This window comes from Xenorhabdus sp. TH1, assembly GCF_037260955.1.
In the GTDB taxonomy this organism is placed as follows: domain Bacteria; phylum Pseudomonadota; class Gammaproteobacteria; order Enterobacterales; family Enterobacteriaceae; genus Xenorhabdus; species Xenorhabdus griffiniae.
The window spans coordinates 3,304,385-3,362,055 of sequence record NZ_CP147734.1; the positions used below are offsets into that span (position 1 = coordinate 3,304,385).

General features: G+C 44.3%; 46 protein-coding genes, 1 pseudogene and 1 CRISPR repeat array (2 of these 48 running past the window's edge). Of the genes and pseudogenes, 14 read left to right on the plus strand and 33 right to left on the minus strand.

Annotated features, from left to right (window positions below; translation table 11 throughout):
* A protein-coding gene (locus WDV74_RS14375; RefSeq protein WP_338882223.1) for an IS982 family transposase crosses the window boundary here: on the plus strand, window positions 1-404 show its end. It extends 496 nt beyond the left edge of the window; 404 of the gene's 900 nt are visible here — the last part of the coding sequence; the start codon falls outside the window, past its left edge; the stop codon is at window positions 402-404.
* Window positions 405-758: 354 nt separating this feature from the next.
* Here the strand turns inward: WDV74_RS14375 and WDV74_RS14380 are convergent, their stop codons facing one another.
* From WDV74_RS14380 to WDV74_RS14410, 7 genes are all read right to left on the minus strand, one after another.
* Window positions 759-1,664: a transporter gene (locus WDV74_RS14380; protein WP_338883485.1), complete on the minus strand. Its 906-nt coding sequence runs from the start codon at window positions 1,662-1,664 to the stop codon at window positions 759-761.
* 60 nt (window positions 1,665-1,724) lie between these two features.
* On the minus strand, window positions 1,725-3,326 hold the full coding sequence (locus tag WDV74_RS14385) for an NAD(P)/FAD-dependent oxidoreductase (protein WP_338883486.1): 1,602 nt from the start codon (window positions 3,324-3,326) through the stop codon (window positions 1,725-1,727).
* Window positions 3,323-4,123, minus strand: a complete 801-nt coding sequence (locus WDV74_RS14390; protein ID WP_338883487.1) for a cyclase family protein — start codon at window positions 4,121-4,123, stop codon at window positions 3,323-3,325. The genes WDV74_RS14385 and WDV74_RS14390 overlap by 4 nt, the downstream gene beginning before the upstream one ends.
* A 40-nt stretch (window positions 4,124-4,163) precedes the next feature.
* Window positions 4,164-4,712, minus strand: a complete 549-nt coding sequence (locus WDV74_RS14395; RefSeq protein WP_338883489.1) for a flavin reductase family protein — start codon at window positions 4,710-4,712, stop codon at window positions 4,164-4,166.
* 15 nt (window positions 4,713-4,727) lie between these two features.
* Entirely contained in the window at window positions 4,728-5,972 is a 1,245-nt protein-coding gene (locus WDV74_RS14400) for a styrene monooxygenase/indole monooxygenase family protein (RefSeq protein ID WP_338883491.1), read from the minus strand.
* 38 nt (window positions 5,973-6,010) lie between these two features.
* On the minus strand, window positions 6,011-6,799 hold the full coding sequence (locus WDV74_RS14405; protein ID WP_338883493.1) for an SDR family oxidoreductase: 789 nt from the start codon (window positions 6,797-6,799) through the stop codon (window positions 6,011-6,013).
* 182 nt (window positions 6,800-6,981) lie between these two features.
* Window positions 6,982-8,022, minus strand: a complete 1,041-nt coding sequence (locus tag WDV74_RS14410; RefSeq protein ID WP_338883494.1) for an Rpn family recombination-promoting nuclease/putative transposase — start codon at window positions 8,020-8,022, stop codon at window positions 6,982-6,984.
* Between the two features lie 550 nt (window positions 8,023-8,572).
* Here WDV74_RS14410 and WDV74_RS14415 point away from each other — a divergent pair.
* Window positions 8,573-9,424, plus strand: a complete 852-nt coding sequence (locus tag WDV74_RS14415) for an MW1434 family type I TA system toxin (RefSeq protein WP_338883495.1) — start codon at window positions 8,573-8,575, stop codon at window positions 9,422-9,424.
* 465 nt (window positions 9,425-9,889) lie between these two features.
* Window positions 9,890-11,170 carry a bifunctional O-acetylhomoserine aminocarboxypropyltransferase/cysteine synthase gene (locus tag WDV74_RS14420; protein WP_338883496.1) on the plus strand — a complete coding sequence of 427 codons (1,281 nt, stop codon included), beginning with the start codon at window positions 9,890-9,892 and terminating at the stop codon, window positions 11,168-11,170.
* A gap of 80 nt (window positions 11,171-11,250) precedes the next feature.
* Here the strand turns inward: WDV74_RS14420 and WDV74_RS14425 are convergent.
* Window positions 11,251-11,400, minus strand: a pseudogene (locus WDV74_RS14425) (hypothetical protein); the annotation flags it as partial.
* Between the two features lie 168 nt (window positions 11,401-11,568).
* Between WDV74_RS14425 and WDV74_RS14430 the strand changes: the two are divergent.
* On the plus strand, window positions 11,569-11,841 hold the full coding sequence (locus tag WDV74_RS14430) for an AbrB/MazE/SpoVT family DNA-binding domain-containing protein (RefSeq protein WP_338883498.1): 273 nt from the start codon (window positions 11,569-11,571) through the stop codon (window positions 11,839-11,841).
* Window positions 11,841-12,215, plus strand: coding sequence for a type II toxin-antitoxin system PemK/MazF family toxin (locus WDV74_RS14435; RefSeq protein ID WP_338883500.1), 375 nt, complete (start codon window positions 11,841-11,843; stop codon window positions 12,213-12,215). Before WDV74_RS14430 ends, WDV74_RS14435 begins: the two co-directional genes overlap by 1 nt.
* Before the next feature lie 154 nt (window positions 12,216-12,369).
* Here WDV74_RS14435 and WDV74_RS14440 read toward each other — a convergent pair whose 3' ends face one another.
* The 7 genes from WDV74_RS14440 to WDV74_RS14470 all read right to left on the minus strand — a co-directional run bounded on the left by WDV74_RS14440 (window position 12,370) and on the right by WDV74_RS14470 (window position 20,792).
* The gene (locus WDV74_RS14440) at window positions 12,370-15,444 is read right to left on the minus strand and encodes an inverse autotransporter beta domain-containing protein (RefSeq protein ID WP_338883502.1); all 3,075 of its coding nucleotides are present in this window, start codon (window positions 15,442-15,444) and stop codon (window positions 12,370-12,372) included.
* Between the two features lie 429 nt (window positions 15,445-15,873).
* Complete coding sequence (gene vapC, locus WDV74_RS14445; protein ID WP_338885623.1) at window positions 15,874-16,287, minus strand: tRNA(fMet)-specific endonuclease VapC; 414 nt, start codon at window positions 16,285-16,287, stop codon at window positions 15,874-15,876.
* Window positions 16,287-16,517 (minus strand): type II toxin-antitoxin system VapB family antitoxin, encoded by a 231-nt coding sequence (gene vapB / locus WDV74_RS14450; RefSeq protein ID WP_193850094.1) that lies wholly within the window; start codon window positions 16,515-16,517, stop codon window positions 16,287-16,289. The genes vapC and vapB overlap by 1 nt, the downstream gene beginning before the upstream one ends.
* A gap of 148 nt (window positions 16,518-16,665) precedes the next feature.
* On the minus strand, window positions 16,666-17,982 hold the full coding sequence (locus tag WDV74_RS14455; RefSeq protein WP_338883505.1) for a F390 synthetase-related protein: 1,317 nt from the start codon (window positions 17,980-17,982) through the stop codon (window positions 16,666-16,668).
* The gene (locus tag WDV74_RS14460; RefSeq protein ID WP_338883506.1) at window positions 17,979-18,785 is read right to left on the minus strand and encodes an MBL fold metallo-hydrolase; all 807 of its coding nucleotides are present in this window, start codon (window positions 18,783-18,785) and stop codon (window positions 17,979-17,981) included. The genes WDV74_RS14455 and WDV74_RS14460 overlap by 4 nt, the downstream gene beginning before the upstream one ends.
* Window positions 18,778-19,797, minus strand: a complete 1,020-nt coding sequence (locus WDV74_RS14465) for an NAD-dependent epimerase/dehydratase family protein (RefSeq protein WP_338883507.1) — start codon at window positions 19,795-19,797, stop codon at window positions 18,778-18,780. The genes WDV74_RS14460 and WDV74_RS14465 overlap by 8 nt, the downstream gene beginning before the upstream one ends.
* The gene (locus WDV74_RS14470; RefSeq protein WP_338883508.1) at window positions 19,794-20,792 is read right to left on the minus strand and encodes a 3-oxoacyl-[acyl-carrier-protein] synthase III C-terminal domain-containing protein; all 999 of its coding nucleotides are present in this window, start codon (window positions 20,790-20,792) and stop codon (window positions 19,794-19,796) included. Before WDV74_RS14470 ends, WDV74_RS14465 begins: the two co-directional genes overlap by 4 nt.
* A gap of 704 nt (window positions 20,793-21,496) precedes the next feature.
* Between WDV74_RS14470 and WDV74_RS14475 the strand changes: the two genes are divergently transcribed.
* A complete protein-coding gene (locus WDV74_RS14475) occupies window positions 21,497-22,966 on the plus strand; it encodes a transposase (protein WP_338883509.1) in 1,470 nt (489 codons plus the stop codon).
* A 104-nt stretch (window positions 22,967-23,070) separates the two neighbouring features.
* Here the strand turns inward: WDV74_RS14475 and potD are convergent, their stop codons facing one another.
* The 18 genes from potD to WDV74_RS14565 all read right to left on the minus strand — a co-directional run bounded on the left by potD (window position 23,071) and on the right by WDV74_RS14565 (window position 45,489).
* Window positions 23,071-24,123: a spermidine/putrescine ABC transporter substrate-binding protein PotD gene (gene potD, locus WDV74_RS14480; protein ID WP_338885624.1), complete on the minus strand. Its 1,053-nt coding sequence runs from the start codon at window positions 24,121-24,123 to the stop codon at window positions 23,071-23,073.
* A gap of 175 nt (window positions 24,124-24,298) precedes the next feature.
* Window positions 24,299-25,078 (minus strand): spermidine/putrescine ABC transporter permease PotC, encoded by a 780-nt coding sequence (gene potC / locus WDV74_RS14485; protein ID WP_273570926.1) that lies wholly within the window; start codon window positions 25,076-25,078, stop codon window positions 24,299-24,301.
* Window positions 25,075-25,935, minus strand: a complete 861-nt coding sequence (potB, locus tag WDV74_RS14490) for a spermidine/putrescine ABC transporter permease PotB (protein ID WP_189760033.1) — start codon at window positions 25,933-25,935, stop codon at window positions 25,075-25,077. The genes potC and potB overlap by 4 nt, the downstream gene beginning before the upstream one ends.
* Window positions 25,919-27,034: a spermidine/putrescine ABC transporter ATP-binding protein PotA gene (gene potA, locus WDV74_RS14495; protein WP_338883511.1), complete on the minus strand. Its 1,116-nt coding sequence runs from the start codon at window positions 27,032-27,034 to the stop codon at window positions 25,919-25,921. The genes potB and potA overlap by 17 nt, the downstream gene beginning before the upstream one ends.
* A 667-nt stretch (window positions 27,035-27,701) precedes the next feature.
* A CRISPR array of direct repeats spans window positions 27,702-29,868; the repeat unit is 29 nt; unit sequence CGGTTTATCCCCATACACATGGGGAACAG.
* 248 nt (window positions 29,869-30,116) lie between these two features.
* Window positions 30,117-30,716 carry a type I-E CRISPR-associated protein Cas6/Cse3/CasE gene (gene cas6e / locus WDV74_RS14500; RefSeq protein WP_338883513.1) on the minus strand — a complete coding sequence of 200 codons (600 nt, stop codon included), beginning with the start codon at window positions 30,714-30,716 and terminating at the stop codon, window positions 30,117-30,119.
* Window positions 30,707-31,390: a type I-E CRISPR-associated protein Cas5/CasD gene (cas5e, locus tag WDV74_RS14505; RefSeq protein WP_338883514.1), complete on the minus strand. Its 684-nt coding sequence runs from the start codon at window positions 31,388-31,390 to the stop codon at window positions 30,707-30,709. Before cas5e ends, cas6e begins: the two co-directional genes overlap by 10 nt.
* Before the next feature lie 2 nt (window positions 31,391-31,392).
* Window positions 31,393-32,484, minus strand: a complete 1,092-nt coding sequence (cas7e, locus tag WDV74_RS14510; RefSeq protein ID WP_338883515.1) for a type I-E CRISPR-associated protein Cas7/Cse4/CasC — start codon at window positions 32,482-32,484, stop codon at window positions 31,393-31,395.
* A gap of 12 nt (window positions 32,485-32,496) precedes the next feature.
* Window positions 32,497-32,991 (minus strand): type I-E CRISPR-associated protein Cse2/CasB, encoded by a 495-nt coding sequence (gene casB / locus WDV74_RS14515; protein WP_338883516.1) that lies wholly within the window; start codon window positions 32,989-32,991, stop codon window positions 32,497-32,499.
* A 19-nt stretch (window positions 32,992-33,010) separates the two neighbouring features.
* Entirely contained in the window at window positions 33,011-34,537 is a 1,527-nt protein-coding gene (gene casA / locus WDV74_RS14520; protein WP_338883518.1) for a type I-E CRISPR-associated protein Cse1/CasA, read from the minus strand.
* A gap of 13 nt (window positions 34,538-34,550) precedes the next feature.
* Entirely contained in the window at window positions 34,551-34,685 is a 135-nt protein-coding gene (locus tag WDV74_RS14525) for a hypothetical protein (protein ID WP_273558495.1), read from the minus strand.
* A 267-nt stretch (window positions 34,686-34,952) separates the two neighbouring features.
* Window positions 34,953-37,643, minus strand: a complete 2,691-nt coding sequence (cas3, locus tag WDV74_RS14530; protein WP_338883519.1) for a CRISPR-associated helicase/endonuclease Cas3 — start codon at window positions 37,641-37,643, stop codon at window positions 34,953-34,955.
* Between the two features lie 224 nt (window positions 37,644-37,867).
* On the minus strand, window positions 37,868-38,500 hold the full coding sequence (locus tag WDV74_RS14535; RefSeq protein WP_338883520.1) for a bifunctional 4-hydroxy-2-oxoglutarate aldolase/2-dehydro-3-deoxy-phosphogluconate aldolase: 633 nt from the start codon (window positions 38,498-38,500) through the stop codon (window positions 37,868-37,870).
* Complete coding sequence (locus tag WDV74_RS14540) at window positions 38,466-39,476, minus strand: sugar kinase (protein ID WP_338883521.1); 1,011 nt, start codon at window positions 39,474-39,476, stop codon at window positions 38,466-38,468. The genes WDV74_RS14535 and WDV74_RS14540 overlap by 35 nt, the downstream gene beginning before the upstream one ends.
* Before the next feature lie 3 nt (window positions 39,477-39,479).
* Complete coding sequence (uxaC, locus tag WDV74_RS14545; RefSeq protein ID WP_338883522.1) at window positions 39,480-40,913, minus strand: glucuronate isomerase; 1,434 nt, start codon at window positions 40,911-40,913, stop codon at window positions 39,480-39,482.
* A 17-nt stretch (window positions 40,914-40,930) separates the two neighbouring features.
* A complete protein-coding gene (locus WDV74_RS14550; protein WP_338883523.1) occupies window positions 40,931-42,394 on the minus strand; it encodes a fructuronate reductase in 1,464 nt (487 codons plus the stop codon).
* Between the two features lie 66 nt (window positions 42,395-42,460).
* The gene (uxuA, locus tag WDV74_RS14555; RefSeq protein ID WP_338883524.1) at window positions 42,461-43,645 is read right to left on the minus strand and encodes a mannonate dehydratase; all 1,185 of its coding nucleotides are present in this window, start codon (window positions 43,643-43,645) and stop codon (window positions 42,461-42,463) included.
* Between the two features lie 8 nt (window positions 43,646-43,653).
* Complete coding sequence (locus tag WDV74_RS14560) at window positions 43,654-44,958, minus strand: TRAP transporter large permease (RefSeq protein ID WP_338883526.1); 1,305 nt, start codon at window positions 44,956-44,958, stop codon at window positions 43,654-43,656.
* Between the two features lie 24 nt (window positions 44,959-44,982).
* On the minus strand, window positions 44,983-45,489 hold the full coding sequence (locus WDV74_RS14565) for a TRAP transporter small permease (protein ID WP_338883527.1): 507 nt from the start codon (window positions 45,487-45,489) through the stop codon (window positions 44,983-44,985).
* 261 nt (window positions 45,490-45,750) lie between these two features.
* Between WDV74_RS14565 and WDV74_RS14570 the strand changes: the two genes are divergently transcribed.
* The 8 genes from WDV74_RS14570 to WDV74_RS14605 all read left to right on the plus strand — a co-directional run.
* Window positions 45,751-46,734, plus strand: a complete 984-nt coding sequence (locus WDV74_RS14570) for a TRAP transporter substrate-binding protein (protein WP_338883528.1) — start codon at window positions 45,751-45,753, stop codon at window positions 46,732-46,734.
* A gap of 120 nt (window positions 46,735-46,854) precedes the next feature.
* Entirely contained in the window at window positions 46,855-47,604 is a 750-nt protein-coding gene (locus WDV74_RS14575) for an FCD domain-containing protein (RefSeq protein WP_273558515.1), read from the plus strand.
* Window positions 47,605-48,354: 750 nt separating this feature from the next.
* Complete coding sequence (fruB, locus tag WDV74_RS14580) at window positions 48,355-49,500, plus strand: fused PTS fructose transporter subunit IIA/HPr protein (RefSeq protein WP_338883529.1); 1,146 nt, start codon at window positions 48,355-48,357, stop codon at window positions 49,498-49,500.
* Window positions 49,497-50,453: a 1-phosphofructokinase gene (gene fruK, locus WDV74_RS14585; RefSeq protein WP_338883530.1), complete on the plus strand. Its 957-nt coding sequence runs from the start codon at window positions 49,497-49,499 to the stop codon at window positions 50,451-50,453. The genes fruB and fruK overlap by 4 nt, the downstream gene beginning before the upstream one ends.
* Window positions 50,454-50,465: 12 nt before the next feature.
* The gene (gene fruA / locus WDV74_RS14590; RefSeq protein ID WP_338883531.1) at window positions 50,466-52,151 is read left to right on the plus strand and encodes a PTS fructose transporter subunit IIBC; all 1,686 of its coding nucleotides are present in this window, start codon (window positions 50,466-50,468) and stop codon (window positions 52,149-52,151) included.
* 226 nt (window positions 52,152-52,377) lie between these two features.
* Entirely contained in the window at window positions 52,378-53,997 is a 1,620-nt protein-coding gene (locus WDV74_RS14595) for a class I SAM-dependent DNA methyltransferase (protein WP_338883532.1), read from the plus strand.
* Window positions 53,987-55,300, plus strand: coding sequence for a restriction endonuclease subunit S (locus WDV74_RS14600; RefSeq protein ID WP_338883533.1), 1,314 nt, complete (start codon window positions 53,987-53,989; stop codon window positions 55,298-55,300). The genes WDV74_RS14595 and WDV74_RS14600 overlap by 11 nt, the downstream gene beginning before the upstream one ends.
* A 125-nt stretch (window positions 55,301-55,425) precedes the next feature.
* Window positions 55,426-57,671: the 5' portion of a type I restriction endonuclease subunit R gene (locus WDV74_RS14605; protein WP_338883534.1), read on the plus strand. It continues 1,024 nt past the right edge of the window; only the first 2,246 of its 3,270 coding nucleotides appear in the window; the start codon lies at window positions 55,426-55,428; its stop codon lies beyond the right edge, outside the window.

The following is a 57,671-nucleotide window of genomic DNA, read 5'->3' on the forward strand; positions in this document are numbered from 1 at the left end:
CATTGACGCCCGCCAATGTCAGTGAGCGTGAAGCGGTCTGGGACTTGACTAGCCCAATAAAAGGCTGTTTGCTCGGCGATAAAGGTTATTTAGGTTTTGAATTTCAAGAGGAAATGAAGCAGTCGGGTATTGAAATGATAGCCCCGGTGCGTGCCAATATGGATGACCCAGTCCCCAGAGAAACAAGAAAGCGCATTAATGCCAAACGGCGCTTAATTGAAACCGTCATTGGTCAACTCGCTGGGCAATTTGCTATCGAGAAGTGCTGGGCACGGGATTTGTGGCATTTGAGTAATCGAATAGCCAGAAAACTGCTTTCTCATACACTGGGTATTTTTGCCAATTTTAAACAAGGTAAAAGTCAACGCGACTGGCTTCAACAAGCCCATGTTATAGGGAGCTAAAGTTGAGCATCGCGTTAAAATTAACTTTATTACAATGAATCAGCGTTGACATCTTTATGTCCCCATCGTAAGACCTTTTATTAATTTTAAGATATTGATTATTTTCAGCCAAAACTTATATATTCAAAGAAAAATCAGGTCAAGTTTTTATCCTAATAAATGAAGGAATAACCACGAAATCTTGTGTAACTTACCGTGATTATTTAATTAACTTATAAAAATAAACGCCACTCATATTAATAAGCAGCGTTTATTTTTATAATGCAGCTGGCAAATCAATGTGATTGTTTATATCTCCTCACGTAGTGGAGAGAGACAAAACGCATCTTGAAAGACGATTGGTATATATCATCCTCAAAATGGAATAGCGGCTTTTAAGAAAATTTGGGAACCTGATGGGCGATTACTGACGACAAAATCTTTTTGCCACTTCAAAGTCAGCAGCCAGCCTTTATCATTGGCATAGCGAATGGACGGGCCGAAACCCACCGCCCTCGCTTTACCTTGTGCAGAGTTTGAGCCACTATCATTCGTGATCTGCTGAAAAACATAACCGCCAACGCCTGCGACCAGACCGTTGCCAAATCCCCAACCCAACGCATAATCTGCATGTAGTGCCTGGCCGGAAGTTGTTTTAGTGTCCTTGTTGCGGAAGTTGACATCATACATCACTTTTAAATCCGCATTGATACCGTCAACAGGGAAATAGCTGATCGCCCAAACGGGTTGCGCTGTCCAATAGTTTTTTCCCAGGCTGGAGAGATCGTTGCGATCATAGCGGCCGGTCGGTGCATTGACATTCAGGCCAATAACATAAGCCAAATCAGGCGCGGGATGGTAACCCAAGGCAGGACCAAAGGTGATATCCCCTATCCCTTTGCTGTTGTCATGTTTGCCAGCGGCGTCAGCGGTGACATCCAATAGTGGCACGATAGCATGATAAGCCAGCTGACCACCAAAAACTTGCTTCTCGGTCACCCAAACCAATCGCGGGGCAAGGACATTCACGTTGACTTTAAAACCAGGAACAGGGATCACATTGCCGTGATTGCCCTTAAGCTTGGTATAGTGAATATTGCCACCATAAAACAGGGCATGAAGACCCGCAGGCGGTAAAGTACCAGATAAGTAATTATCCAGGCCATCAGGATAGGCACCGACACCACCTTCTGTTGCCATCGCGGAATGACTTACTATAGCCAAGAAACCTGGCAGTGATAAAACCGCTGCATAAAAGAGCCGTCTGAATTTGGACGTCATATAACCCTCCTCTCTGTAAGAGATGAATTGATAAAAAATGAAAATGACTGGCTACTTTGATCAGCGTCGCGCAAGTCGGCGGGCGACAAGATAGCCGGAAGTCCCACTTAATCCGGGGCCTGGGTGGGTTGAAGCCCCAATGTGAAACACGTTACGGACTGGAGTTTGATGCACCTTGGCACCTTGAGCAGGGGCAAATGGACGTAACCAGAAAAATTGATCAGGTGAGCAAATGCCTGAATAGGGATCTCCCCCTGACAAGTTACAGTTCAATGCTTGTAAGTCTGCTGGAGAATAGGTTTTGCGGCCAACAATCGAAGATGAAAAACCCGGCATCACGGTTTCCAAACGAGCCTGCACCCGATCTGCAACCGCTTCGCGAATAGCCTCATTCCAGCTGCCATCGGCAGAAATGGGAATTTCTCCCAAAGCATCACCTTTTAGCTGCGTGGGCAATTCCTGCATTTGAATCCACAAAATCCAACCGCCTTTTGGCGCACGGGAAGGATCAAGGGCTGTTGGCTGACCTATCGCCAGTGTCGGATGGCTGGGCAGATAACCATTATTAGCCTGTGTCACGGATAAACAGACTTGTTCCATACTCTCCGTTAAATGAACCAGTGGCACATGGCACAATTCAGGCTCACACCACGGCGGTGGGGCGTTCAAGGCAAAATGAACCTGCATTCCCCCGCGTCCATAACGATAGTTGCGTGCTTGTTGCAAGAGAGTATCGGGAACCCTATCCAGCAAGTGACCATAAAGCTGTTGGGGGGTTACATTGCAGACTATCGCCTCGCTGGCGTGATAAACCTGCCCCGCAACCATCACACCAGAAGCACGACGCTTTTTGCCCTGCCCTTGGGTGATGATACGGTCAACTTGAGCATGGGTAATAAGCTGGCCGCCGTGTTGTTCAATGATCCCTGTTAACGCTTCTACTATGCGCATACTGCCACCTTTTACCACCGGCATCCCACCGGCAACTACAGCAGTAAAGGTGAGCTTACCGATCAGAGCGGAGCTGGCATCATCCGGCCCTAACCCCGTATGCAATACCCACGGCGCCAGCAAAGCACGGCTGAAATCAGACTGTAACTCACGTTCAGCCCAACGCCGGAAAGTTTCCAGCGAACTGCCGGCAAACCTAGCCAATCCATCCAGGCCGCGTTTGCGCCATTCAGAGAACAATAATTTGAGTATCCCGCAACCATAGGGATTTTGCCCTAATAAACCAAAGATCAGCGCCGCATCATCATGGAAGATTTGTTGTGCCATGCGACGCAATGTCTCTCCATCACCTGCCGCGATTTCATCAAGCCGCAAAGCTGAAGCCAGAATATCGTGCTTTAAGGCAATTCCCTTGCCATTAGGTTGTACCCACCCCGTTGAATAATCGCTTTGCAGAAATTCCAAACCTGCCTTCTCCAATTCAGGCTTGAGTTCCTGATAGGCTGGGCTACCTAAAAACAATGGATACCAGCAAGAGAGCACATCATGGGTATAACCGGAAAAAAGTTCTTCCGTGCGAATACAACCGCCAAGTACTGCGTTACGTTCCAGTACCAAGACTGATTTACCCCATTTTGCCAACAAAGCGGCACATACCAACGAGTTGATGCCACTGCCGACAACGATCACTTGTGGCCTGGAATCTGTCATGGTATCGCTCCAGAGAAAGATTCAACCAATGCCAGAACACGCAACGGGCTTCCCGAACCACCGCCAATTTTGAGGGGCGCAGCAATAATGACCGCCCCTGTGGGAGGCAACAAATCGAGGTTTTTCAGGCACTGCAAGCCATATTTATTCGCCCCGTGCATTAACGTGTGGCAGGGATATGCCACTGGCCAGGCATACGATTGCCCCGCATCCGTATTAATGGTTTCTACCCCGAACCCTCGAATATCCCGCTCGTGGATCAACCATTCCACCGCTTCCTGGCTGGGTCCTGGTGTGTGGGCACCATCATCATGCAGGTTGAGAAAACGTACCGGGTCGCCCGTCCATTTCGACCAATCGGTTCTGAACAGCAACCATGCTCCGGCGGGAATATGACCATGCTGCTCTTCCCAGGATTGTAAAAACGCAACCGTCAATATCCAATCTGGATCTTGTGCCACCTGCTGGCTGGCATCCACCACCACAGCAGGCGCAACAAAATTATGCAAGGGAATAGTATCAACACTGTTATCCGGCTGATCTTTACCGCTGATCCAATGTATTGGCGCATCAAAATGCGTGCCGGTATGCTCACCACAACTAAAATTGTTCCAGTACCAACCTGGGCCATTCTCGTCATAGTGAGAAATGCGTTCCACATTGAAGGCCCAAACTTGTCCAAATTGTTCAGGCAACTGCAAGGCCGGAAAATCCGGCGTCAATGTTTGTGTAAGATCGATGATTTTCACACTGCCTTGATTTAACGCCGTGACAAACGCATTTAACGGACTATTCATTAATCATGCTCTCCTGAATGTTTTCCAACAGAATCATTTTTTATATTCCGTGAATATCATGCAGACCGGTAAACATGCCGCCGTGAAAAACCAATGGCTTACCTTCGATACTGGCAATGCGTTTGACCTCACCGATGACCAGCAAATGATCACCAAGATGCGTTTGCTGGTGATTGGCACACACCAGTGTCACTATCGCTCCTCCAATCGAAGGGATACCTTCGGGTGTTTCCTGCACCGAAATCCCCTGAAATTTATTTTCTACCCGCGAACTGGCAAAACGCAGAGCCAATTCCTGATGATCACAACTCAGGATACTGATGGTGAAATATTCGCAATCACGGAACACGGACAGATTAGGTGAATGATTAACCAAACTCCAGAGCACCAAAGGCGGCTTCAGAGAAAGTGAAGCAAATGAATTGATGGTCAATCCCACATTACGTCCCTCAGCAGTGCGAGTCGCAACAATGGCAACCCCTGTCGGATACTTCCCAAAAAGCGTGCGCAAATCTTTCGTTTCAAATTCCGTTGCCCCCCATTCACTATCAAACAGCGGCATTTGGTTATTCAGGGTAGTTGTACTCATATTTATTTCCCCCGTTTATGCCCGAATTTCTTCAATCAGTTGTGAATGGATATATTCTTCACAAGCATTGGCATCTTCCCACCATGGGAACAGTACCGGAGGATGGTTGAACGCATTGGCAATTGTGCTGGCAAGTGCCGGTAAACGTTGGGCTGCCCCTAATAATTCCAGAACGTGTGGCTTTGGTGGGATAAGAAGGCTGTTTGTCCATTCCACAACGTAATGACCATATTGCCAGAATTGTTCAAACGTGTTGTTCATCCATTCAGCCGTAAAAGATTTGTCGCCATGGGCAAGAATGGCTTCGTAATAGACTTTGCAGGCTTTTGTTGCATTATTCGAACCCTGCCCAGTCAGCGGATCATTGGTAACCACGGCATCCCCCAGTCCAAAAACCTGACGACCAGAAGGCAAAGTCAGCACGGGCTTACGCACTACTGGCGCAAAGCGTCCCGCCAGAATGCCATTTTCATCGGTCAGCTCGATATGCTCACAACGTTCAGATTCCCACGGCAGGAAAGTTTTGAGGATCTGCTTGCTATAGGCCAGATGTTCTTGCGGTGTTCTTGCCTCTTGCCAGCCATCCATTGCGCCACCCGGAATACCCTCGAACACCATGATGTCGCAGGGACCACTGAGTGTCAGGGCAGGAAAAACGAAATATTCCCCTACACCCGGGATCAGGTTAAAAGAGACACGGGAATATTGAGGTGTTGGCAGCATACCCTTCACATAGGTCAATGCCAGTGCACGCCGCGGTGTATCATATGGTGAACGTGAAGCATCGCGTTCCAACAATTTTACAATCTCTCCTTTGCCTCCCGCCAAAATGACCAGTTCATGGCTGGCCGTCAGGCGTTCCAGTTCGGCAACACCCACATCGCGAATTTCCAGATTACCGCCACGAGAAGCAAATAGTTCCAGCCAAAATGGCATCTTGATGCGTTGATCGACAGCCTGCGCATATTTGTCGAGCCGTGCACTCCATTCAATGGCCTTGTCATGGGGAATTTCGGGATGTGGCACGGTGAAACCAATCCCTTCAACGGGCGGGCATTGCGTTTCCCACTGATTCAATCCCAAATCACGTTCAAACTGCAAAGAAGCATCAAACATGCACTGACTCGACAGAACCCGACCATGACGAACATCATCAGGCGTGCGGTTAGTGACGACAGTGACTTGATAGCCCTTGTCAAGCAGACCAAGGGCCAGAGGCAGCCCGGCCTGTCCACCTCCGACGATAGCGATACGACGCATAGTATTTTCCTCTTTTGTTTTGGATGCCGGAACTGAACCTATTCCGCCAACCGTGGAATAGCAGGTTTTGCCTGTTCTGGTCCCATTACTGAATAACCACCATCAACGGCATAATCCGCACCGGTTACAAAACTCGCTAAGTCTGATAGGAGAAATGCCACGACCTGCGCAATTTCTTCGGGATCGCCGACACGACCAAGCAGATGATAATCTGCGGCAACGTTATCGGCTTTCTGTCGCTTCCCCTGGGTTAACTCATCCATAACCCGTGACCAAGTCCACCCTGGTGAAACAGAATTAACGCGGATGTGGTCAGCGGCATAATCCATTGCCATGCTACGGGTGATTTGCAGTAACGCGGCTTTTGAAGCGGGGTATAACCAGCGGCCTGTCTGGGCAATTGAGGAAGAAATGCTGGTGAAGTTAACAATAGCGCCGCCTCCCGCCGCAGTGAGGTAAGGCCGGACAAATTGGGCTGTTCTGATGGCACTGATCACATTGATATTCAAGGCGGCCAACCATGTTTCACGGCTGGAAGCGGCTCCCTCATCCAGATAAGTCGCTGCAAGGTTGATGAGGTAGTCCAGACGGTGATAACAAGCAACAACCTCATGTATTCCCTGAGAAAGTTGATTGTCTTCAGTAATATCAACATGCCAGAAACGGATGGATTCCGGTTGTAGACTGGCCGCTTTCTCCCCGCCTGCCTGATCAATATCAAAAATTGCAACCTTCACCCCATATTCACTCAATACCCTGGCAACGGTTGCCCCAATTTTGGTAGCCCCACCAGTGACAATAGCGACTTTATTGTTTAAGCCCTGCATAAGGGTTCCCCTTTTGTCATATGCCCACCAGAGTGATTAATCATGAAGGGGTATCATTACGTGAAATAGGGAGATGCAAGTAGCCACTATATGCAGAAAAGATCCATTCAGTGCAGATTTGACATCTTACCTGCCCAAAAGCGCAGGCAAGAGATGCGAAAAGGGGAACAAAAATGAGGAGATTATTGCAAGGAAAGCAGTTCTTCACGGCTCAAACCGGAGCTTTCCATCACCAGTTCAATACTGACACCGTTTTTTAACAGGTTACGTGCCATTTCCAGTCGCGCCTTACGCTGACCCTTTTCTTCCCCTTGTTGTACGCCTTGTTGCATACCTTGTTGAAGGCCTTGTTGCATACCTTGTTGAAGACCTTGTTGCATACCTTGTTGCATACCTTGTTGAAGGCCTTGTTGCATACCTCGTTGAAGACCTTGTTGAAGGCCTTCTTTCCGGCCTTTTTCGTGTAATCGTTGAGCAATAGTCATAATCACCTCCTGACGACTATCTGTCTGTTCAATCAGCTGCTGGATAATCTGTTCAAAATGCGGTGAATCCATCGTGTTAAACAGGTAATGAAGAATAGTGACCACATCATTGTCACTATTATAATTGTGCTTAAGGGCCTGTGCCAATAACGCGGTCACGGCCTTAAACCCTTCTCGCAAATTTTTATGCTTCATCGCCAGTTCCATCACGGCGATTTTGCGATGATTCACCAGTTCATTATCATCAATCACAGTGACATCGACTAACGGAAATGGATTAAAGTATATCTCTTTCGCCAATTCGGGCAACGGAAAGCATTGCGTCCAGGTTTGCTGGAAAGGATAAGGGCTGCGCTCACCGTGGTAAAACAAGACGGGTACAACCAGCGGCAGTGTCTTGTTTCCCTGTTGCAGATGCTGATTCATCGCCATAAAAGAATAATGCATCATTCGCCATGCCATTATTTTATCTGGGGTAGACTGGTGTTCAACCAGGACATAGATATAACCCTCCCCCTGTTGCGTTTGCACCGAATAGAGGACATCCGACATTCTCGAACGTAACTGTTGATCGATGAATGACGAGTTGGTTAATGTTAATGTGCTAAGATCACATAGTTGCTTGATTTTTTCCGGTAGGTGGATGTCAAAAAAATCTTTAGCGTTTTCAATCTGAGTCATAAACCCTTTGAAAGCCGCATCATGGGGTGTAGGTGTAGTCTTATTATTTTTATTCATTATATCTACCGTCAATTAAAAAATTCCGTGAAAAATAATCAGTCTATTAATTAATGGTATTATTAAAAATAATCATTAAATGATAATTATTTTTATAAAATATACAATCAGTATCATAATAATATTACGTATTCAATCCGTTGATGACTTACTTTTCCATCGCATAAAAAAACCAATAAAGAAAACTTTAATAAACACTCTTTATTACAGTAATAATATTTATATCCATCCAACTTCAAGATACGTGTGATTTCATTTAGTGTTATAAATTGCAACTTTTCGTCATTATTTCGCGAGTACATTTTATAAAGAAACATCCTCCAAGACTTTAAATTAATTTTCAGTAGTAAAATTTGAATTCACAACCTAACTAATCGCCATAACAGCAAATAAATATATTTTAAAACCTAAAACCCGATTTTACTCCGTATTTATTGTTTTCATATTTCATATTGTTGAAATAAAAATCCGACTTAAGTAAGATGAACTGGCGGTTTAGCAGTAGGATGAAATTACCTTGAACTTTAACGAGCAAATAAGTGAGGAATTTATGTCTGAAATCAATAAACCAGAAAATCTGAATGCCAACCTCAAATGTTCATTTAATCCTGACTCGTATGTTTTTCACGGTTTTGGTGGCAAAGTAGCTGCACCAACTGGTTCTTTGGCATGGGCACTGAGCCATGTATATATAAAAAAACAGCTATTATATCGTATCGGTTGGAATGCTCCTAAAGAGCATATACGCCTTGCTCATCAAACGATAGCTAATAGTGAAGGGGATGGCTCTCCTTATATCGAGAAGAGTGATAAAAATGGCTATTGGCTTCCCTGGGAACCGACACAAGAAGATTTAATAGCTTGTGATTGGAAAATACTGATGTTACCAGAACCACCACCGTATTGGGTGTCTTTTGACCTTAAAATAGGTCGAGGTTATGGGGATGATCGGGGATATGCTACCGAAGAAGCAGTTAAAGTGGTCAACTACCCATACGAAGATATTAGTATCGGCACTCTATCTAATTTCCAGAATAAAACAACAACCATTAGGGAAGTAATAGGATTTATTAGTAGAAGTGGCGAAGTGGAGCATATAAGTTTTACAACTTATTTAATACTTGTGGTAACTTTTGATAAAAATAACCGTCAAAAAACGGCAGAGTTAATTAGCAAAGATCTTTATTTAACTGTCGATGATAGAATCTATAAATTTTCTGTTTCTGATCCATATTTACCTCCTAAAGTGGACGGAACAACAATGACTGTCATTTATGGAATGTTTGATGATAATTATCCTCATAATAAAGAAAGGTGGCTTGATCTTGATGAATTAAACGACATGATGCGAAATAACCTAGGTAAAACCAAGCACTTCCATCTTGGCTGGTACGATAAATAATATCCCCATCCCCACCCTAAATTCAAGGCTACTGGAATGTAGCCTTTTATATATTCCGTCACAATAAAAAATAATGGGATGACATTTATATTAAAAATTATCATTCTCCCCACATAAACCCCATTAATGCCATGATCTTTATCACTCTATTTTACGCGTGTTCCTTCATAATCCGCATAAAAACTGAGGTTTTGGATAGGATTAAACGCCACTCCTGCACCCTAGGCAAAGTGAGTCGATTTTTTATTTACTCATTACCCTTTTATACGCATCTTGAAGTTAGATTGGTATATGTTTATTAAATGTTTTAACCGTTTAAAGTATAGATAGTTTCTGTAAGGCAATCGGATAAAATGCAATATAGGATTATTTTTTGATATCAACAAAGTCAAAACAAACGCGTTACTATTTTTAATTGTCAGTCTCAAACGTCAGTACCACTTCACTTAACTAAAGGAAATGGCAATGAAATTAGAAACTTTATCCATCCACGCAGGTTATACACCCGATCCAACAACCAAAGCCGTTGCTGTCCCAATTTACCAGACAACTTCCTACGCTTTTGATGATTCCCAACATGGTGCTGATCTGTTTGATTTAAAAGTGGAAGGTAATATTTATTCCCGCATCATGAATCCAACCAATGATGTATTGGAAAAACGTGTCGCCGCTTTGGAAGGTGGTATCGGTGCACTTGCAGTCGCTTCGGGCATGGCGGCAATCACCTACGCTATACAAACCATCGCCACGGTCGGGGATAATATTGTCTCTGTCGCAAAATTATATGGCGGAACTTATAACCTGATGGCACACAGTTTCCCAAATATGGGGATTGAAACCCGTTTTGTTGATCATGACAATCTCGCTGTTATTGACACCCTGATCGATAAAAGAACCAAAGCCATTTATTGCGAATCCATCACTAACCCAAGTGGGAATATCATTGATATCCAGGCGCTGGCAGATATTGCCCATCGGCACGGCATTCCTCTTATTGTCGATAATACCGTCGCAACGCCCTATTTATGCCGCCCATTTGAACATGACGCCGATATTATCATCCATTCCCTGACCAAATATATTGGCGGACATGGCACCTCAATTGGTGGGATGATCGTCGATTCAGGCAAATTCCCCTGGATGGCGCATCAGGATCGTTTTGCCATTTTAGGTACGCCAGATCCTTCGTATCACGGCATAACCTATACCGAACATTTTGGTGCCGCTGCCTTTATCGCTCGCTGTCGTGTTGGGCCACTGCGTAGCACAGGTGCGGCCTTGTCGCCATTCAATGCCTTTTTGATGTTACAGGGGCTGGAAACATTAGCGTTACGGATGGAGCGCCATACTGAAAACGCCCTGAAAATCGCACAATATCTGGAAAAACATCCTCAGGTATCCTGGGTGAACTATGCGGGATTGCCTGCACATCCTGAACATGATTTGGCTATCCGTTATATGGGGGGCAAGCCAGCGTCTATTCTGTCTTTCGGCATTAAAGGCGGAGAAGAAGCAGGTGTACGCTTTATCGATGCCCTGCAATTGATTGTTCGTTTGGTTAATATTGGTGATGCTAAATCTCTGGCTTGTCATCCAGCCTCAACAACCCATCGTCAGCTAAATGATGAAGAAATGGTAAAAGCGGGCGTTTCACGTGATTTAATTCGCTTATCCATCGGTATCGAACATAGCGATGATATTATTGCCGACCTCGCGCAAGCGCTGGAGGCAGCAAAGACGCAGTAAAATCGTTGTTAAGAGCGATAATATCAAAATATTGCAAATGCAATAAAAATAAACACAGGCTCTAATCTTGAGCCTGTGTTTTAGATTAAACGACAAAGCCGTAGTATATTCTCCAGATGCGCCGTGAATTCGCGGTCAGCAATCGGGATCATAATTTCGTAAAACCTTTTCTCATTTCCGTTCTTGTTACCGGCACAAAGAAGAATTCCTTTGCGTTTAGGGTCGAATGAAATTAATCAAAATAAAGGATGATTGGCAACAGAGACAACAGCAATATCTTTCTGTGGGTATGATAGGGATCTAGCCCTGCCACTATACCGAAACAAAAGTGTGACTTTGTGAAACTTATGATACAATCAATGTGTGAGATAAAGTTACATATTTATTGGAGGGTCATTATGGCAATAACGCGTTTACGTCAACAGGGAGGAGCTGTCGTTGTCACCATCCCTAGTGAAGTAGCAACAGTAATGGGATGGTCTGTCGGCATGACATTGGATATAACACCATCAGGCGACACAATAAGCATCAAACCAGCGGGTAGAATTGCCAGAGGCCGAAAGTCTCTTTCTGAGTTGCTGCAAGGAATTGATGAAACAGAGGTGCAAACTTTCAACGAAGCCACCGCCGACGAACTGAATTCTCACCCTGTTGGTCATGAGGTGATTTAATGGTGCGTAAAAGGAATGTCCCAGGCAAGGGTGAAATCTGGCACACTAACGGTGATCCTGTTAGCGGAAGAGAGTTTAAAGGAGCGCATTACTATCTGGTTATCTCTGAATTTGCACTGAATCAAAAGCTAGGTACTGCACTTTGCGTTCCAATTACCAGCGGAGGAGGGTTAGCACGCTCTGAAGCGGTCACGGTATATCTCGATGGCTCAAGTACCGATACCGGAAAAATTACCGGTGTTGTGCTTTGTTACCAAATTCGTTCACTTGATTTGAATGAAAGAAAAGCGACCTATTCAGCACAAGCTGAACCCAGCGTTGTTGATGAAATATTATCCAAAGTCATAGATATTTTAGATCCTCAATTACATTGATTTTGACATACTCTGAAAGCCGAAGTTTTACGGCGCACTGGAATAAAAAAACAAACCTCTCTATTTTAAATGGGTTTGTCAGCGATCTAAATAAACACAGGCTCTAATTTTGAGCCTGTGTTTTTTATCACTTATATTACTTGATTAGCTATTTTTACATGTTTGTCAGACAAAGCAGCCCACCATCTTGTGGTGTAGGATCAATGGTACGTGTATTAACATTAAAATTAATATATGCATCCGGAGTACCTGTATTACTCAGTAAGTTGTCATATATCTTTATAATGGGACTAGGTCTTTTTATCAGTCCCCAATCCATTATATTGGGAAACTCTTCAAGTAGCGTCGTGCCATCTTTTTTCACAGGGAAGTGACCTGGGGCATCCAATGGCCACACCTCCGACAACTTCGCTCGTAACACTGCGGGGGTGCCATAAACTTTACCTACATCACTACAATCTTTATGATTAGGCTTGTCCGAGTAGGAACCGTCAAAATAACGCAGTGGTTTTACTGTATAAGTATAGGCCTGTATTGCTCCTGTTCGTTTGTTAGTAACAGTCAACCTGAACATTGTAAGCACCGGTGTAGACTGCCCTCCGCCAAAACGGAACGTACCGGGTTCTCCATCGCCTGGGTATTGAGGATCAGAATAATTACGTATCAGACCCATGATTCCTGAAACTCTTTCAAGATTGCCTTCTTCATCGCCACCAGGTGTAAAAATAGGCTCATCTCGCTTAATACGTAGCTCTGAGATTAACGAATCGAAGAGGTTATGAGGTCCATTCTCATCACTCTGGTAAAAACGATTGATATCTGGATTATTCACATTGTAAACATACAACCCAACAGGCTGATCAACCGGTATAAATTTCACGGTAGTGTTAGCAATCGATTCCTGTTTTCCCTCTTTTGTCACAAGCTCCAGCTTGACTTTGACATTGTCAACACCGACAGAACTGGTCAACGTTGTCGTCAGGTATCCTTGATCATCCGTGGTGAGCTGTGTATTGCCGAACACCAGCTTACCTTCCTCTACCAGTTTATTGTGGTCAAACTTGTCATTAACCACGCTCCAAATTACCTTATCGTGATCAAAGGTCAGATTTGGTATAGCTAAATCAGTATGAACATCCTTAATTTTTGCTTTATAGAGATAAGCCTCTTTTCCGTCACCATTGAGAACCTTATTCGGTGTCACTTCAATGTCGCCAATCTTAATATCACCGACGAAAGCCACGGGTTTTTCAGTGTATGTCGTCGTTTTACCACCATCAATTGACGCACCGACTTTAATATCTTTTACAGGCTTGGTACTGGTTAAGGTAGCAAACAATTTCCCTTCGGTATTTGTAGTGTTTTGTACTGATGACCACTTCATACCAGCCGGTAATGTCTCAGGATACCACTTAACATCCACCTTATGATTTTCCAGGGCAGTACCATTCTTATCTTTTACAACGGCTGTAAAGGTATAGCCATTATCTCCAGCGAGCAGTGGCCCTGATACGAACGGAGTAACGGATTGAACCTTAAAGTCAGAAATCAGGCCACTAAAGCCAATATCACCAACATGGGTTTTTGGCATTCCAGGTATTTCCAGGAAGACTTTCACATCTTTCAGCGGCTGGGAGGTCGTTACCGTTGCCTGCAATTGTCCCTGAGAATTGGTTTTGCTGGGGTTTTCCCAATCCAGACTGACATCCTTACTTTGTGGCTCAATCGACCAGGTGACATTATCAATCACGCCATTGCGGATAATATCTTTATCGGTTGTACCATGAGCGATTGTTGCCAGTAATTTATAACCGCCCTTATCACCCGCAGCAGAATTTGTTAATTGTTCAGTCTTAAATTGTCTGACAACAAAAGGCTGGACTGTCACATTCAAAATAGCTGGCTTGCTGACCTCACCGTTATTTCCTTCCGCAAAGATATTGATCGTATGCGTATTCTGTCCATTAGGAATATATTTAGGCAATACAAGCGCAATTAACTCATTACCGCCACCCACTTTGGAAATACCGCCTCCATTTTTGGTAAATGCGTTATCTGCCTGAAATATTATATTCTTGACGTTTGATTTTATGTTAGCCGCTATCGGTATTGGCGCTGGCCATGCTTGCTGGCTATAACCAACGATGTTGTTTTGCGACAACGCTAATTGCAGTTCATCTGGCTTCTTCCTGTGATCAAGCACAATATGGTTGTTTCTTTCCACTAGGTCATAGCGGCTACCTGCCAATGTACGCATGGAAGCAACACTATCAGGCGAGAACTGTACTCCCCAAGGTACTCCAAAGCGATAATTCAGGTTGGCCTGGAACAAAGTTTCACTGTGCCCGCTGCCACCATATTTGTAGTCTACCCCCATTGTCACCAACGGAATCGGCGTATAGTTCAGGCCAACTCTACCCAGGCTGGGGTTTTTCTGTTTACTACCACGATTGAACAACTCAACGTTATCACCAAAGTATTGTTCAAAGCCTAACTTACCACCCAGGTTCGGGTAAGCAGGTAAATAGAATTCGCCTTGAAGATCAAAGCCGTTGGCCGCACGCTCTTCCCAATCCTGTTTTTCCAATGACTGACGCCAGTCAGTCAGACGCAAGTATGAGTTGACCGAAAATTTGATATAATCTGTCCAGGCTTCTGCACCTACACCGATGCGCTGATTTTTACCGGTGACATCATGGTCATAGAAAGTATTCAACCCGTACATCCAAGTAGGCGTAAAATAACGGCCACCCACACCGACATTCACGGTATGGCGGCTGTCTTTATTGCGATAACCAAATTGGGAGAAAACCAACCAATCGGCTTTATTGTCGTAGAGCGGCAGCAACAGATCCAGGGAGCCATTATCCAGTTTGCCTTTTCTATCGAGGGAAAAGTTGATCCTGGCTGTCCCAAACTGGGATAACCATTTCTGGGTTTCACTGGATATTATCCCATTGACTTTTCCTAACGCGTAGGATTTAGCTTGTTCGGTAAGCTCGGAAGGTGAAGATGACAACACCCGACCCACCGTCTGAATATTTTGCGCAATTAAACCGGCTGTAGTATCTTCCCTATTCTCTAACTGATTTTCATCTGCCACTTTCTGTGTTTGATGTTCAGTGTTTTTCTCACCTATAGCCAATGTATTCGTTGCGATAAATGGCAAAAACAAAGAACCTATATATAGCGAAGATCTAATGAACTTCTTACTAATATATGAGCTCATATATAGTACCTCATAGAATATTTGATGTCCCAACATTGAATAAGAATAAAAAATTAACCTTTTTGTGCACTTAAGATACATTAGGTGACTTATTACTAATCTGCTTAATGAAAAGTTTTTATTAGTTGATAATAAGAAGTTATCGCTTGCTATTTTGAATGGCCGGTTATTACATGAAATGCGAATTAGCATAAAAAATCAGGCTTGATATTCAATCAAATAGGGGATTTTAATGATGTGTTCTTAATATTTATTTTTCAGAGAAAAATTTATTTGGCGATAAATTTCAAGTTACCGTGTTATTGGCGGTAACTTGAAAATGGTTATGAAAAAACTGCCTATTTGATGGCAAGTACCAAAAATGCAGCCCGCTTAAACCAGGCAATCACAGAAGTGGAAGGTGGTAAAACCGTTGGAAAGGACTTATTGTTACGAGAAGGACGCTATCACCCAATCTTCAATTCTTAACCCCAAAACCCGTTCAAATTCACGGGTATTATTTGTCACAAGAACCATACCCAGTGAGCGGGCATGGCCTGCAATCATACTGTCATAGGGGCCAATAGGTTTTCCCTTTTTTGCTAATTCAGCACGTATTTGTCCTGTATGAGCAGCAGCATCAAAACCATAGTTCATGATTTCCAAACGTGCAGCGAATCCCTCAATAATATCCAGATTTTTTTTAGGATTTTCTGATCTTTCAGAACTATAAATTAACTCCATCAATGTTACAGAGCTGATGCAAAGCTGGCCATAATGTTGATAAAAAGCGTCTCTGACTTTCTGTGGTTTATTCTTGATAGTATAAATACAAATATTGGTATCAAGCATATATTTAATCATCAAAATTCTTCCCTGAGCTGTTCACTTGGCTGCTGCCTGTCAGTCATAAAATCAGGGGTAACATTTTCGCCATCAAACCAACTATCCCATCCCTCTCCTGCTGGAGTTATGATACGAGTTCGACCGATAGCAATAATATCAACATGTTTTACATCTTCCGGTAAAGCAACAGCTTTGGGCAAGCGTACAGCCTGACTACGGTTACTTTTAAAGACAGTTGTTTTTTCCATACTGACCTCCGAAATAAAATCTTCCAATTAAGTTCATTGAAAAGCATAACCCTTTTCAGGGATATGTCAACGGGATATACCTTACTTAATTTGTCTTAATTTAACCCAAACTGCGAGCAATTATTAATCGCCCGCAGCTCGCCCCCGATTATTCCTTCCTCTTATTGACACCCTCTGAAGGACGGGGTTTTACGGCGCACCTGATAATCCGGCGACGCTTATTAAACAGATCCGGCAGTATCACCTGCGATACGCACTGCCATTCAATTTTATCGATATCCACCCCTTGTTTGGCAAAATAGTCTGACAGCGCTGACTGGCAGTGCTGGAGGACTTCGATGCTACAATCCCCTTCCAGTTTCAGCGACAATCCCGCCTGGGTTAACCGATAATCACTCGTTAACGGCAGAGTATTGGCAATAATCCGCGAACAAGGATCAGCGAAAATACTGACTGTTCCTCCTGTAAGCGCAGGTAAAATTAACTGATCATCATTGCGCCCTTCGATGCGCTCTATCGTCAATGCAGGGTTACCGCACGCACAAGCTTTTTTTCTCACCACCAAAATATCATCAAGCTGATAACGTACAATAGGCTGCGTTTCACGGGTAAAATCAGTAATAATCGGGTTAAAACGCGATTCATCTATCCATTTCGGCTCAATATGCAAAAACTCTTCATTAAGGTGCAGCGTCCCATGCGAGCAAGTACACGCCAGAAAACCTTCCGTTGCCTGATAAATTTCTCCTACGTCCCTGAATACGGCCTGCAACAGTTGGCGATCTTGCGGTTCCAGCACTTCTGCCACCGAGATCACTTTAACCGGCGGTAATGATGTTTCACCTTGCTGGATCTTCAATGCCAATGCCCGCAACACCTGGGCGGGCGCGACAATAATAGTGGGTTGATACGCGACTAATGCTTGTACCTGCTGATTAAAGTCAGCAAACAAGTCAAAAAAACGGAAGGATATCCAACGGTTCTGGACACTCTCGTAGAGATTATTCCCCGCCCGTAAAAACAGCGCAACTCGCTCACCGTGAAATAAGCCGTTTGGTAGCATTTTGGCAAGCAGGGTTCCCGCCCAAATGCTCCGTTCTTTCGGGCTGGCAACGAAAAGACCTCGTTGTCCTGATGTCCCCGATGACATACCAACGCTGAATTTGCCGACTGTTGGCGTGAAATCTCGTGACTGTTCACTCAACCGCGCACATGCCAAAAGCTCATCGCGTTTGAGACCCGCCGTATTCATCTGGTCGAAATTTTCCATCATGATGGCTTTATTCATAAACGGATATTCCGCCAACGATAAATCACCATATGAGGAAAAATAAGGACTTTTCGCCAGAACCCTATGCCTGAATCGCGCCAATTCTCTCAATTGGTGTTGCTCAAGCTGCTGTCGGTTGGTGAATTTCCACCGTTTTTTGGCTCGCCAATAGTACCAAAATGTTTTAAATATCATTCCAAATCTCCCTCATGGCAGAGCTGGATAGGGATCTGTTTTTGGTCAATGTGATGCAGCTTATTCAGTGTTTCGTAATAGGCACGGCTGTCATCCATAATAAGATTCGCCAACTTTGCAGGCCCGCGCAGTTCACGGTAATTCGTTGGTGACCAGGCAGCATCTCCCGCTAACAATATCCAACCCTGATCACTCAATACACACAGGCCAAGATGCCCGGCCGCATGACCAGGTAGCGGAACAATCAGTATCTGCTTCTGGCTCCCCGGCACGGCATAACCTTTCCCCAATACCGATAACTCTTCTGGCAACGGGCTAGCTTCAAACCCCTCATAAAAACTGACTCTGGATTCGAAATCTTCCGGCATTAATCCCCGCACAAAGGCTTTTCTTAGCGCCGCGATACCTCGTAAGTGGCGCGTCTGCCGCCAACCTTCCCCTGAACAGATAAATTTGGCCTGTGGGAAATCCCGTAATCCGGCAATATGATCACCATGAAAGTGAGAAATGATAATGCCATCAATATCACGTGCCTGAATACCTTCTCCTTTGAGTTGCATCACCAGTGCGTCTTTGCTGTCAAAGTAAACCGGCGTGACCGTGCGATATAAGCGAATAATCCCACTACGGGTATGATCGTAAAAATGGTTGGCGTATCCGGTATCAAGGAGCCAACGCTTATCATGACACTCCAGCAACCACGACCGAGCCGGAAATTTGCATATGCGAAAACTGGCACCTTTCAGTGCCATGCAACCGGAATGCGTGCAATATCCCACGTCAAAAACACGTATCTTAACCATGTGAACCCGTCTTCTGGTCTGCCTGTTTTAGCCAATTGGCCGTTAAATGAATACCTTCCTCTATGGTATAAATCGGCGAATAACCCAGCTCTTCTTGCGCTTTTGCGTTATCCAGTGTCATGGAGTAATAAGCCGCGCCAATGCCATAACGCGTCAGCAATGGCTCTTTTCGGGTGAACATAGCAATGCCTTCCAGGATTGTCGCAACGCCATACAAAAGTGGATAAGGCAATGATTTGATCCGATAACTAAACTGCATCTCATCAAATAACTGCCCTAAGATCTTCGCCAATGGCTGTGGTTGTTGATTAGTAATGTTATATATCGCCCCACTTTGTATGCCTTCACGGTGAGTTGCCAATAACATGGCATGAACAACATTCATGACGTAAGTGAGATCCAGGGCATTCCTTCCCCCTGCTGGCAAAGCAATAACGCCTTTGCTGGCTTTAACCTGAGCCAACAAACGCGGCAACAATACTCTGTCATGCGGGCCAAATAACCCACGGGGGCGCAGGATAATGTAAGTCGTGTCAGGATAGCGGGGGATCAATTGACGTATGCTCTCCTCCGCCAGAAACTTGGTTCGGGCATAATCATTGGCGAAACGCTGGCTGCGCTGATGTTCGGTAACATGCTGTTGGTGGGAAAAATTAAAATACACAGCAGGAGTAGAAATATGGACAAATCGCTGGATACCACATATGCCAGCCGCTTGTGCCAAAATCTGTGTCGCAGCCACATTGATACGTTCAAACTCATCAGGATCGCCCCAGGGAGAAGATTTGGCGGCGCAATGCCAGACTGCATCACACTCTGACATCAGCCCGATGGCTTGCTCCTTCGTTAACGTCGCCAGCTCAGCACGGCGAAATTCCGCCCCCAATCGAGACAATTCCCTTCCCGCCTGCGGATCACGTCCGGTTGCCATCACCGTCTCGCCACGGGATAACAGATAATCAACGGCATTACGACCTAAACCACTCGTGGCTCCGGTTACAAGAATTTTCATGGTATTAAAATCATCTCACTTAACGAAAGCCCTGCCGCTGTACCAAGCAACATCACATAATCACGACCATAATAGCGATCTGTCATGATGGCTTCATGCAGTGCGCTTGGAATAGATGCCGCAACCTGATTACCGCGATAACGATAGATATTCACAAATCTCTCATCTTTGATATTCAAGCGCTTGAGAATATGTTTCAATCCCAAATGGCTTGCCTGATGAGGTATCACAGTATCGATATCGGACATGGCAAGATTGGCACTCCCCAATACACGCGCTGTAAATTCTTCAATCAATGAGGCGGTTAGTTTAAACAGCGGCTTACCCTGCATCTGGAACAGGAAATCGCTATCTTCCATACCTGCACGCAGATTCTTGCGGGTTCCGCCAGCCCGGATCTCACATAATTCAAGGCCTTCTGGGTAGGTTTCATGTTTGTAGGTCACAATCCCACTTTTCCCATCCCCTTTTTCAACGATCACACAAGCCGCCCCATCACCAAAAATCAGTGAGGATTCTTGATGCGACCAGTCAATTCCACGGGAAGCCATCTCCGAAGAAACAATAGCAATCCGCCGATACTGCCGGGTTGCCAGCAATCCACTCGCAATATCCAGTGCAGAGATAAAACTCACGCAGCTTGCATTAATATCAAAACAGGCGGTTCCTGCCTTTAACCGACTCTCGTTTAAAATATGTGCCGCAGAATAAGGTAAGGCTTGAATCGGGATAGCCGAAGCTGAAATCAGTAAATCAATTGAATCTGGCGAGATCTGATGTGTATCTAACGTATTATGCAATGCTTTCGCGGCAAATTTAGCTGGGGATGCCTCATAATCCGAATGATAGCGATACTCTATTCCAGACTGTTTTTCGACAAAACCCTTCGGTTTATTGAACCTTAAATCTAAATCGGATGAATACACTTTGTTTTCTGGTAAGGCAATACCAGACGCAATGATCTTTAATGGGATCAATTCATTTATATTTTTCATTTTTTTATAACTTCCAAGTGTTAATTTTTTGTTTAAGTTATTTGCCAGAATATGAAGTGAATTCTGAGTAGGGTGAGAATAAATGAATATTTATCAGATAGCCGATTAAACAGGAAGTCTATATTTATGATACATCATATTATTAAATTGAAATATTCAATGCAGATACATGAAAAATAAAAAAATTTCTCAGTTTATAATTTCAATATCATAAAATTTTTTTAATGCAGAAAGCACATTATGAGATTTCATCATGGCGTTTGTTGTCTATATGTAAAATAAAGGTCAATGTTAATTGACAAATAAACTGACTTGATTTCATTAATAATGAATAGTCATTTATAGTTTTTGTTTCATTGGTTAATTAAAATTAAATAGCGTCAACATAAAATTTTAACAAGCATTAGTCCAATATTTTTATTGCTTTTTAAATTAAAGTAAAATATCAAATAACCAATATATATATTAAAAGTAAAAATAATGAGTTTATTATTCTGGATAAGAAGCATTCATTCAGAATGAATAATACTGCTAATTGAAATAACTAACTAAAGGTGTATATCAATATGTTTTTACTGTCTATACACCATTTTCAACGAGTCTTTATATAGCTACCTTGACATCCTCCCCACCCTAAAGAGGGTGTCGTAAAAGCTCATGTTATCCATTAAGATCGGCGCTCTTCCTTTAGGCGCCGATCTTTTATGACCTTATTCACCCGAAAACTGGAATCGTCTGTTCACACCCAACGTCAATTTGTCAAAGCGCAGCATTTACCTGTATTGGATGGCTCTCTTTCCCTTGGGGATTATCTCAAGCAAATGGGAGAACGCAGTGCACTTATTGTCGCGGAGAGCCTGGATGAACAAGACTGGGGACCTTTCGAACGTCATTATGCTTCAACAGGCAGGGCTCCTTATTCTCCCCGCTCCATGATGGGGATCCTGCTTTATGGGATCATGAAAGGACAGCGTTCGCTCAGAGCACTTGAACGCTTGGCGCGTTTAGATTTGGGCTGTATTTGGGTCAGTCAGGGAATTACCCCTGATCATGCCAGTCTTGGACGTTTCATTTATCAGCATCAAACTGTCCTGACGGGGATGTTTTTTAAAGAGCTGGCCTTATCTGTTTTGCGCCGCAGTCAATCCGGTATTTCGTGTCTGGCTGGTGACGGGACAGTGATTGAGGCCATGTGTTCTCATTATCATCTTTTGACTCAGGCAGCCATTTCCCGCGAAAAAAAGCCCCTCAGTGCAGCGCCTGCCACGGGGCAGACAGAGAAACGTCTTCAGCAATTGGAACAGGGCACAGAAGTATTACGACGCCGGCAAGAAAACCGGGAAAAAAAGGGGAAAGATGGTAGCCAGTTACGTATTAATCCCACAGAGCCAGACGCTGTCGTCCAGAAACTCAAGCGGGGAAAGGGATTTTCAACAGCCTATAAACCGTCTGTTTTAGTCAACACAGGACGTATTATCGTCGCCCAAACCGTAGATCCATCCAGTGAGACACGGGTAATGGCGGATTTATTGGTGCAGAATTTCAATTTATCGGGATATCATCCGGACAAATTGTTGTTGGATGCCGGTTATTTCCATGACGCGGTGATGGCTGAGGCACAAAAATATCAGATCTCGCTGTTTTGCTCTGAAAATTCAACCCGGCAGAGCCCCCGAACAATCTCCCCCAAATCGTTATTTATCTATGAGGCTGAGAAAGACACTTATCTCTGCCCTGCCCATCATTCATTATCGTTGAAAAGCACCGTGGCCGCGTCAGAAAAAGTGCGCGGCTATCGGGTCTATGGCAGTGCCAATTGCACCCAATGCCGGCAAAAAACCCAATGTACACGGGCCAAAGGTGGAAGAAAAATAAAACGCTATCGGGAAGATGAAAAGCGGGATGAACTGCGTTTGCATATGGCTAACCCTGAGTCAAAACGGATATTGAGTCAACGAAAGAGCAGAGTAGAACCGGTATTTTCAGCTTTGCGGGGAATTCAGGGACTGGAGCGCTTTCGGCGTAGAGGATTATCAGCGGTAAAGCTGGAATTTACCCTGCATGCGATGGCCTATAACTTATCAAGAGCAGTGGCTCTGATATTATGGATGATTTTCAGCCTGTTATTGGTTCAAATAACAGGCACTGAAAAATGGGAGAGGATCTCAACTTAACGCGTTGCAAAAATGACCTCCCCCCTTTTACGACACCCTCGCATTGGGCGAGGATATACGGGGAAATTGTTAAAAAGGGGAGCCAAAGCTCCCCAATAATTCGGTCATTGACCTGCTTTCAATTTTTGGAAGTACTCTTCGTACAGGATACTGGCATTGCCAACATCACTCTGCCATTCGCCTTTTTTTATCACCTCGGCGTCTGGATACAACGTCTTATCTTCTGTCATGGATTTCGGCAGTAATTTTTTCGCTTCCAGATTCGGTGTCGGGTAGCCAATTTTCTTAGCAACCTGCGCCGCAATTTCCGGGCGTAACAAGAAATCAATCAATTTCATCGCGCCCTCAACATTCTTGGCATTCGCTGGAATAGCCAAGCTGTCCATCCAGAAAATCCCGCCCTCTTTCGGCCAAATAATCTCAACCGGTGTACCAGCCTGACGCGCAACATAGGCAGAACCGTTCCACATCATACCGATATCCGCCTCGCCTTCCATAAATGGGTTGGCAGGGTTGTCAGAATTAAATGCCAGTACATTTGGCATCAGTTTTCTCAGTTCCTGATAAGCAGCTTCAATCTCTTTCGGATCAGAGGTATTGCCGGAATATCCCAATTTCAGCAACGCCATCTGGAAAACTTCACGCGCATCGTCAGTCAGTACTAAACTGTTTTTGTACTCTGGTTTCCAAAGATCAGCCCAGGAAGAGAAGGATTTAGGATCAATATTATCGCCATTGACGCCAATTGCCGTTGCACCCCAAATATAAGGGATAGAGTACTCGTTATTCGGGTCAAAAGACTTATGGAGCAGGTTGGGATCAAGGTTATGGAAGTTGCTCAATTTACTGGTATCGATTTTTTGCAACATCCCTTCTTTACTCATCTTTGAGATAAAGTAAGTGGATGGAACCACTAAATCATAAGCGCCGTCTTTATAAGTTTTCAGCTTGGTGTACATGCTCTCATTGGATTCATAGGTGGAATAAATCACCTTAATCCCAGTCTCTTTGGTGAACTGGTTGAGCAAACCAGGCGGAACATATTCAGTCCAGTTGTAGAAATACAGCGTCTTGCCATCATCAGCGGCAGCGGCATTCACCGAACCAATGCTTAATGCCATCATCCCAGCGGCTAACAGACAGAACCACTTTCTCATGTTGTTTTTCATGTCGTGTTTCCCCTCGCAGTTGGTGCGTTAGTATCATATATAGGTTCTGCGTGAACCTATCCCCGAAAAAGGGGCTATTATAAAAGTGACATTTAATGCGGTAAAGTGACTTAATTCTTGCTAATAAAAGCGTGGTCAACCCGCAACCACGCTTAAAAGAAGGTTAAGACTTTTCTGTGCGATCACGCATCACAAATTGGCTAATCAGCACCAAAACCAACGACATAAGTAATAAAATCGTTGCCAATGCGTTCACTTCTGGCGAAATTCCCACTTTTACCATTGAATAGATCTTAAGTGGCAAAATCTCGTAGCTTGGCCCCGTCACAAATGAAGAAACAACCACATCATCCATCGATAGGGTAAAGCTCAGTAGCCAACCCGCCATAACCGCCGGCATCGCCAGCGGCAGGATGATTTTTCGCAGGATAGTCAATTCACCCGCGCCCAAATCACGCGCCGCTTCCAGCATTTTGACATCGAAATCTTTCAGGCGGGAGTACACCGTTATCACCACAAATGGCAAGCAGAAAGTGATATGTGAAAACAGCAGTGACCAGAATCCCAGTGAAACGCCGAGTAGCATAAACAGCACCAGCAGTGAAATCGCCATCACGATATCCGGCGACATCATCACGACAAACAGCATACCGCCAACAAACTTTTTGCCCCGGAAGGAATAACGATACAAGGCAACCGCAGTCAGGGAACCAATCAAGGTAGCAAACGTGGCGGATGTGACCGCCATCGTCAGGGAATGGCCTGCCGCTTGAAGCAAACTGTCATTCGCGAATAGCAGGCTATACCATTCAGTGGTAAAACCCTGCCAATGAATGCCAAAGCGCGATTGGTTAAACGAGCTTACCAACAGGATAATAATCGGGATATACAGGTAAGCATAAACGATGGTCATGAAGCCACCGCGCAACAGGCGTCCGATCATTCCAGTTCCACCTTCTTGTTCAGCAGCTTAGCCGCACGATAATAAACCAATAACATCAATCCCATTACCAACGTCAAACAGATGCTGGTCGCTGCCCCAAATGGCCAGTCACGGATATTGAGAAATTGGCTCTTAATCACGTTCCCGATCAGCAGGTTCTTCGCCCCGCCCATCAAGTCAGCCACATAGAACAGCCCCATCGCCGGTAGCAATACCAGCAAACAACCCGCGATAATGCCCGGCATGGTCAATGGCACAATGATGCGGATAAAAGTCTGCAATTTCCCCGCCCCCAAATCGCGTGCCGCTTCCAGACAGGATTTATCCAGCTTCTCAATGCTGGAATAAAGCGGCATCACCATAAACGGCAGCAGGATGTAAACCAACCCCAACACAACCGCTTCGGGGGTATACATGATGCGAAAAGGCTTATCGATAATTCCCACCCACATCAGAAAATCATTCAAGTACCCGCGGGTACTGAGGAACATCTTCAAGCCATAAATACGGATTAACGAGTTCGTCCAGAACGGCACGATCAACAGGAATAGCATCAGGGAACGCAGTTTCTTTGGCATACGAGCCAGGAAAAAAGCGAACGGATAGCCAATCACCAGACAGCATAGCGTCGCTATAATCGCCATATTCAGCGAATGCAGCAGCACCTCGGCATACAGCGGATCAAACAATCGGCTATAGTTATCCAGCGAGAATATCATCTGCACTAAATTGGCGTCATCACGGGTCAGGAAGCTGGTTCCGATGATCATCAGGTTCGGCAAAAAGACGAACAGCATCAGCCAGGATACGATGCCCGTAATGACGATATTCTGGAATAGTTTACGCGTCTTCTTCATCGACCAGCACAACCTCCCAGCTTTCTACCCAAGTGACCGCAATCTTCTGGTTCAGAGAATGGTCAACATCAGGATCGTCTTCGTTGAAGAACTCGCTCACCATGACCATCTTGCCATTTTCCATTTCGACCACGGAGTCCAGCGTCATGCCCTTGTAGTTACGCTCACGGACGTAACCAATCAGTCCCGATACCTGCTCACCGTTATTGATCTCTTCCACGCGCAGGTCTTCCGGGCGCAGCAAGACTTTCAACGTTTGCCCAACGGTCACTGGCAGCGAGGTGAAAATATCACACTCATGGCCTTCGACATTGGCGCGTATCCGTTGATCATCAATACGATGCAGCACTTTAGCATCAAAGATATTGATTTCGCCGATAAAGCGGGCAACAAACAGGTTTTTCGGCTCTTCGTAAATCTCACGCGGAGAGCCATCCTGTTCAATACGCCCGTTACGCATAACCACGATACGGTCTGACATAACCAGAGCCTCTTCCTGATCGTGGGTCACAAAGATAAAAGTAATGCCAAGCTTACGCTGGAGCGCCTTTAGCTCATTTTGCATCTGCTTGCGCAACTTGTAATCGAGCGCGGACAGCGATTCATCCAACAGCAAAACTTTCGGTTTATTGACAACCGCACGGGCAATCGCCACACGTTGCTGTTGGCCGCCGGAAAGCTGGGCAGGTTTACGCAGGGCAAACTCTTCAAGCTGAACCATGCGTAATGCTTCCTCAACACGCGGAGCAATCTCTTTTTCCGGTGTTTTCTGCATCCGAAGTCCAAAAGCGACATTTTCAAATACGGTCATGTGGGGGAACAGGGCATAACTTTGGAAAACCGTATTAACGCAACGGTGCTCGGCAGGAATATCCGTAATATCCTGCCCTTCCAGCAAAATTTTGCCGCTGTTTGCATCTTCTAGCCCGGCAATCAGGCGAAGTACTGTAGTTTTGCCACAACCGGATGGCCCAAGAATGGTCAGAAACTCGCCATCATTGATTGTCAGATCGAGCTGTGAAATAACTTGTTTACCGTCGAAGCCCTTACTCAAGGCTTTCAATTCAACGAGTGGTGTCAGAGAGGTGTTCTCAGTCATTTATGCTATCATCTATCCCTTGGAATAATGCAGATAGAACCGCCACGGGAAAAGACTGTGTTAGCTAGCAGGAGACATCATTTCTCCGCTAAAGCTCAAAGCCAGTGGCGCCGGTTGAAATTACGAAGCGCGCATCATAAACGCAGTAAGCCCAAATTGAAAGCCGAAACAATGACAATATGTCATTTTTTATTACTATTTTATGAATAGTAACAACGCACCCTATTTTGCGCTGAATTTTACCGGATGGAAATAGTTTCATGTCGGATGCATTCAAACATTTTTAATCTATCTGATTTTTAATGGAATTTAACTCGACTGAAAGGTTATTTCTGACCGCCTACGAGTGCCTATCACCACTGAGTGTTTTTCACTAAAAAATTAGTAATGTCATACAACTACATAAGAAAAGCAGCTATTTGATATATCTCCACAAGCTACTTGTCACATTGAGAAGCAATACTCATGACCTGATGATTCTACAGCTATAAGAACATCATTTAACCGCAACAAACTCATTGATGAACGCTATTACTGGATTATCCCTATATGCATGGGTTGGCTCAATAACCACAGGATATTCATATATAGAAAGTTAAAATTACTGCCAACAGAAGACAGAATCGAGTCAATTTATTTCAATGCGAGTCCGTTCACTCCTGTTTCCAATTTTAGCTCCATATATATGGGGAACAGTACCTCTGGATTCTGCAAAGCTTGTGCCTTTACGGTTTATCCCCATACACATGGGGAACAGTTATTGATTCCATTCTGTAACTCGCCATCACCCGGTTTATCCCCATACACATGGGGAACAGATATGCCAAACTCTGATTATGACGATGTTTGGCGGTTTATCCCCATACACATGGGGAACAGTCCGGTGGCGCTGAATTCTTGGCTCGCTTTATCAGTTTATCCCCATACACATGGGGAACAGTCACTATTACCTTAATTGGGGTTAATTGCCTGCGGTTTATCCCCATACACATGGGGAACAGGCATAATATCCAGCAAACGCCGGATAGGTTGGCGGTTTATCCCCATACACATGGGGAACAGCGTTGAACACCCTGAACAGCGATGATGCCAGCCGGTTTATCCCCATACACATGGGGAACAGTACTGCGTTACAAGGGAAAAAGATGACCATGTCGGTTTATCCCCATACACATGGGGAACAGGCGAACTGAAAATGGGGCTGTATTTCTCGTTTCGGTTTATCCCCATACACATGGGGAACAGTTCTCGCGGGCTTTATCGTTAGCGCTCGTCTCTGGTTTATCCCCATACACATGGGGAACAGGAATAGGGTAGATTACAGAAAATAGAACCGTAGCGGTTTATCCCCATACACATGGGGAACAGTGCTCGTTGTTCAAGTGGGCAAATAAAAACCACGGTTTATCCCCATACACATGGGGAACAGAAACTAAATCTTCAATTTCTTCATCGCTAATACGGTTTATCCCCATACACATGGGGAACAGATCAGCGGCATAACATGAATATCTTCGTTGCCCGGTTTATCCCCATACACATGGGGAACAGATTTTTACAGGGGAAATACCGTTCTACCCGGCCGGTTTATCCCCATACACATGGGGAACAGGATTTGGTATTTCATTTTGCCTCCTGAATGTTCGGTTTATCCCCATACACATGGGGAACAGAGACAGTAAGTCAGGAAAAGCGATAGGGGTCGCGGTTTATCCCCATACACATGGGGAACAGACATTGAGGGTTATCGACAATGTTACTGATGGCGGTTTATCCCCATACACATGGGGAACAGTGCATTCACACGCACATCAATAAACGCAGAACCGGTTTATCCCCATACACATGGGGAACAGTTTACCTCAGCTGTTGTAATAATCGGGTAGGACGGTTTATCCCCATACACATGGGGAACAGGTTAGCGCCGATATTGCCGGAGCACGTTTTTCCGGTTTATCCCCATACACATGGGGAACAGGTACGTGAATAACGTCTTGACCGGAAACTACGCGGTTTATCCCCATACACATGGGGAACAGGTTTGCTAATTTTTGCAGGTTCAAAACCCAGCGCGGTTTATCCCCATACACATGGGGAACAGTGCCGGAGGGGGCGGAGGTTTCAGGTACGGGGCGGTTTATCCCCATACACATGGGGAACAGGTCGTAATTAACATCGAACAATGCCCCGCTAGACGGTTTATCCCCATACACATGGGGAACAGTGACAAGATCACCCGCGCGGGTAACATCAACCCGGTTTATCCCCATACACATGGGGAACAGGGATGCGCTGCCCCGGTATCCACCTGGTTCGCCGGTTTATCCCCATACACATGGGGAACAGAGGAATACGCGAATCACCGGATAATAAGCCCTCGGTTTATCCCCATACACATGGGGAACAGGTAATCATAAAGAAAGGCTAACTCTTGCTCTCCGGTTTATCCCCATACACATGGGGAACAGAAGACGGTATTGGTCAGAATAGCCTGCGCTGCCGGTTTATCCCCATACACATGGGGAACAGTTATTCCAGTACAGGGAACGTTGGTGCAAAAACGGTTTATCCCCATACACATGGGGAACAGTATCAGTTTGATGTCGGAATTGTGACGAAAGTCGGTTTATCCCCATACACATGGGGAACAGTCGCCAAATATCAAAAAGGATCTCAGGACGATCGGTTTATCCCCATACACATGGGGAACAGTTTAGGTCAAATAATACGCATAGTTAAACATGCGGTTTATCCCCATACACATGGGGAACAGGCTTTCCCAAGAAATCGTACTCAGTGAAGACACGGTTTATCCCCATACACATGGGGAACAGACCAACTCTATTATTATGTTTTTAAATAACTTTTTTAACAGAAAAAATTCCACCACGTTTTTTACCTAAAAACTTCATTTTATCAAATATAAAAACACTGATTTTTCATGATGTTAAAAAAACAAAACTAAAACCCATGCCAATCTACCAAAATTTCCAATACGAAATATTTTTATCTCCAACGCTTAGCAGCTATGTTACTAAAAGAATTTCCCAATCCCAAAAGGCTAGTCATCAACAATAAAATTCTAACCAAGCGCCAAAGAGAGTAAACCACATCCCATGGCTTTAGCCGGCCCAATTCCTTGACGCAAAAGAGAGGTGAAAACATCACCTTCCTGTACAATGAGTTGTCCTTCAAAACTTATTGGCTGAATTTTCCCCTTAATATCATCTTTGCAAAAATAGATTGGGGACTCCGGTGTCACCCATACCGTCGATAACAGCGCAGCTCCTGCCAATTTGCGTGATAACCACTGCAACTGCTCCTCCTCATGGATAAGCGGCACTCGGCAACATTTGACCCTTCCATTACGATCACGGCGCTGTTCCCCGTCTTTGATAGTCTTAATCGGATTAGCCCGTAGCTTAAAGCGTAACTTGGCACCATTGGGAATACTCCACTGAATAGGTTTATTCACGATAACCTGAGCCGCTTGTACCGACGAAGGTGCCTGTGCTGATTGTAATAAAGCTTCCGCACCACGACCAAAGTGCTGTGCCTCAATCCGAAAGAGAAAATCACGTGTATCATTAGGACGATTGGGGAAAAGCTGCCACAAAGCCCGATGCAATTGATAGGGATCTTTCGCCCATCGCCAGTCGATCCAAACTTTGCTTAAGAACATGATGAGTCTCCCTGAACCACAAACCAATCATGCGCTGAAAATTGACGAGGCAAGGCAACGATAGGCTCATCCCGTACGCGTAAAGGATATCCTTTTGAATCGATAGCCTCTTCACTATAAATAGTTCCTCCATCACCAAATTGATTTAACGCTAATCGAGGATTGTCTGCCTCACATTGTCCCAAATAGAGTGGATGACTCAATGGACAACTACGTCTCCCCAAATAAGGAGTAAACCAAGGCTTTTGGACAGCAGTAACTAAACTTGCTAATTTGTAATGACTATCAGGTAAACACCAAACAGCGACAGTAAAGTGCGCATCACAGAGATATTCACGCCAGGTTTGAATGATGTCATGGCTTTTCAGACTAACGTAATCCACTCTGGCATCTTTGATGGTGTGATAATCCGTAATTTTGCTAACCTTCACAGACTTATTCTCCACAGAATCATCATCCAATTTATGTTCATCACAGCGCACTGCGAAACGAACACTGTCAGATAAAGCCTGAAGCGCAGTTTTATCATTTCGGCGTATCCCCAGACATGCTCCAAGCAACCCTAGTAAACCACTACGAGTGGGGAAATTAGCAGTAGGACGCATACCTTCAAATGTGGGTTGCCCCCAAAACTGCATAGGTCCAGAAAGGCGTAATATGAGATAAGAAACCATATTTAACCCTCACCGTTATTACGGATCCAAGTTTTCAGCTCTTCTAACCCTGATTTGGATACAACACCGTTCGCAAGTTCCGTATCCAGCAAAGAGAATTGTGCGGCTGGTCCAGTTAGTCCATAGACTTTAGCAACACGGTTCCAGTAATCGGTAAACGCTTTAATCGAAGGTTTGAGATAACCCTCTTGCTCTGCTCTGACAGGTGATTCAAAAGCATTAGCCATAGATATTGGCACATCGGAAAAGTTGACTATCACCAGATCCGCTGGGTTAAACGCTGCAAATGTACGCTGTTTAGCATTCGGGGTTTCTGTCGCCAGCATATGCGCCAGATGTGCAGCAATATCTAACGCCTTGCTGCGTTCAATACCACCGAGATTTTCCTGTAATTGTGCAAAATTCAGGCTGGCATAACGGTAGAACACACCAGCAGAGAACTCCTGCGTCCCCAAATGAGCAGATCCTAAATCTTTTAAGTCATCAACAGCAGCAAACCAGTCAATATCCGATGCCACAGTATGGGTAGTGATGGCGTGTGCAATAGACATCGCCCCATCCACTTTACCCAATTCCTTCATCATACCGCTAGTCGCCATACGGCCACTTAACGCCAGATCAACGCCATTTTGTAAATTAGCGCGCATAGCCGCAATGTTTGATTTCAGTTGTTTTGTCAGTTTCTTGTCATCGACCCCTTCAGCATCTGCCTGAGCAACCTGTTCACAGAACCAGGCGACTTCGCCTACGACCCAGGGAGATATGGCACCCCCAAGAATTTCCTCCGAATCATCAATTGGTTCTCCAGTCAGTAGTGTCAGTGAACGATCAATCAATGCTGTTTCAAAGCGTGTTCCTAAACGTTCATGTAAAACATTCCTTAGTTCAGCCAGTTGGATAGTTCGAATACTCGACTCACCCAGATGCCGCATATAGTAGTCACTCTTACGCATAGTACGTTTAAGGCTTTGGCTGGAAATACGAACTCGACGCCTGCCACCAAAGATGGCATCTTTTTGCATATTCATATCATCACGGTTCAGACAAGCCGGACTATGGGAGATTAATACGTGGAAGTTAATAAAATTGTTCATTATGTTACATCCTTATGCTTTTTTCTTTTGAGGGAGGGAAAGTATGAAATCTTCTAATATCTGACGGCGTGCATGTTGATTCCACCATATTAATTGCTTGGCCAGCGTTGGCCAGTAAAGCTTAGGTTCAGCATGGATGAGTAAACGACGCAACTGCACCATATCGTTAGGCCAATCCGCACGCAACATTTGGTACAGCCGGCGTTCACTGATACGCTCACTATCTGCCAGCGCCTTACCCAGACTAATACCTTTGGGATTTTTTTCATCCGGTTCAGTATGTTCAATAACCTCTTTCCCTGCGCTCAGACAAAACACCATACGGAGCAACGGCAATTGATTCTTGGGAGCATGCCAGCCAAAATCTCTCACCAGATAGTAAAAAGCGGGAATATCTTTCAATTCTCCAGGTTCCGTCACACGCCTAAGTTGGGCACAAGCACCATTATCCAGTTCATTCCAAGCTTTATAGAGCACAAGTGGATCAAAATCAGCATCAAACGACATATTTTTATTCTCCTTGAGGCTAACTCAAAGCAGCGAGTTGTTTGTATAGGCTACGGCGGGCAACAGCTAATGCCTTGACCAGCTTGGGGTGATGGCAATAAGGGGCGGTTATTTGTTTAAAAAGATTAATACACAAATTATTTAGACTTTTCTTCAATTGCTCTAAACGCTCATCTGCCTGTGTAAAATCGATAGATACTAGCAAATTAGGGATCAGCAAATCACTCTGCCGGTAATATTCTCTCTCTCCCTTTTCATGCACGGCTATTCCAGATCCTTTGATATCATGCTCTTTGATACCTTCAGCAAAGATGTAAAGCGCTTTACGCAAAGCTGTCTTGTGCTCAAGACCTATTTTGACAATTTCATTGATGACTTCAGGATTGTTTTGCCAGCCTTGATTAACAACCATCACATCATGCCGGCGCTCCAAAATGGACGCCTGATTATTACGATAACCACCGACAATCAATTGCAATTGCGCATTGGGAAATAAGACGCTGCTTTGATCCACCACAGTGGCAGGAAGATGTCCTCCCGCATTTTTTTTCCTTTTTTCATCTTCCTCCTCCTCCAGCTGAACCTTGACCAGCAAACGGCTAAGATGGGTCCACGATGGAGCAGAGGTTGTAAAAGCCAGGAATTTCTCTTCCGCTGCCCCTTGTTTTACCTGTAATACACGGGGAGAGTGAGGATGCGGCCACACGCCCTCTACCGTGAAAACAAACTTTTCTTTCAGGAAGCCGGTATAGCGTTGTGCAACGTGTTGTCCGCAACCACTGCATTGACCAGCCCCTATTGGCGGACATAATTCAATATGATTGGGTTGCCAGAACAGCCCTCTGAGTAAACCAATACGAGCAGCAGGAATGGTTTCCCCTGCCTGAATCGGCTCCTGCCATACTGGCAATGGGTTAGTTTGCACATCCTCGCTAAACCATTTTTGCAGAGAAGGTTTAATCAATACATTCAACCAGACAGTTGTACGTAGATCCGCCCTGCGGTTATCTACTGCCTGTATCAGCGTGGTAACAGGAGCACCTCCACGTAAACCACTTTTAAACCCGCCACCAAAACTGGGGGCATTATTTGCCTTGTTAAACAAGGCAACAGCGGTACAGCCACCGCATAATGCATTCCCTTGTCCCGGTTCATTAATGAAGGTACAGTTGGTGGCGCCTGTCAATCCGGCCAACAGCGTATCCATACCGGTTACATCCTTGGCTGACACACCTTTAAACTGCATAAAGGGTTTTTCAGGATGATCAAGCTGAAAAGTATCACCCCAAGCAGAAACTCCCTGAACGAAATCATCTGGTGTTAGCGGCTGCTTTATACGCAGGCGCAAAGTCTGTTCATCTTGCGGTGTCCAAATTACCTGAGTAAGGCAAATCAGCAACTGGAGCGCAGCCAGCTCCATATCGTCTCTGGGTAAACATAACATCCATTGTTCGTCCGAACACAATAATGTTTGCAGAGAAATTGTAGTGGGTGTTCCCCCTGCCATCGGACGGACGGGGATCCAATTATGAACCAGTAAATCCATCAACTTTCCTCCCTTAACCAAAAATTTTCGCTATTTCCAACAACAACGCCAACGCTGCCACCGAAAGAGATACAATCGCAATTCCCATAGGGGTGACTGAATTTATGGCATTGATTAATAACCTGATATTTTTGACAAACTCCCGCATGTCCAAATCTCATTCTGAATATTTGGCATTTAGGGTAGCGAAGAACGATATAAACGGCAATAAAAAATCAAGTCATTATGTATATGTAAGTTATTGTGTACCGAACATGTCAAATAATGCCCCACTCTTGTAAAATTAAATTTATTGCCTACGACAAACCATAACGTATACTACTCCGCTGTATATTCCCCGTGAGTACGGGGATAAACCGTCATTCTGTATATGAATAATGATGCTTGTCATCAAGTTCCCAAACCCTTTTGGGATTTATTTGGGGATGACTAATATCATCCCCTGTTCATGACTGTAACGTAATCTGCCGTCCTGGCTACTCCAGGCCCAATCAGCACTATCTCTGTTTCCTTCCAACCAAACCCTGTTCCATTTATCCTGAACCAGACCCAATTTTTTCTTCCATCCCAAAGGAATATTCACCTGATTACGGGTTAATGCCTCCTGCTGATGAAATTCCCCCAGTTGTTCATAAATACTGCCATCTAACAACTGTCGACCAGCTTCGGTTGAAATAAAAGGCACCAAAGGAATACTCATAGCACCATCACGGGTGACCGCTCTTTCATTACCTTCAACGTCCCCCAACCCAACGACTTCAGCCCAATCCATTATTCGCTGTGCTTTCATACGCTGAGTAAAATTATTTTCTTCAAAGAGTTTCATACCTTCTGTCACCCATTGCGGCTCAGGTTCAGAAATCTCTTCCCGATAGATAGGTTCAATCCATTTACGGTAGGCATCAGGAAAGATAAGTGGTTTACCTTGCAGAGCTTCGATCCACTTTTGGGTACGCCACATCACACGGGTATGACTGTAAATTTTGCCATGTAGCCCATAACTGCCAGAAGCAGGGAAGAGCACCGTCGCTATGGGATCCTCAAAACCATAAGGACGCACTAGCCAGCAATGACGATGCAATCTGCCCAGACGCTGGAATAAAAGATCCACCGGACAGTGTTGAGTAATCAACCAATCAAAATCGACATCCAACGATTGTTCTATGACCTGGGTAGCCACCAGAATACGTCCATCACAACGATCTCCTCCTTTACCAAAGTAACTCAGTGCTGTGTTCTCTTTTTCTTGCCGGTCCACCAGACTAAAACGCGCATGAAACAACATAACGTCAACACTGCCTGCTGCCAGCTTTTTAAGTCGCCGCCAGGTCTGTTGAGCTACATCAACCAAATTACAGATCAGACAGACCTGAGCCCCCTTACGGGCAGCATCAACCATACGTTCCAGTAAAGCATCATCTGGTACAGCATCTTCAGTGTAATAAGGTTCAAGCTGGAGAGAGAATGAAGCAGGGTATTGTTCGGGTTGATTTTGCAAGTCAAAAAACTGCATTCCTTCATTACCAACCCAGCTAATCAGAGGATAAGGAACATCTTCTGCTGCCACTGTTTGTTTATTGCTATCATCATTTGGCTGGGGAGCATAACTGCTTAGTAGTTGCTGTTTCTGCCATTGCGGTAACGTAGCCGACAGTAATATTGCCGAGCTTCCGGCGCTCAACTGATTGTGCAAAACCGCATCCAGCAAGCCATACATGTATTGATCATAAGCATGTATCTCATCAACAATTAGCACACTACGGCCAACACCAAAGCCACGGATAAAACGATGACGGATCGGCAATACAGAAACTAGCACCTGATCGATAGTACAAACCCCTATTTGCCCTAAAAAAACCCGTTTTCGTCCCTGCGATAACCATTCACAGCACTGGCTCCAGGCATCTTCTTCTTGAAGATTAATCCCTCGCTGTTTGATCGCTTGAAAAGTCGTATTAAGATGCGCATTACCATGAGCAAGAATCAAGTTCGGAGCCGTGAAGAGTTTTTCCGCCAACTTGTCCATACGATCCAACATCGCGTTAGCCGTAGCCTGGGTCGGTAATGCAAAGATAATGCTATCGGCCAGATTATGCTCCAGCAATCGCCAGGCATAAGCGAGGGCAGCTTCCGTCTTACCGGAGCCTGTGGATGCTTCGATCAATGTTAGCCCAGGAGCAACAGGAAGATTATCAACCAGAGTCTGTACTTGCCGAGGCTGATAACCAGAATCAAGCAATGCCTGTACTGAAGCCCCCTGTTTTACCTGACCTATTAATCCACTATGTGTCACTACACGCATGGCATCTTCTTGGTAACGTTGCTCGAAGTAAGCCCGTAACTCTGCCACATCAGAAACAGCCGCCGCACGGTAGTTAAAAGTATCTTCGGTTGACCTAGAGCCTAGCCAGTCCGCTATAGAACAAAACCCAGCCATCAAAACGGAACAGTCAGGTGGCGTATCTTGTAATGAAAGTCCAACAGGCGCTAAAAACAATTCCGCTGCAATATCCAACCAAGCGAGCCGAGCTTGTTTATCACGATCTGCATGGTGACGTAATGAAAATAATAATGAGTAGACATCATCACGTTGGGTCACACTCTTTTTCTGTTTGATAGTACCATGATGACCAAACACGGCTTCTACCCAGGGGAGCCAATCTTGGTAAAGCTGTGTTTCTGTTGCAGGCTCAGAAAACCCATCGTCATCTTCAGATGATTCTGGCTGATGATCCTTAATAAACCAGTAAAGCCCAGAAGCACCATGATCGTAACTTTTACAATCATTGATTGAAGGCAGGCGGGATTGCTTATCTTCTGGGTTTAAAAACAGCCAAACTTGTGATGACTTACATTGAAAGCGGATTTCAAATTTACCCAGATCATGCAGTGCAACAAAAAAGAGCACCCACGCTCTTATTTCTCGCTCACTTCTGTCTTGATGGATACAAAACAGGCGCCTTAACCCTGGGCTATGATCCCACCAGTACGCAGCTACACTGACCACATCCAGACTGTGGAAAGGTAACAGATGATATTCAACACCTTCTGTATCTTTTAGCTTCCGTGCTTTTCCCCAATATCGAAGTATTATCGTAATATTCATATTTATTTAAATGTTATTAAACCACCATTTAAAGATTAAATGATTATCTTTAATGCGCTAATAAAATTAAAAAATAATTGAATATTATTATGTTAAAAGTTGTCCATTGTCATAAAAATCCAAGAAATCGTGATATTAATCACAAAGCAGATAATGATGTGGTTCATTTCGATGACTAACACATTAAGTCATAGAAAGTTATCTATTGTGAAATAGATATTCCCTCATCCAGCATTAACCAACCCCACCGCTTCCCTCACCAATCTACCAACCTCCTTCCAGTCCTTATCCCGAATCAACTGTGGGCTGACCATCCATGATCCACCACATGCCACAATTTGTGGGATAGCAAGATAATCGCGAATGTTCTTCACGTTGATCCCACCGGTTGGCATGACTTGCAACTGTGGGTACGGTGCAAGTAGTGCTTTAATCATCGCAATGCCACCTGAAGGCTCAGCCGGGAAGAATTTGACAAAATCGATGCCTAATTCCAGCGCTTGTTCAATAGTACTGGGGTTATTCACGCCAGGAATGATAGGAATACCAATTTGCTGGCATGCTTGTACAGTGTTTGGATTAAGCCCTGGTGAGACGACAAACTCTGCCCCCGCGGCTTTTGCCTGACGAACATGTTCACGATGAAGCACGGTTCCTGCACCGATCAACATATCTGGCCGCTCAGCCTTCAGTAGACTGATCGCTTCGGCGGCACTCTCGGTACGAAACGTGATTTCAGCCACAGGCAGGCCGTTGTCTGCTAATGCATGACCAAGGGGAATGATATCTCTGGCCTCTTCAATAGCTATCACAGGCACAATTTTAATCTGACGCAGACGCGCCATTATCTCTTGCATTATCATTCTCTCCGATTTCGTTCGAATTAAAAAAACGGGCGGTAACCGGCTGTGTCGCTGTCTGCGGTACAATCGCACCTTTATGCTGGATCACAACCCTTGCGAGCTGATGCCCCATTAATGCTGAATCATAAATGGATTTCCCATTTAACAGCCCCGCGATAAAACCCGCATTAAATGCATCACCTGCCGAAGTGGTATCAACGACAGGTGTAACAGGTTGAGTCTCAATATGTTGCGTGGCATCGCAGCCGCTTAAGTCACGATAAAAACAGCCCCGTTCACCCGCTTTGATAATGGCTTGTTTAACCCCCATGCTTTTCAGGCGGTTAAAGCTTGCCTCAATTGATGAATCTCCCCAGAGACGCGCTTCGTCATCGTCAGTGACTAACGCGATATCAGTGATGGCATACATTTGCTGATAACACTCACGGGCTTGTATTTCGTTTTCCCATAAAGCGGGACGATAATTACTGTCAAAGAAAATCAATTTCCCTTCAGCAGCCAACTGGTTCAAATCAATGAGCAGCAATTGGCGATCATGCTCAGGCAAAATCGCCAGGCTGATCCCACTGAGATAGAGTACGTCCATATTCTGCAATTGCTGGCGCAAGAAAGGATAATCAGGATGGCGCCAGAGATAACGCGCCGCCGAGTTATTGCGCCAGTAAAGAAACGTACGCTCACCTTTTTCATCAAGCTGGATTAGGTATAAACCGGGTTGATGGGCGTTGTCACGCAACACTAACGAAGTATTAATGCCCTCTTGCTGCCAGCGTGAGATCATGCCTTCGCTCAAAGGATCCGTACCCATCGCTGTGACAAAATGGACATCAAGTATATTGCCGCCAGCGCGAGCCAGATAAACTGCACTATTTAGCACATCACCGCCATAACTTTGTGTCATGGCACCAAATGGAATGCCATTTAGCTCAACCATGCATTCGCCAATCAGGGCAATTTTCCGCATCTGCATTCTTTAATCCTTTATAGCCTGAAAATAACGTTCAGCATTATTAAAGCAGATGTCCTGGACTATCTGCCCCAGCATCTTCTCATCATGGGGGATTTCACCATTTTCGACCCAATTTCCCAGCATATTGCAGAGAATGCGCCGAAAATATTCATGACGGGTATAAGATAAAAAGCTGCGTGAATCTGTCAGCATACCGACAAACTGACTCAATAAACCTAATTGGGAAAGTTGCTCCAATTGACGCTGCATACCGTCTTTTTGATCGTTGAACCACCAGCCCGATCCAAACTGGATTTTCCCCCGAATACTTTTATCACCCTGATCCCCGCCCTGAAAATTACCAGTCATAGTTGCGATCACTTCGTTATCACGGGGATTTAAACAATAGAGAATGGTCTTCGGTAATTCATCGGTTTTATCCATTTCATCCAACAAGCGAGATAATGGATAAGCGATAGGATTATCCCCAATGGAATCAAAGCCGCTGTCTGGCCCTAACCGCTTAAACATACGCGTGTTGGTATTGCGTAAGGCGCCAATATGCAGTTGCATGACCCAGCCACGTTTTGCGTACTGTTTACCTAACCAAACCAGTAGCGCTGTCGTAAATTGTGCTATTTCTAATTCACTGAGTAATTGCCCTTGTCTGCGCTTTTGCAAAATGATGTCTAACACTTTTTCGTCAGGTATCGGCGCATAACGCAACTGTTCAATACCATGATCCGATGCCACACAACCGTGCTCTTGAAAGTGTTTAAGTCGGCGCTCTAATGCCTGCAATAAATCAGCAAAACGCCCGATCGCGACATCTGCGACTTCTCCTAATCGTTCGAGATAGTCACAAAAACCCGATAGCTCAATTTTGCAGACTTTGTCTGGACGCCAGCTTGGTAATACTTCGATGGTAAAATCTTTATCTTTGGCAATCTGTTGATGATATTCGAGAGAATCAATGGGATCATCCGTTGTTCCTGCCATGCGTACCTGCATTTGCTGCATAATGCCACGGGCAGAAAATTCATCTTGTGAGAGTTTCTCGTTCGCTTCATGCCAAATAGCCTTTGCAGTATCAGGCGCAAATAGTTTTCCGCTAATGCCAAAGGGACGCCGCAATTCCAGATGAGTCCAGTGATAAAGTGGATTGCCAATCGTCAGAGGAACCGTTTCCGCCCATGCGAGGTATTTTTCATAATCACTGCTTTCAGCACCGGTAATTCGTGCCTCTTCAATCCCTGCCGCACGCATCGCGCGCCATTTATAATGATCGCCCTCCAGCCAGATTTGACCAAGATTGTGGAAACGGCGGTTTTGCGCAATTTCTTTGGGATTGAGATGACAGTGATAGTCATAAATAGGCATCAATGCCGCGTAATCATGATAAAGACGGCGGGCAACGTCATTATTTAACAGGAAATCTTCACACATAAAGGTTTTCATGGGATTTTCCTCTATGGTCAAAGAGCCGCAACCGCTTGGCGGGTGCCAACATTGAGTAAGTTTTGGTAGGCTTTGGTGACGTTATCGACAAATTCACGGTTTTTTGCGAGTTTCTTGCCGAAGATCGATTCAATTGCCAGTAATTCTTTCACCACCTCGACCGACTGACCATATTTGGCAAAAATCGCCACAAAGGTTTCTTTTAATGGATCACGCACATCAATGGGTTGGCCTTGTTCATCCACGCCGCTGATATAACGCATCCAACCCGCTACACCAAGCGCTAAATGGCGATAATCACTTCCCCGCAAAAGATGCCATTCAATGGAATCAATCATGCGCTGCGGCAATTTCTGGCTGCCATCCATCGCAATTTGCCAGGTCTGGTGTTTTAACGCTGGGTTAGTGAATCGTTCGAGCAATTTATCCGCATAGGCCATCAGGTCGATATCTTCTGGCATTGATAGCGTTGGGGCTTGTTCATTTAACATCAGTGCATACACCGCCCGACGATAATCGGCATTTGTCATGGTATCGGAGATATGCGCATAGCCACCTAAATATCCCAGGTAGGCCAAAAATGAATGAGCGCCATTTAACATACGCAATTTCATCATTTCAAAGGGCACCACATCGTCCACAAATTGCGCACCGGCCAGATCCCAATTTGGGCGCCCATTGACAAAGTTATCTTCAATCACCCATTGACGAAAAGGTTCGCAGGCAATAGCACACGGATCGGCAACGCCCAGCTGTTGGGCAATTTCAGTTAACGTTTCTGGCGTCGCTGCCGGCACAATGCGATCCACCATCGTGCAGGGAAATGTCACCTGACTTTCTATCCATTGTGCCAATTTTCTGTCCTGCAAACGCGCCAGACCTAATACGGCATCACGGGCAACATGTCCATTTTCCCGCACGTTATCACACGACAAAATCGTCACAGCGGGTAGGTTTCGTTCAAAACGCAATCTTAGCGCCGCCGTGATATAGCCGATAGCTGATCTTGGCACCGCGGGATTAGCAATATCTTTAATAATCAACTCATTATTTGGATCTAACCGCCCTGTCACGGCATCGGTACAATAACCTTTTTCCGTGATTGTCAAAGAGATGATGGCAACATCAGGATCAGCCATTTTTTCGATAATCGCCTGAACGCCATCAATTAATGGGTGCATACCTTCTTTCATCGAACCAATAATTTTTAATCTGATTTCTTCCTGCCCTTTTTCTGCAACGGTATAGCGCATAGATTGTTTTTTCAGATTTTCAATCAGTGAAGCATCATTTAGCATCAAATTAACTTCACAAAATCCCCAATCACTGTCTGTCTGTTCTAATACATAATGTGTATAAAGCGCCTGATGCGCCCGATGAAATGCACCGCAGCCTAAATGCACCATACGGGAAGTCAGACGTTCGGTTGTCCAACCAGGGTATGGGACAGAAGTTATCGCATTGACAAGATTTTTTTCCATAATGGACTCACCAATAAGCGGTAGTGGGTGATATTCATCCACCACCATGTAGGGTTAGCTCAGAAATTATTTTTGGTAAAATGCGCGATGAATACCCAACTCAAGGCCACGAATTTCAGCCAGCCCTTTCAGGCGGCCGATTGCCGAATAGCCAGGGTTCGTTTTCTTTTTCAAATCATCAAGTATTTGATGACCATGATCAGGCCGCATGGGAATCAGGTGATTTTCACCCGCCGCCAACCGACGATGTTCTTCTTCCGCAACCGCTTTGATCACTTCATACATATCCACATCACCCGCAAGATGTGCCGCTTCATGGAACGTGGATGGGTTTTCTTCACGCACGGTTGAGCGCAAGTGGAGGAAATAGATACGGGAACCAAATAATTTGATCATCTTTACCAAATCATTATCCGCCCGCACGCCATAAGATCCGGTGCACATCGTATAGCCATTGGCATTGCTGTCTACCGTTTCAGCTATCCAACGCATATCTTCTAGCGTAGAAACAATGCGTGGTAGGCCTAAGATTTCACGCGGTGGATCATCAGGATGAACCGCCATGTTGATACCGTGCTCTTCCGCTACCGGAATGATCTTTTGCAGGAAATAAGCAAAGTGCTCACGTAATTTTTCCTTATCAATTCCTGTATAACGTTTCAGGTGTTGGCGAAATTGTTCCAAGCTATAACCTTCCTCAGCGCCAGGAAGGCCAGCAATAATCGTATCTGTCAGTTGTTGTTTTTCTTCTTCTGTCATTGCAGCGAAGCGTGATTGTGCTTGTACAATTTCATCTTCGGAATAATCTTTTTCTGCACCACAACGTTGCAAGATGTGGATATCAAAAACAGCAAATTCGATTTGATCAAAGCGCAGCGCTTTTGATCCATCAGGCAATTCATACGCGAGATCTGTCCGTGTCCAATCCAGAACCGGCATAAAGTTGTAGCATACTGTTTTAATCCCGCAGACAGCGAGGTTACGCAAGGTTTGTTGATAGTTTTCGATCCACCGATCGTATTCCCCAGTATGCGTTTTGATATCTTCATGAATGGGAACACTTTCTACCACTGTCCACTCAAGTTGATTAGCTTCAATCAGTGCCTTACGTTGCGCTATCTCTTCGACAGGCCAGATTTCGCCGTTGGGAATGTGGTGCAACGCCGTCACAATCCCAGTTGCTCCCGCCTGACGGATATCCGCTAATGAAACAGGATCTTCCGGGCCATACCAACGCCAGGTTTGTTTCATAACTCCCCCTATAACTTATTCAAGACTAATTCAGGTAACCACAAACTTAGTTGCGGCAGGTATGTCACCAGCGCTAACGCCGAAATCAGCGCAATGTACATCGGCAACAGCGGTTTCAGTACCTTATCGATACTCACCTCCCCCACAGAACACCCCACAAATAACGCGCTGCCTACGGGAGGAGTACAAATTCCAATCGCCAGATTAAATGTCATGATGATGCCAAAATGCACAGGATCAATACCCATGCTCATGGCAACAGGTAAGAAAATCGGCGTGAAGATCAAAATGGCAGGCGTCATATCCATAAAGATCCCCACTATCAGCAGAATGATATTGATGACTAGCAAGATGGTCAGTGGATTATCAGAAACCGCCATCAACGCATCGGCAATGAGATAGGGTAGATCAGCATTGGCCATCGCCCAAGACATACCCATTGATACGCCAATCAGTAGCAACACAATAGATGTGGTAATAGCTGAATCAAGAATAATTTTGGGCAGTTGTTTGAGACTCACTTCACGATAAATCACCACTGCGAGAATAAAACTGTAGAGAACAGCAATGGCTGAGGCTTCTGTCGCCGTGAAGATCCCCGCAATAATACCGCCCATAATGACCACAATGAGCATTAATGACGGTATCGCTTGCCACGCTGTAACAAAAAATGCGCGCCACGTTGGCCGAGGTGCAACAGGATAGCGCTTCCTCTTGGCAATAATGGCAGACACAAACATGAGTGAAATACCCATAATAATGCCTGGGATATAACCCGCTAAGAACAAGGCAGCAATAGATGTTCCCCCTGAAACCAACGAATACACAATCAAGGTATTACTGGGTGGGATCAGCAAACCAGAAGGACAAGAAGCGATGTTCACAGCAGCAGATAAGTTAGGATCATATCCTTCTTTTCGCTGCATCGGTGCCATTGTTCCCCCAACCGCAGCAGCGGATGCCACTGCCGAACCTGAAATTGCCCCAAACAGCATGTTCGCCATGATATTGACGTGCATTAATGATCCCGGCAAACGGCCGCCAATCATTTTGGCCAGATTGATCAAACGGGCAGCTATCCCACCTTGGTTCATAATATTTCCGGCCAGAATAAAGAACGGGATCGCCAATAGAGAGAAGTTATCGACTCCCGCAGCCATACGTTGTGCAACAACCGTGATCGCGGATTCCAGCGGCAATGTCATCGTAATAGCAACTAACGAAGATAAGCCGATTGCAAAAGAAACGGGAACACTCAATGCCAGCAATATTGCAAATGTGCCAAAGAGTGCGGCAATGATATACCAATCCATACTCTAACCCCTTATCTCCACAAGTTAATCATTCTCAGGCACCACGGGTGGTTGACCAGAAAAATGTTGAATAATCGAGATCACATCAACGGACGCATAGAAAATCATCAATATTCCGCTAATCGGCAGACACAAATAGATGTACCCCATTTTCCAGCCTAATACGGGGGTGATTTGACCATTTTCCAAGGTCGATGAAACCAGCAGGCCGCCACCATAAAGCAGCACAATGGCAGAAAATAAAATAATGGCTGCCTGAATAATCAGGTTGATAACGCTTTTCTTGACTCCGGTTAATTTCATTATCAGCAGATCGATAGCAAGATGCCGATGCTGTCCGGTTGTGTAGGCAGCACCAATCAAGGCGACCCACATAAACAGATAACGTGCTAATTCATCTGTTTCTGTGCTTGGTGTACCTAAGACATAACGTGAAATGACTTGCCATGACACGCATAAAACCAGAAAGGCCAGCAGGCAGATGGTAAAAAATGCCAAACTTTTATTGGTCATCGCCAGAAGGTTTTTCATTTATCCGATCCCCATCATTTTGGTTTACCAATTAAAGCCCGTCCAAAAATGAGAATCTATACTGATCGTACTAAAAACCCTGAAATAACTTGCGAAAGAGAGTGAGGCAGATCACAAACCCAAAAGGTCAACCAATATCGACGTTTTTTGCGAGTAAGATCGACCAATTGAATTTTGCCCTTTGCCCAGTCAATAAAATCTGATTATGGTTTGCCCACAAGAAAATAACAAAAACCGACCCTCACCTCTGGAGAACCAAACATGCAGAACAATAAACGACAGGTTTCAGGCATAGCGGCTGGCATCATATTGATGATAGGGGCATCTCAGGCTTTCGCCGTGACAACGCTGAAACTTAGCCATAACCAGAACCGGGCTCATGCAGTCCATCAGGCCATGACCCAGTTTGCTAACGAAGTGAAAGAAAAAACCAATGGGGAAATTCGTATCCGCATCTATTCTGATTCTCAATTGGGCAACCAACGTGAATCCATCGAATTGATGCAAAACGGCGCCTTGGATATTGCTAAATCCAATGCAGCAGAATTAGAAGCCTTTTCTCCCGCGTATTCCATTTTTAACCTGCCCTATTTGTTCCGCGATAAAGAGCACTACCAACAAGTCATCGATAGCGATATCGGCAAAGAAATCCTCGCTTCAAGTCAAAACATGGGATTTATTGGTCTCACTTACTATGATGCGGGGGCACGCAGTTTTTATGCGAAAAAACCGATTAGAACGCCTGAAGATCTAAAAGGCTTGAAAATTCGCGTACAACCCAGCCCAACCGCTATTGCCTTGGTGAAAGGGTTGAAAGGAAATCCAACACCACTCGCTTATGGTGAACTTTATACCGCCTTGCAACAAGGGGTTGTGGATGCGGCCGAAAACAACATCACCTCTTTTACGCTAAGCCGCCACAATGAAGTGACAAAATTCTTTTCGCTAGATGAACATGCGATGATCCCTGATGTCCTGTTAATATCGAACAAGTCGTTGAATAAATTAACCACTGAACAGCAAGAAATTGTGAAAAAAGCGGCGCTGAATTCTTCAAATTACATGATTCAACTGTGGGAACAATCAGAAAAGGAAGAGCGTGCTAAAGCAGAAAAACACGGGGTTGAATTTATTGTCGTGGATAAAACTCTCTTTCAAGGCGCGGTCAGCCCCATGTATGACAATATTGCTAAGACCCAACCGGAATTATTCGAAATGGTAAATCGAGTACGTAAAATAGAATAATTTCCTCTCAACACCACCTATTGTAACAAGAATAGGTGGTTATATTTCTGGCATTGATGCCTTAGAATAACATCATTTTTAGTCGATCCATTTAAGTATATGACCTTACGGCGGCATTAAATGATGAATTTTGCAGACTCCAGGCGTCCCTATCACGAAGTAGCCCAATCATTACGTCAGATGATTATAGAGATGGATTATTCTCCCGGTGATCGTCTACCGACAGAACGTGAAATTGCAGAAAAATTCAGCGTTTCGCGCACGCTTGTTCGTGAAGCGTTAATTGTACTGGAATTGGAAAACCTCATTGAAGTACGCAAAAGCTCAGGTATTTACCTCATCCAATTGCCACGCTCCTATTCAAGTGATACGACCATCAATGCCGCAGGGCCTTTTGAACTGTTACAGGCACGCCAATTATTGGAAAGTAATATCGCTGAGTTTGCAGCGCTCCAGGTGACTCCAGCCGATATTGCTAATATGCGCAACGCATTGGAAAAAGAGAAAAAGGATCTGATTTCGGGGGAAAGTGAATCCGGTGACAGGGAATTTCATTTAGCCATCGCACAGGCCACGCATAACAGTATGTTAGTTGAATTGCTTAAACAGTCCTGGACGTGGCGTGAAAATAATCCCATGTGGATGAAACTGCATAGCCGAATTACTAATACTGATTACCGTAAAGCGTGGCTGAATGATCATCAGGCAATTTTGGCAGCGATGATAAAAAAAGATCCCGCAGCAGCGAAGCAAACAATGTGGCAACATTTAGAAAATGTGAAACAGAGTTTATTGGAATTATCCGATGTAGATGACCCTAATTTTGATGGGTATTTGTTTGAGTCGTATCCGGTTGGGATTGGGAAGTGAGTTTTGGGGATTGGGGAGTTGCGACTATTTGCAGCTCCCAAAAACTCACTCATCAGGCCGATTTCGCCTTTCATGACATAAACAAAAACCAAGAATAAATAAAAACACTGGCTAATGACTTTCAGTATTATACCAATCGCCTTTCAATATGCGTCTTATATCTTCCCGCATAGCGGGAAGATATAAATAATCACATTGATTTACAAGCTGCAATTTGAGGTTGGATTGGTATATAAGGAAGGAAAAAACTTATCCATTATCTTTAATTAAAATCCCATCTCACTAATATTATTTTTATCATTAATAACGATTCATTTAAATTAATCAAGATCACCATCACCATTTCATAAAATGACCTAAAACTTCCCTTTACATTCTAACTCTTTGACGATACATTCCCAATAATATATACCAATCCAACTTCAAGATGCATGTGATTTCTCCCCGCCTCGCGGGGAGAAATCAGGTTTCATAGAATTTTGTAAATTGTAACTTGAAGTTTAATGCGAATAGATAATTGACATTATCTATCCACATCACAAAAAAATAATTAGTAGCTATAAAACAAGCTAGAAATAAAAATCATATTAATTCGCTTTATTATTAAGATTAAATTATTTCGGTTAAATTCTATTTAAAAAAACAAATTACTTGGTTCATTAAATAATAAAAATAACATGAATTCATTTAGATTTATTTTTTACTTAAAAAGCTGAATCGTTTCAATAAATTATAGAGAGGCAAACATCAATGTTTCATCTACTGTTACAAGATATCCATCTGGCAGCATATGCTACCAATAAAGAAAGGGCTATTCGCCAAGTCGCCACAGCTCTCACTGCGGCAGGATATGCCAGTAAAGAGTACGTCGAAGGAATGCTGGAACGTGAAACACTCTCTTCAACCTATCTGGGTAATGGTATTGCCATCCCACATGGCACCCATACAACCCGCACTAACGTACTGAAAACCGGCGTACAAGTGATGCAATTTCCGAGCGGAATCGACTGGGGCGATAACCAAACCGTCCATCTTGTTATCGGCATTGCGGCAAAATCCGACGAACACCTTAATCTGCTGCATCAGTTGATCCCGATCATTCGTGATGAAAGCCGCGCCAGCCGGATGGCAAAAACCACCGATGTAAATGAACTCTATCATTTATTAATGAACACCAAATCCGCCTATCTGCTGGATAACTCTACGCTCACATTGGATATTGACGTACACGATCTGACAACCTTGCAGGCAATAAACATCTCTCGGCTACAACAAGCCAACGCAGTGAATGCAAAATTTATTGCCGATGTCTTTACCAAGCCACCAATACATCTTGGCCAAGGTATCTGGCTCAGTGACAGTTCGCAGGGCAATTTGCACAATGCAATTGCCATCTCCCGCCCCAAAACACCTTTTACTGTTGATAAACAACCCGTTGGGTTGTTATTAACCATCGCTTGCGCAGACGATCAACTGCACGGTTTTCTAGATAATCTCAGCACTCTGCTGCAACAAGATAAAGGTGAATACCTGTTACGCGCCAAAAACAGCACAGCCATCGTAGACCTACTGACAATGGATGTAGCACAAGAAACGATATTGTCTCAAAAAAACGCACTGATTGCGGATTTTGTCCTACCCAATAAACATGGCCTTCATACCCGCCCCAGTGCACTTCTGGTTAACACCATCAAACAATTCCAAAGCCAAATTTCCATCACCTATCTTGATGGAAATAGCATTCCTGTCGATGGGAGTAAGCTGATGCAAGTTGCAGGTTTGGGCGTTAAACAAGGCGAACGAATTCGCTTTACCGCGACCGGCTCCGATGCCAAAGACGCCTTGCTCGCTATTGAATCCCTTATTAACAAAAACATGGGCGAGGAAATGGTATGAACAAAAAAGTCGCGACGATCACTCTGAATCCTGCTTATGACCTGATTGGACGGGTTGAAAACTTCAAAGCCGGTGAAGTCAATCTCATCCAAACCCTGGGACTATATCCGGCAGGCAAAGGCATCAACGTTGGCAAGATCCTCAAAACACTCGGTATCAACGTCACTGTAGGTGGTTTTTTGGGTAGAGAAAACCAAAGTACCTTTCAAAAAAACTTTGCAGAACTAGGCATCGTCAATCGATTTCAGATTGTAGAGGGACGAACACGCACCAATGTCAAACTGACTGAGCAGAATGGCTTGGTTACTGATTTCAACTTTTCAGGATTCAGTGTCAGCAAAGAAGAGTGGCAACGCTTCGCCGAAGATTCCATCGAGTGGCTGAGTGAATTTAATATGGTGTGCGTAAGCGGCAGCCTGCCAACAGGTGTAGAGCTGGATGACTTCACTGAATGGATGCAACGCCTACGCGAAACCTGTATGTGCGTGGTATTTGATAGCAGTCGAGAAGCTCTGACTGCCGGACTCAAGGCTTTACCGTGGATGGTCAAACCCAACCGCCGCGAACTAGAGATCTGGGCGGGGCGACCTTTACCAACATTCGAAGATATCATCACTGCCGCCCATCAACTGCATGCCACGGAGATCTCGCACGTTGTCGTTTCACTGGGTGAAGAAGGCGCGGTTCTGGTCAATTCAACGGGAACATGGCTCGCTAAACCACCGCATTGCGAAATCGTCAGCACCGTTGGCGCAGGTGATGCAATGGTCGGCGGACTGATTTACGGTCTGATGATGGGACAAAACAGTGAGCACACACTACGCCTTGCTACCGCCATCTCCGCTATGACTGTCGGCCAAAGCAACATTGGCAACATAGACCGCCAACAACTCGCCCGACTAATGGCAAAAATCGAACTGACTGCGTTAACCCCTTATCCAAAACAACAATAAGAAGAGAACATCATGAAGACACTGATTATCAGCAACAATAAACAGGGACAGGCTCGCGCTTACCTCGCTAAACATATATTGGCAAATACAGCCGTCAGGCATGGCCTTTCTCTTGTTGCCAACGTGGACAATGCTGAACTGGTGATCATTATCGGTGAATCTTCACCAGCCTCACTTAACCTACATGGCAAAAAAACCTTCACAGGCTCTACCGAACAAGCGATCCGTGAACCGGAAACATTCCTCCACCATGCCAAAACAAAAGCCAATATTTACCAACCGCAAAATATCGTTAGCACGGATCAACAAAACCCCGTCAATATTGTCGCTATCACCGCCTGCCCGACAGGTGTTGCCCATACATTTATGGCGGCCAAAGCACTGGAGACCGAAGCCCAAAAACGCGGCTGGCAGATCAAAGTAGAAACCCGTGGCTCCGTGGGAACCAATAACGCCATTACCGACGTAGAAATTGCAGCAGCAGATTTGGTGATTGTAGCGGCAGATATTGATGTAGATCTCTCGTCATTCTCCGGTAAACGCCTCTATCGTACTTCCACAGGCGCGGCCTTGAAAAGAACCGCTCAAGAACTCGATAACGCATTGACCGAAGCAGGAATTTACACAGCCACAGGCAGTATTACCGCCTCTAACGCGTTCAATCCATCCACCAATAAAAAACAGGAAAGCACCAGCATTTATCAACACTTGATGACTGGCGTATCCTACATGCTGCCGATGGTTGTCGCAGGCGGATTGTGCATCGCATTGTCATTTGTATTCGGTATCGAAGCCTTCAAAGAGCCCGACACATTGGCATCAGCACTCATGCAAATCGGTGGCGGTTCCGCACTTGCTTTAATGGTGCCCGTACTTGCAGGTTATATCGCCTATTCCATCACCGGACGCACCGGATTAGCGCCCGGACTTATTGGTGGTATGCTTGCTGTTAGCACTGGAGCTGGATTTCTCGGTGGTATTATCGCAGGCTTCCTTGCGGGCTACGTTGTCAAACTTCTGACAACCAAACTGCCTCTACCGCAAAACATGGAGGCGTTAAAACCGATTTTAATCATCCCATTGGTCGCAACGTTAGTGACCGGATTAATCATGATTTATGTCGTGGGTAAACCCGTAGCAACAATTATGGAGTGGTTGACCCACTGGCTGAAATCAATGGGAACCACCAACGCGGTGATCCTTGGCATGACTCTTGGCGGCATGATGTGTACAGATATGGGCGGTCCAGTTAACAAAACGGCCTATGCGTTTGGTGTCGGGTTGTTAAGTGCACAAACCTATGGACCAATGGCGGCAATTATGGCCGCTGGGATGGTTCCACCATTAGCAATGTGGCTGGCAACCACGATTGCACGGAATAAGTTTGAGCAAAGTGAGCGCGAAAGTGGAAAAGCGGCACTGGTATTGGGGCTGTGTTTTATTACCGAAGGGGCGATTCCATTTGCGGCGAAAGATCCAGTTAGGGTACTGCCAAGTTGTATTCTAGGTGGTGCAGTGACGGGAGCACTTTCGATGTACTTTGGTGTGCAACTCATGGCACCACATGGTGGGTTGTTTGTATTATTAATTCCAGGGGCGATTACGCCTGTATTGACTTATTTGGGCGCTATTTTGGTTGGTGCAATACTAGCAGGTGGCGTTTATGGAGTGGTAAAGAGAAAGGAGATTGGGGTATAACCATCGCTTAAAAAAAGAAATCTGTAATACCGTCGTCTCAGAGCTTCTGGAGAACTTATCACAAGTTTCATTCAATTGGGCGCTTTGAAGTGATCACATTGGATGGATGTAATACTGATTATTTTGAACTGTAATCCCTCTAAGAGCCCCAAGAAGTATTGAAGACGGCGTTTAACATATTTTGTTAGTATACTTGCCGTCATAGCAATACGAATTTGAGATCAACATGGCTAAAGCAGCAACTAAGAAAACCAAAGCAAAAAAAGGATTTGAAGAAACGTTATGGGATACCGCTAACCAACTCAGAGGCAGTGTCGAATCCTCCGAATACAAGCATGTCGTACTGAGTCTCGTTTTTTTAAAGTTTATCAGTGATAAGTTTGAGCAACGTCGTAAAAAAATGAAAGACGAAGGCCAACAAGCCTTTATCGATATGGAAATCTTCTACCAGCAAGATAATATCTTTTATCTGCCCGAAGAGGCGCGCTGGACATTTATCCAAGAACGTACCAAACAGGATGATATTGCAGTACTTATTGATACAGCGCTCTCCACAATAGAAAAACGTAATCCTGCTTTAAAGGGCGCATTACCAGATAATTACTTCAGCCGCCAAAATCTGGAACCTAAAAAACTAGCATCGTTGATCGACTCCATCAATAACATCGAAACCACTGCTCGTGAAACCGGTGTTAAAGAGCTTTCCAAAGAAGATTTGATCGGCAGAGTCTATGAATATTTCCTTGGAAAATTTGCCGCGACCGAAGGTAAAGGCGGTGGCGAATTCTATACTCCAAAATGTGTGGTAACTTTGCTGACCGAAATGTTGGAGCCTTTTCAGGGTAAGATCTATGACCCATGCTGTGGTTCCGGTGGTATGTTTGTCCAATCTGTGAAATTTGTAGAAAGCCATCAGGGTAAAAGCCGCGATATTGCCATTTATGGACAAGAGCTTACTGCAACGACCTATAAACTGGCAAAAATGAACCTTGCCATTCGTGGATTATCCGGCAACTTAGGTGAGAAACCCGCAGATACTTTCTTTAACGATCAACATCCTGATCTCAAAGCTGACTATATTCTCTCTAATCCACCCTTTAATCTGAAAGGATGGCGTAACGAAAAAGAATTAACTGATGATCGACGCTTTGCTGGCTATCGTACTCCCCCGACAGGAAGTGCCAACTACGGTTGGATCTTACATATACTCTCCAAACTGAGCTCAACTGGTACTGCGGGTTTTGTGTTGGCAAATGGTTCCATGAGTTCCAATACCAGTGGTGAAGGGGAAATTCGCGCACAAATGATCGAAAATGATCTGGTAGAGTGCATGATCGCCCTTCCCAGCCAGCTTTTTTATACCACTCAGATCCCAGCTTGTTTGTGGTTTCTCACCAAAAATAAAGATGTGGATGTTGCCAAAGGCTATCGTAATCGCCAGGGTGAAACGTTATTTATTGATGCTCGTAATATTGGTTCAATGGTTAGCCGCACTAATAAAGAACTGACAGCAGACGATATCGCAACCATTGCCGATACTTACCACGCTTGGCGTAGTACACCGAAAGAGTTGGCGGAGCGTATTAAACGTGGCGATGGAAAACTGGAAAAATACGAAGATATTGCTGGTTTCTGCAAAGTAGCAACCATTGAGGAAATTAAAGCTAACGATTATGTGCTGACTCCGGGACGCTATGTTGGTGCAGCAGAACAGGAAGATGATGGTATTGCCTTTGAGACTAAAATGCGTGATCTGTCAAAGACATTGTTCCAACAAATGAAACAAGCCGAAGAGCTGGACAAAATAATTCGCCAGAATTTAGAGGAGTTGGGTTATGGCGAATAAATGGATAAACACTACTGTTGGTGAATTTTGTCCATTTATATATGGGAAAAATTTGCCGCAAGGTAAACGAATAACAGGAGAAATTCCTGTATTTGGCTCTAATGGGCGTGTTGACTACCATAATATCGCCTATGTAAAAGGCCCTGGTATTATTATTGGCAGGAAAGGTAGTGTTGGGGCTCTTAATATTTCATATACATCTTTCTGGCCTATAGATACTACGTTCTATATTGAAAAATCGAGTATCGGTGAACTCGTTTTCACATACTATTTATTAAAAACTTTAGGCCTAGAAAATATGAATTCTGATAGTGCTGTCCCTGGATTAAATAGGGATAATGCACATTCATTACTTATAAAGATACCTGAAAAAATTGAAGATCGATGTAATATAGGTTTATGGTTAGATACGTTTGATAAAAAAATATTCATAAACCAAGAAATCAATCAAACCCTAGAACAAATATTACAAACCCTATTTAAATCCTGGTTTGTCGATTTCGATCCAGTGATTGATAACGCACTAGAGGCGGGAAACCCAATCCCTGATAGCCTTCAGAAACGGGCAAAGCTGCGCCAGAAAGTACGTAACAGCCCAGATTTTAAACCATTATCGGAGGAAATTTGTGCACTATTTCCAACAGAATTTGAGGAAACGGAATTAGGATGGGTGCCGAAAGGATGGAATATATATACACTATTTGAAGCTAGTTCATTCTTAAAAAGAGGAATCTCACCTAAATATATTGAAGATGGTGGTGTTCAGGTCATTAATCAAAAATGTATCCGAAACCATGAAATAAATTTCTCATTATGCCGAAGAAACAATACTGAATTAAAAAAAGTTTCAGGCTATGAACTAGAATTAGGTGATATTTTAATTAACTCTACAGGAGTTGGAACCTTGGGAAGAATGGCACAAGTTCGGTTTTTACCAGAAAATTCTGTTGTCGATTCCCATGTAACCGTTGTAAGAGCTAACGAGAAAATTTGTCCAAAATATACTTTTGGGCAATTACTAATGCTTCAAGAAAACGTAATAGAACAATTAGGGGAAGGTAGTACAGGACAAACTGAATTAAATAGAAAGGTATTGTTCGATCAAAAAATTTTGCTTCCAAATACATCTCTCTCTAAATATGTGGAGAAATATATCTTAGATATTTCGGAGAAAATAGCTTTTAACAGTATACAAATACAATCATTAACCCAACTCCGAGACACTCTACTCCCAAAATTGATCTCCGGCGAGTTATCCCTTGATGACCTACCGGAAACCGTCACAGAAACAAAATGTGCATAATTTTCAACCCCTTTCACAAGGGGTTTTTTATCTTGTTTTTAGGATATTGAGTAATAAGTCAAAGTAAAAATAAGAAAAGCTATTGTATGATTAGCCGTTTCAATAATTAGGAGCGGGAATAAACAATGGGTCTGAAATTTAGCGAAGCCAAGTTAGAGCGTGCCATTATCGAATTGTTAGGAGAACAAGGTTATCCCCATACACTCGGTGAAAACCTCAGCAGAACCGATAAGGAACAAGTGATAATTGTCAATGAACTCCGCGATTACCTCACAACCCGCTATCAATCTGATGGGCTAACAAACAGTGAAATTGAACGTATTATTCGCCAGCTCACGACCCTTTCCGCTAATGATCTTTACGACAGCAATAAAACATTTTGCTCCTGGCTGTCTAACGGCTTTCTGTTTAAACGAGATGATCGGGCAGAGAAAGATCTCTATATCGAACTTATCGATACCCGTCACCTACCCGCTGCACTAAACCAATTGTTTAATACCGATGAAGTATTGCAGCAACAAGAAGCCGCGGAACCTTCGGCTTTCTATTATCCTACTAGCTCGAGTAATAGATTTAAGATAGTGAGCCAGCTCGAAATTATCGGTAAAGATGAACAGCCCCGTATTCCCGATGCTATTCTCTATATCAATGGCCTGCCATTAGTGGTATTCGAATTTAAAAGTGCTATTCGCGAGCAAAAAGCTAGCTTAAGCGATGCCTGGACACAACTCTGTGTCCGCTACCGTCGTGATATTCCACAACTGTTTGTTTACAACACAATGTGCATTATCAGCGATGGCGCTAATACCCGGATGGGTAACCTGTTTTCTTCCTACGAATATTTCTATTCCTGGCGCAAAATTACTGGGGATGAAAGTTGTGAGCAAAACGGTATTAATTCACTATACACCATGATTGAAGGATTATTTCATCCAATACGTTTACTGGATGTTATCAAAAACTTTATCTGTTTTCCTGATAATACGAATAGTGAAATTAAAATCTGCTGCCGTTACCCGCAATATTATGCTGCACGCAAGCTCTATTACAGCATTAAACGTGCAAGTAAACCACAAGGTAATGGAAAAGGCGGAACTTACTTTGGCGCTACTGGATGTGGTAAAAGTTACACTATGCAATTTTTAACCCGCCTGTTGATGAAGAGTATAGATTTTGCCAGCCCCACAATTGTATTGATTACTGACCGTACCGATCTGGACGAACAGTTATCCCGTCAATTTCGTAACGCAACAAAATATATCGGAGATGACACAATTATATCGGTTAAAAATCGCAAAGAGTTACGTGAAAAACTCGCGGGTTGCAACAGCGGTAGTGTCTTCCTGACAACAATCCATAAATTCAATGAAGGAACAGAATTACTTTCAGAACGTAACAATATCATCTGTATCTCTGACGAAGCACATCGAAGCCAAACCAATCTCGATCAGAAGGTACTTATCGATAACAATACAGGGCGCATTCGCAAAGTCTATAGTTTTGCCAAATATCTTCGCGACTCACTACCATCAGCCACCTATGTTGGCTTTACCGGAACGCCTATTGATGCCACGTTAGATGTGTTCGGTGCAATCGTCGATAGTTACACCATGGCTGAATCAGTGAAAGATGGCATCACCGTTCCTATCGTTTACGAGGGACGTGCTGCAAAAATCATTCTTGATAACAGCAAACTTGAAGAGATCGAAAAATACTACGAAGAATGTGCCGCCGCTGGCACCAACGAATATCAAATAGATGAAAGTAAAAAAGCATCCGCCAATATGAATGCTATTTTGGGCGATCCGGATCGTCTGCGAGCATTAGCCGATGATTTTACAAAGCATTATGAAAAACGCGTGGCAGAAGGTTCGACGATAAAAGGCAAAGCCATATTTGTCTGTGCCAGCCGTGAGATTGCCTGGGAATTTTATAAACAACTTAAAGTAATACGCCCCGCTTGGTTTGAAGTCAAAAAAATTCCAGATAATATCGAACTGACAGAGGGTGAAAAAGAAAAATGGCCGCCATCTGAAATGGTGAAGATGGTGATGACACGTGATAAAGATGACGAAAAAACGCTCTATGATTTACTTGGCAACAAGGAACAACGCAAGGAACTAGATAAGCAGTTCAAAAATCCAAAATCAAACTTCAAAATTGCCATTGTTGTAGATATGTGGGTAACAGGATTTGATGTGCCCGAATTAGATACTATCTATATTGACAAGCCCTTACAAAAACACAATCTTATTCAGACTATCTCACGGGTAAATCGTAACCTTCAAGGAAAAAACAAAGGCTTAGTCGTCGATTATATTGGTATCAAACGACAAATGAATCAAGCATTGGCTATGTATTCCAAAATCGA

Bases quoted from the DNA above. Each gene is read 5' to 3' on its own strand.
- WDV74_RS14380 (WP_338883485.1), bottom strand. From the start codon at position 1,664: ATGACGTCCAAATTCAGACGGCTCTTTTATGCAGCGGTTTTATCACTG.
- WDV74_RS14385 (WP_338883486.1), bottom strand. From the start codon at position 3,326: ATGACAGATTCCAGGCCACAAGTGATCGTTGTCGGCAGTGGCATCAAC.
- WDV74_RS14390 (WP_338883487.1), bottom strand. From the start codon at position 4,123: ATGAATAGTCCGTTAAATGCGTTTGTCACGGCGTTAAATCAAGGCAGT.
- WDV74_RS14395 (WP_338883489.1), bottom strand. From the start codon at position 4,712: ATGAGTACAACTACCCTGAATAACCAAATGCCGCTGTTTGATAGTGAA.
- WDV74_RS14400 (WP_338883491.1), bottom strand. From the start codon at position 5,972: ATGCGTCGTATCGCTATCGTCGGAGGTGGACAGGCCGGGCTGCCTCTG.
- WDV74_RS14405 (WP_338883493.1), bottom strand. From the start codon at position 6,799: ATGCAGGGCTTAAACAATAAAGTCGCTATTGTCACTGGTGGGGCTACC.
- WDV74_RS14410 (WP_338883494.1), bottom strand. From the start codon at position 8,022: ATGAATAAAAATAATAAGACTACACCTACACCCCATGATGCGGCTTTC.
- WDV74_RS14415 (WP_338883495.1), top strand. From the start codon at position 8,573: ATGTCTGAAATCAATAAACCAGAAAATCTGAATGCCAACCTCAAATGT.
- WDV74_RS14420 (WP_338883496.1), top strand. From the start codon at position 9,890: ATGAAATTAGAAACTTTATCCATCCACGCAGGTTATACACCCGATCCA.
- WDV74_RS14430 (WP_338883498.1), top strand. From the start codon at position 11,569: ATGGCAATAACGCGTTTACGTCAACAGGGAGGAGCTGTCGTTGTCACC.
- WDV74_RS14435 (WP_338883500.1), top strand. From the start codon at position 11,841: ATGGTGCGTAAAAGGAATGTCCCAGGCAAGGGTGAAATCTGGCACACT.
- WDV74_RS14440 (WP_338883502.1), bottom strand. From the start codon at position 15,444: ATGAGCTCATATATTAGTAAGAAGTTCATTAGATCTTCGCTATATATA.
- vapC (WP_338885623.1), bottom strand. From the start codon at position 16,287: ATGATTAAATATATGCTTGATACCAATATTTGTATTTATACTATCAAG.
- vapB (WP_193850094.1), bottom strand. From the start codon at position 16,517: ATGGAAAAAACAACTGTCTTTAAAAGTAACCGTAGTCAGGCTGTACGC.
- WDV74_RS14455 (WP_338883505.1), bottom strand. From the start codon at position 17,982: ATGATATTTAAAACATTTTGGTACTATTGGCGAGCCAAAAAACGGTGG.
- WDV74_RS14460 (WP_338883506.1), bottom strand. From the start codon at position 18,785: ATGGTTAAGATACGTGTTTTTGACGTGGGATATTGCACGCATTCCGGT.
- WDV74_RS14465 (WP_338883507.1), bottom strand. From the start codon at position 19,797: ATGAAAATTCTTGTAACCGGAGCCACGAGTGGTTTAGGTCGTAATGCC.
- WDV74_RS14470 (WP_338883508.1), bottom strand. From the start codon at position 20,792: ATGAAAAATATAAATGAATTGATCCCATTAAAGATCATTGCGTCTGGT.
- WDV74_RS14475 (WP_338883509.1), top strand. From the start codon at position 21,497: ATGACCTTATTCACCCGAAAACTGGAATCGTCTGTTCACACCCAACGT.
- potD (WP_338885624.1), bottom strand. From the start codon at position 24,123: ATGAGAAAGTGGTTCTGTCTGTTAGCCGCTGGGATGATGGCATTAAGC.
- potC (WP_273570926.1), bottom strand. From the start codon at position 25,078: ATGATCGGACGCCTGTTGCGCGGTGGCTTCATGACCATCGTTTATGCT.
- potB (WP_189760033.1), bottom strand. From the start codon at position 25,935: ATGAAGAAGACGCGTAAACTATTCCAGAATATCGTCATTACGGGCATC.
- potA (WP_338883511.1), bottom strand. From the start codon at position 27,034: ATGACTGAGAACACCTCTCTGACACCACTCGTTGAATTGAAAGCCTTG.
- cas6e (WP_338883513.1), bottom strand. From the start codon at position 30,716: ATGTTCTTAAGCAAAGTTTGGATCGACTGGCGATGGGCGAAAGATCCC.
- cas5e (WP_338883514.1), bottom strand. From the start codon at position 31,390: ATGGTTTCTTATCTCATATTACGCCTTTCTGGACCTATGCAGTTTTGG.
- cas7e (WP_338883515.1), bottom strand. From the start codon at position 32,484: ATGAACAATTTTATTAACTTCCACGTATTAATCTCCCATAGTCCGGCT.
- casB (WP_338883516.1), bottom strand. From the start codon at position 32,991: ATGTCGTTTGATGCTGATTTTGATCCACTTGTGCTCTATAAAGCTTGG.
- casA (WP_338883518.1), bottom strand. From the start codon at position 34,537: ATGGATTTACTGGTTCATAATTGGATCCCCGTCCGTCCGATGGCAGGG.
- WDV74_RS14525 (WP_273558495.1), bottom strand. From the start codon at position 34,685: ATGCGGGAGTTTGTCAAAAATATCAGGTTATTAATCAATGCCATAAAT.
- cas3 (WP_338883519.1), bottom strand. From the start codon at position 37,643: ATGAATATTACGATAATACTTCGATATTGGGGAAAAGCACGGAAGCTA.
- WDV74_RS14535 (WP_338883520.1), bottom strand. From the start codon at position 38,500: ATGCAAGAGATAATGGCGCGTCTGCGTCAGATTAAAATTGTGCCTGTG.
- WDV74_RS14540 (WP_338883521.1), bottom strand. From the start codon at position 39,476: ATGCAGATGCGGAAAATTGCCCTGATTGGCGAATGCATGGTTGAGCTA.
- uxaC (WP_338883522.1), bottom strand. From the start codon at position 40,913: ATGAAAACCTTTATGTGTGAAGATTTCCTGTTAAATAATGACGTTGCC.
- WDV74_RS14550 (WP_338883523.1), bottom strand. From the start codon at position 42,394: ATGGAAAAAAATCTTGTCAATGCGATAACTTCTGTCCCATACCCTGGT.
- uxuA (WP_338883524.1), bottom strand. From the start codon at position 43,645: ATGAAACAAACCTGGCGTTGGTATGGCCCGGAAGATCCTGTTTCATTA.
- WDV74_RS14560 (WP_338883526.1), bottom strand. From the start codon at position 44,958: ATGGATTGGTATATCATTGCCGCACTCTTTGGCACATTTGCAATATTG.
- WDV74_RS14565 (WP_338883527.1), bottom strand. From the start codon at position 45,489: ATGAAAAACCTTCTGGCGATGACCAATAAAAGTTTGGCATTTTTTACC.
- WDV74_RS14570 (WP_338883528.1), top strand. From the start codon at position 45,751: ATGCAGAACAATAAACGACAGGTTTCAGGCATAGCGGCTGGCATCATA.
- WDV74_RS14575 (WP_273558515.1), top strand. From the start codon at position 46,855: ATGATGAATTTTGCAGACTCCAGGCGTCCCTATCACGAAGTAGCCCAA.
- fruB (WP_338883529.1), top strand. From the start codon at position 48,355: ATGTTTCATCTACTGTTACAAGATATCCATCTGGCAGCATATGCTACC.
- fruK (WP_338883530.1), top strand. From the start codon at position 49,497: ATGAACAAAAAAGTCGCGACGATCACTCTGAATCCTGCTTATGACCTG.
- fruA (WP_338883531.1), top strand. From the start codon at position 50,466: ATGAAGACACTGATTATCAGCAACAATAAACAGGGACAGGCTCGCGCT.
- WDV74_RS14595 (WP_338883532.1), top strand. From the start codon at position 52,378: ATGGCTAAAGCAGCAACTAAGAAAACCAAAGCAAAAAAAGGATTTGAA.
- WDV74_RS14600 (WP_338883533.1), top strand. From the start codon at position 53,987: ATGGCGAATAAATGGATAAACACTACTGTTGGTGAATTTTGTCCATTT.